Consider the following 48,709-nt stretch of genomic DNA (forward strand, 5'->3'; position numbering starts at 1 on the left):
AAGCTCAGAACAATCTTGTGCTATAAGGCTAAAAGAGAATAATATTAAAATAAAAGATAAAATTGATTTCATAAATGTGGGAGTTTTTGTGGTTCTCCAAATCTAATAATTTAGTTTGAATAGAGTAGTACAAGTAGAGTACTTATGAAACTTGTAGGGGGGGGCATAAAAAGTTTAATGATTATATAAAATACATCACACGGGGGAGTATCGATATTTTATGCACAAAATTAAGACCTTTTCTTAGTTTGTTGGGAATATAAATAGAAAACCCCTTATTCTACTAGAGAATAAAGGGATTTTCTAAGTACCCAGGGCGGGACTTGAACCCGCACGGACATTACTGTCCATTGGATTTTAAGTCCAACGTGTCTACCAATTCCACCACCTGGGCTTGGACTTAATACAATAAAAATCCTCTTTAAAAAAGAGGATGTTGAGCGAGTGATGGGATTTGAACCCACGACCCTCACCTTGGCAAGGTGATGCTCTACCCCTGAGCTACACTCGCAATTGGGAGGGCAAATGTAATACATTTTTCAGATTACACAAACCCTGTTTTGTTTTTTTATTTTCCTGTCATCTTTTTTATCTCATTCAATTTCATCAAAGCTTCAACTGGCGTCAATGAATTGATATCCAAATCTTGAATTTCATCTCTGATACTCTCCAATATTGGATCATCTAGTTGGAAAAAACTGAGCTGCATATCATCATCTTGCGATAGCTTTTCTTGATTAGAAACTTCTTCTTTCGAAGAATGAGCTTTTTCTAAACGCTTCATTATCACTTTAGCCCTTTCCACAACAGATTTTGGCATACCTGCCATTTTAGCTACATGAATACCAAAACTATGAGCACTACCACCTTCTACAAGCTTTCTTAAAAATAAAATCTGCTGACCAATCTCTTTTACCGAAACATTAAAGTTTCTTATCCTTTCAAATGAATTAGTCATTTCATTAAGCTCATGATAATGTGTAGCAAACAATGTCTTGGCCTGCGAAGGGTGTTGATGCAAAAATTCGGCTATTGCCCATGCTATAGAAATACCATCGTAAGTACTCGTTCCTCGTCCTATTTCATCCAGCAGAATTAAACTTCTCTCTGACACATTATTTAGGATACTCGCCGTTTCATTCATTTCTACCATGAAAGTAGATTCCCCTTGAGAAATGTTATCAGACGCCCCTACTCTTGTAAAAATTTTATCTACCAAGCCTATTTCAGCCGCTTCGGCAGGAACAAAACAACCTATTTGAGCTAATAAAACAATTAGTGCAGTTTGTCTTAAAATGGCTGACTTACCAGACATATTAGGACCCGTAATCATTATAATTTGCTGCTTTTCTCTATCCAAATAAATGTCGTTGGCGATATATTCTTCTCCAACAGCTAATTGTTGTTCGATAACAGGGTGTCTTCCTTTGCTTATTTTCAAAGTATAATCATCCGAAATAGCGGGCCTAGTATATTGGTGTCTTTGAGAAAGAGAGGCAAATGACATCAAAACATCCAACTGAGCAATACGCTGAGCGTTAATTTGCACCTCAGGAATAAAATCTATTAGACTTAAGACTAAATCATTAAATAATTGACTTTCTAAAGCCAAAATCTTTTCTTCAGCTCCTAATATTTTAGTTTCTAATTCTTTAAGTTCTTCCGTTATATAACGTTCAGCGTTAACCAAAGTTTGTTTTCTTATCCAATCTTCTGGCACCTTGTCTTTGTGTGTGTTACGCACCTCAAGATAATAACCAAAAACATTGTTAAAAGCAATCTTTAAAGAAGGAATTCCAGTACGTTCAGTTTCTCTTTCCAAAATTTGCTGAAGAAGAATGTGACTATCTTTGGCAATAGCCCTTAACTCATCAAGACTAACATTGACACCACTGGCAATCACTTGCCCTTTATTGATAGCAACAGGTGCGTTATCATCTATTTCTTTGTCAATTCTATTTCTGATGAACTCACAAAGATTAATGTGTTCTGACAATTGTATCAAAGCCTTATTATTAGACTGTTGGCAAAATTGTTTCACAGGCTCGACAGCAATTAAAGCACGTTTTAGCTGAACGACTTCTCGTGGATTAATTCGAGCAGTAGCAACTTTAGAAATGAGTCGCTCTAGATCTCCTATTTCTTTAATATGATTTATAGTTTCAGGCTTATCATCACTTTCTTCCATCAGATATTCGACCGCAGATAAGCGATCTTCGATAAGTTGTTTTTCTTTCAATGGAAAGGCCACCCAACGCTTTAATAAACGTGAACCCATAGGCGTAATGCTATGGTCAAGGATATCTACTAAAGTCGTAGCACCATCGTTATGTGAATGAAACAATTCCAAGTTACGAATCGTGAAACGGTCCATCCAAACATGCTTTGCCTCTTCTATACGCTGAAGATTAGCAATATGCTTAATGTGATGATGCTGTGTTTCTGTTAAGTAATGAAGCGCAGCACCGGCAGCTACCGTTCCATCGTTGAGTTCTTCTACACCAAAACCTTTCAAAGAAATCGTACCAAAGTGCGATAACAATTTCTCTTGCGAAAATTCTTTTGTAAACACCCAATCCTCTAATGAGCTGATATAATATTTATCGCCAAATAAATCAATAAACTTTTTGTGGTGTTGTTTTTGAAAAACAACTTCAGATGGATTGAAACTCTGGAGTAACTTAGCTATATACTCGTCCTTACCTTGAGCAAGTAAAAACTCCCCCGTTGAAATATCCAAAAAAGAAAGTCCTATTTCTTTTGAACCAAAATGAATAGATGCTAAAAAATTATTGACCTTATGATCAAGGACTTTATCATTATAAGAAACGCCTGGCGTTACTAATTCCGTAACTCCTCTTTTAACAATTTTCTTAGTAGCTTTTGGGTCTTCTAATTGATCACAAATCGCTACACGCTGACCTGACCGAACTAATTTAGGCAAATACGTATCTAAGGCATGATGTGGAAACCCTGCTAAAGCATCGTTAGAAGAGCCATTAGAGCGTTTGGTTAATGTAATGCCGAGTATTTTAGAGGAAAGAATGGCATCTTCACCAAAAGTTTCATAAAAATCCCCTACTCTAAATAACAACATTGCATTAGGATATTTCGCCTTAATACTATTGTATTGTTTCATTAAAGGAGTCACTTTAGCTTCCGTTGTATTTTTTTTAGCCGCCAAGAGTCTATTTTATATAATTTTGTGCTTTCATTATTAAAAGATGCGTAAGTTAAAAAATAAGGAGCTAAAAAGACTCAATTTAGAAGAATTTAAAAGCAAAAAAAAAGTACCTATCGTTATTGTTCTCGATAATGTTAGAAGTGCACATAATGTAGGCTCTGTTTTTAGAACTTCCGACGCCTTCCTTATTGAAAAGATTATACTCTGTGGAATTTGCCCAATTCCACCAAAAAATGAAATCCGCAAAACAGCATTAGGGGCTACCGAATCTGTTGAATGGATATATACAGAAAACAGTATAGACTCCATTAAAACTTTAAAAGATGCAGGGTATAAAATTGCTAGTGTAGAACAAGCTGACAACTCTACTCACTTAAATGATTTTTCATTAGATAAAAACCAAAAAATAGCTCTAGTTTTTGGGAATGAAGTTAATGGTGTAAATGACGAGATCGTTCAGATGAGCGATTCTGTTATTGAAATTCCACAACACGGCACGAAACACTCTTTTAATGTATCCGTTAGTGTTGGTATTGTTCTATGGGATTTTAGCCGCAAAATATAAGCTTTTATAAGCCCAGCTCTCTTTTAAGTTTATTCAGTTTTTAATTTGCTCGAGTCGCCTCGTAAATTCGCATCTTTGAAAACCTTTAATTAAAAATACCCATATAGCAAGGCTTCTTAGACTTCCTATCTAGTAAATACTTACTTTATCGATCTTTTTTTCACTAGAAAAACAACAGAGATAGCACTAAAAGCTCTTCTTTTTTTCCTGATAAATAAAAATTAAGGCATTGTTAACAATTTGATATTCAAAATAAAAAATTACAGATTTATATATTGACCTAATAAATATATATTTGCACATACTATTTAATCTTTAATCACATTCAAAATGAAAAATAGACACTTTTTCAGTTTACCTATAATTTTTTCACTTATCCTATTAATTAGTTCATGCGGACTAGATTCAATGGTTTCAAAATTTAATACACTCAATTTCACTGTTACTCCTACCCAAGTGGAGGTTCATGGTGGAAATATAGATATTGAACTTGAGGTGAAAATTCCTGAAAAATACTTCCTAAAAAGTGCAGAAGCTGATTTCAGAGCTATGCTAGCTCCATCTGCCGATAGCGAAAATAAAGTATTTTTTGATCCTGTAAAACTACAAGGCGAAAAAATCTCTAGTAATGGTAAAACTATCGGCTTTATAACAGGCGGACAGTTCACCTATAAAGGGACAATAAAGTACTCTGAAGAAATGGCTGACTACGATCTATTCGCTACAGCTATTGCTACAATGAACGATAATAGTAAAAGCCTCGGCGCAGTAAAAGTTGCTGAAGGAGTTATGGCTACTTCTACACGAGTAATGAATAGCGAAGTGCCTGCTGTTTCGGATCACACCTATGAAAAAGTTACTGTTTTAGAAGAAACAGCTGTTATATACTTTACAGTAAATCAATCTAATGTTAGATACTCTCAGAAAAGTTCAGACGAAATCAAAAAATTGAAAGAGTTTGCTAAGCTAGGCTATGAAACAAAAAACATAGAGATATCTTCTTTCGCTTCACCTGAAGGAACTTTAGATGTAAACGACAAAGTATCAGACAACAGGGCTAACTCTACATTCTCCTATGCTAAGAAGTTAATGAAACAATTAAAAGTCGATGGAGCTAAAAATGACGATTTGTATATTCAGAGCTCTAAAGGTGAAGATTGGAGAGGTTTTAATAAGCTCGTAAACTCTTCTGATATGAAAGACAAAAGTAAAGTCTTAAATATTGTAAGAAATCAAAAAGACCCTCAAAAAAGAGAAGAGTCTATTAGAGATATGGCCGAAATATATGACGCTATTGAAAATGATGTATTACCAAAACTGAGAAAGGCAACGATAACATTAAGAGTATTTGAACCGAAAAAAACGGATGAAGAAATTGCTTCTCTAGCTATTGCTGACCCTGCTCAACTTGATATCAAAGAAATGCTTTATGCCGCTTCTTTGATTGAGGACAACTCTATAAAAAAGACCATTTATAATGCAACGAGCAAATCATTTGCTAACGATTATAGAGCATACAACAACTTGGCTGGAATTTATATCCAAGAAAAAAATATGAATAAAGCAATTGATATGTTGGGCAAGGCATCTAAATACAATGCCAACGCTGCTGAAGTAAAAGAGAATCAAGGTATTATTGCAGCCATTGAAGGTGATTATAACAAGGCAGCGTCCTTATACAACTCTTCTAACGCATCTGATGTAAACAAAGGTATCTTAGCTATTAAAACAGGCGATTATAGCTCTGCTACAAGTAAGCTAAAAGGTAACGATTACAATGCAACCCTTGCTAAAATAATGAATGGCAATCCTGTTGTTACAACAGATAATTCAGCCGCAGGAAATTACCTCAATGCAATAGTAAACGCAAGAACAGGTAACACAGATAAATGCATTGAATTCTTATCTAAAGCAATTGAAATAGACGCTAATTACAAGAATGAAGCTAAAAAGGATTTTGAGTTCAAAAAACTGAAAGATAATGTCGGATTTCAAGCGTTGATAAACTAAGAAAACTGAAATTAGAAATAAAAAACCTGACATTTAAAATGTCGGTTTTTTTTATGTCAAGGAAATTCGATGAAACCCTTTTGAATAGGTGTCAGAAGTTAAATTCAATAACTGCTGAAATACATGGGACTGATTAACAAAATCGACCTCACTAACGTCAACAACAAGAATAGGAAAGTCTGAATGTTTTTTAAAGAAGTCAAAATACTTATTTTGAATATCTAAAAGATATTCATCAGAAATATTTTGCTCATAACTTCTGCCTCTTTTCTGAATATTTTGTTGAAGTCGGCTTACATCAGAATGTAAATAGATGATTAAATCTGGCTTAGGTAAGTTTTTAAGAGCAATATCGGATAATCGATTAAACAACAAAAGTTCATCATCACTGAGGTTGTTTTCAGCAAACAACTTAGATTTTACGAAAAAGTAGTCTGAAACAACACCATGTGAAAATAAGTCTTGATCACGTAAATCTCCTAACTGACGGTAACGCTCGGCCATAAAAAACAGCTCCAAAGAAAAGGCATACCTTTCAGGCTGCTCATAAAACTTAGGCAAAAATGGATTGTCAGCAAACTCTTCCAGCACAATACGGTAGTTAAGTTCATTAGCTAACATCTTAGAAAATGTTGTCTTGCCTACTCCTATATTTCCTTCTATAGTGATAAACTGATAGCTCATAATTTACTAACTTTTGAATTGTCACTACAAGAATACAACAATTGCTCAATCGTGTTACCGAATTTAGGATGAATTTGTTCTGAAGCAATTTCATTCAAAGGCGTTAATGCAAAACGTCGGTTGTGCAAATGCTCATGAGGGATAATAAGATTTTCTTCTTCAATTGATTCAGAATTAAAAAGTAAAATATCTATGTCAATTACTCTTGCTTGATACGTTTTGGAATTTGTTCTCGTTCTTCCCAGTTTACGTTCAATAGAAAGACAACGATCCAAAACTTCAAGAGGTGACAATTCAGTAGAAATGCCTAATGCTTGATTGATGAAGTTGTTTTCATGCTCAAAGCCCCAAGGCAGGGATTCATATATAGATGAACGCTTTGAAAGATGTCCAACACTTTCCCTTAACATATGAATCGCTTCTTCAAACATCTCTCTAGAGTTTCCTAAATTACTTCCTAAAAGCAAATACACTGTATTCATAAAACGAAAATATATAAAGAGATTAAACTAATCTGCATAAAAAATGTAATTTTGTTTTCTACATAAATTAAAAAAGAAAAGCTATGCTACGATTCTTCAAAAGTGTTTTTAAATCTGTTCTAGTAACACTTATATCATTTACAATTATCATACTAGTATTTGTTGTAATTGGTGTTTCGACAGGAATGGAGGAAGGTGAAAAAACCAAGGCAAATAGCCTCTTAGAAATTAATTTATCTGAAAAAATTGTAGATAGATCGTCTGAATTTTCTTTCGATTTTGGCAATTTTAGTGATGAGCCTACCCCTCTAGGATTAGACGATATCTTGAAATCTATCGAAAAAGCCAAGCACGACAATAACATAAAAGGGATATACTTAAATATCGACATGGTTAACTCTAACATGGCGTCTTTAGAAGAAATTCGAGATAAGCTACAAGAGTTTAAAGACTCAACAGATAAGTTCATCCTATCTTACAGTGAAGTATATTCTCAAAAGGCATTTTATATTTCTTCAGTGGCAGACAAAATTTATTTACATCCAGAAGGTTATCTAGAGTTTAAAGGGTTGAATTATGAGGGGATGTTTTTTAAACAAGCCCTTGCAAAGTTAGAGATAGAACCTCAAATTATACGTCACGGTAAATTCAAAAGTGCTGTTGAGCCATTTATCCTTGATAAAATGAGCGATTCGAACAGAGAACAAGTAAAGCGTTTCATCAATTCAATTTGGGAAGATGTAAAATCAGACATTGCCGAGGGTAGAAACCTATCTGATGATGAACTGAATAATATCGCTGAAAATTTATTGATACAATCTGCAAAAGATGCTGTTGACTACAAACTTGCTGATGCCTTACAATACCAAGACCAGGTTGATGATACTCTTAGAAAAAGACTTGATATTGAGGACAACAAAAAAATTGAGAAAATCTCTTTACGAAAATATATAGACGTTGGTGTTAGCACCAAAAAGAAATTCTCAAAAGATAAAATAGCTGTTATTTATGCTCAAGGCTCTATTAATAGTGGTGATGGCAATAACGAAACTATTGGTTCAGAAACGACTTCGAAAGCCATTCGAAAAGCTAGAAAAAATGATAAGATAAAAGCCATTGTATTGAGAGTAAACTCACCTGGAGGAAGTGCTCTAGCGTCAGAAACCATACTCCGAGAAATGGATCTCGCTAAAAAGGTTAAACCTGTCGTTGTATCAATGGGTGATGTTGCTGCTTCTGGCGGCTACTATATTGCTTGTAAAGCCGATACTATTGTGGCTAACCCCACAACCATAACAGGCTCAATAGGTGTGTTTGGAGTATTGATGAACCTTGAAAAGATGATGACTAACAAATTGGGAATCACTACCGATAGAGTAAAGACTAATCAATTTGCCGACTTAGCTTCGCCTACTCGAGCACTGAGTGAGTCTGAACGAGCAATCATACAAAACCAAGTAGAGTTGATTTACGATAAGTTCATCAGCAATGTTTCAGAGGGCAGAAATATGAGTAAAGAAGAAGTAGATGCTATTGGTCAAGGTAGGGTATGGACAGGAAAAGATGCTATTGAATTAGGATTAGTAGACGTTTTAGGCGGAATGGAAGACGCCATAGCTATAGCCGCAGATATGGCAAACTTAGACTCATATAGAATCACTAAGCTACCTATTGAAAAAAATCCTATTGAAAAAATCCTTGAAGATTTGGGCGGTCAAGTGAAGACTAGAATAATCAAAAACGAATTGGGTAGTGCTTTCCCTTATTACAAACAAATGAATGAGATTGTGAACATGGAGAAAATTCAAATGCGAATGCCTAACCAATTTGAGATTTATTAACGAATTATTTTTCAATTGAAATCTCAGGCACAAACACTTTACCTTATACTCAGCGGTCTTTTTATTGCCTCATTGGTATGCTGTAATTTAATTTTTCAAAAATTCTTTACATGGACACCCTTTGGCATTTATACCTTTGAAATTTCGGCAGGAATAATACCCTACCCTATTACCTTTTTAGTGACAGATATCATTTCAGAAATTTACGGAAGAAAAAAAGCTAATTCGGTAGTACTATCTGGTTTGTTTGCAAGTATTTTTGTGTTGGGTATCGTTATGGTGGCAAATAACGTAACTGCTACTGAATGGTCTCCAGTTAACGACACTACATTCTCCAATGTTTTTGGATTGACAGGCATAGCTGTTGGTGCATCAATGCTTGCTTATCTACTTGCACAATTTGTGGATATTAGAATATTTCATTTTTGGAAAAATTTAACCAAAGGCAAACACCTATGGCTAAGAAATAACGCCTCTACTTTCAGCTCTCAACTCGTTGATACTGCTACTGTATTGTTGTTATTGTGTGTTGCTGGGGCTATTGCATGGGATAAGTTCTGGATATTGTTGCTGAATGGCTTTCTATTTAAAGTAATAATGGCTTTGATAGACACCCCTATACTCTATATTGTGATTGGACTAATAAGGAAAAAATTGAACCTTAAAGTTGGTGAAGAAGTAGAAATTTAATACTCAATACTGACCACATAACCTTGATGCTTTCTAACATTCAACACATTCAAATAGTCAAACATTAAATATTGGCCCTTGATTCCTGTTAAAGTTCCTTCAATGACCTCAAGCTTATCGAAGCTCATACTCTTGACTTTCTTAGGGTATTCAAGCACAGGGTAATTCAATTCCAACAACTCAGAGTCATCAACAACATATTGTTTTAGTTCAGCTGGCAAAAACCCTTTCATTTCTTCTTTTAAAGAATGTAAATCTATACTCGTATTGATATCGTTTTTCAACATTTTTTGCCAATGAGTTTTATCTGCGATAAAATCTTTCAAAGTAACTTCTATAACGCCTGCTAAGTAGCGGTTAGGTGTTTCTGCTAAAATAATGGTCTGCACTGCCCCTTGATCAATCCAACGGGCAGGTATTTGAGGTTTTCTAGTTATACCTACTTTGGCATTAGCTGTCAGAGCTAGATAAACAATTTGAGGCGTTAAATGGTATTTTTTCTCCCACTCCATATCTCTACCGATACCAAGATGTGCCTGACACCTTTCTGGGTGAATGATACACTCTGAAGCTATTGGAGAAGACTGAAAACAAGGGTAACAAAGACCTTGATTGAAAGATTTGTACGTTTTAGCACCACAATCGGTACAGAAAATTTGATTTTCAAAAGTGAACCTTACAGGCTTATTAATTAGAGAGTTCATATCTACACTCTCGCTACCTATAGGAAGATGATACTGTATAGGCTGTGACAATTGAGATGTCATTTTCAACAAAGAACCTGTTATTTTCATTACAAAATAGTATTTTTAAATTCAAATTTATCCTGAGTACAAGATATGATATTTTCTATAAAAAATAGTCTTATGTCGTGGGTAATGCGAAAGCGTATTCACCAAATAGAACTCTTTATAAAATACCCCAATGACGTACAACACGATTGGTTTGAAAACCTCTTAAATACAGCTCAACATACGGAATGGGGAAAGAAATATCGTTATAACGAAATAAATACTTACAATACATATAGAGAAAGAGTACCTATTTCAACATATGAAGATTTATCACCCTTCATAGAAAGGTTAAGAAAAGGGCAAGAGAATATTTTGTGGCCTACCGAGAGCAAGTGGTTTGCCAAATCTTCGGGTACTAGTGGACATAGAAGTAAGTTCATTCCTGTCACAAAGGAATCTCTTAAAGATTGCCATTTTAAAGGTGGTAAAGACATGCTATCCCTTTATTGCTTCAATTATCCTGAAACGCAGGTTTTTAATGGTAAAAGCGTAATTATGGGTGGTAGCCACGAGCCCTCCTTGAGTACTCACAAAAAAGACGGAGATTTATCGGCTATCATAGTCGATAATCTACCCTTTTGGGTAAATATCCATCAGACCCCCAATAAGGACATCCGTTTAATGAACGATTTTGAAAAGAAAATTGAACAAATGGCACTGATTACATCAAACGAAGATGTGAGAACAATTTCTGGTGTCCCATCTTGGATGCTTGTACTATTTAATAAAATACTAGATGTCAAAGGTGTGAATAACATCAGTGAGGTATGGCCAAATCTAGAGCTATACATGCATGGAGGCGTTAGCTTTACACCTTACAAGAATCAGTTTGAAAAACTTATACCTAAGAGGGTTAATTTTTTGGAAACTTACAATGCTTCTGAGGGTTTTTTTGGCATTCAAGATCAGAAAAACAGCAATGAAATGTTACTCATGCTCGATTACGGTATTTTTTACGAATTCATTCCCGTTGAGGATATAGATAGCCAGAAAGCAATTCCTTTATGGGAAGTAGAAAAAGGGAAGCCGTATGCAATGGTCATTTCAACAAATGCTGGTTTATGGCGATACCTTATTGGAGATACGGTTATTTTCACATCTACCAAACCTTACAGAATTCAAATAATTGGACGAATAGGACAGTTCATTAATGCATTTGGAGAAGAACTAATAATGTCTAATGCAGAAAAAGCTTTAAAGATAGCTTGTGAAAAAACAGGTGCCAACATAAACGAATATACAGCCGGACCAAAATACATGTCTGAAACAGGTCAAGGGGCTCACGAATGGGTTTTTGAATTTAACAACAAACCTAACAGTATTGATAAATTCGTTCATGAGTTAGATCAAAATTTAAAAAAAATGAACTCTGATTATGCTGCTAAAAGAAATAAAAATTTAGCATTACAACAGCCGATTGTTCATACTGTCGAAAATGGTTTTTTCTACAAATGGATGAAAACTCAAGGGAAATTAGGTCGTCAATTTAAAGTTCCAAGATTATCAAATAACAGGAATAATTTAGATTCTATTTTTAAATTGATGAAAACACTATGAATTCATAGAAAATCCTTTAAATTAGTAGCAAAATAATTAAAATATGCACATAGCCATAGCAGGAAATATAGGCTCCGGCAAGACCACATTAACAACCCTATTGTCAAAACATTATGGGTGGGAGCCACAATTTGAAGATGTTGATGACAACCCCTATTTAAATGATTTTTATAAGGATATGCAACGGTGGTCTTTCAATCTACAGATTTACTTTTTAAATAGTAGATTTGGGCAAGTACAAGAAATCCATAAAGGTGAAAAAGATGTTATTCAAGACAGAACGATGTATGAAGATGCTCATATTTTCGCCCCCAATTTACACGCAATGGGCTTAATGAGTACAAGAGATTTTGAAAACTACCAAAGTCTTTTTGAATTGATGAACACTTTCATTCCGGCCCCTAATCTTTTGATATACCTTCGTTCGTCGGTTTCTAATTTAGTAGAACAAATACAAAAAAGAGGTCGTAATTATGAAAATTCTATTCGTATAGACTATTTGTCTAGACTCAACGAACGCTATGAAGCATGGATATCTTCATACGACAGAGGTCATTTACTAGTTATTGATGTCGATGGTTTAGATTTCCAACAAAACAAGGAAGACCTCAGTGTTATCATTGATAAAATAGATGCCGAAATCAACGGATTGTTCTAAAGCAAAACAAACTAGCACAAAAAAAAGCCCAGCAGATGCTGGGCTTTTTTAGTATAAATTAGTTTATAATTACTCTTTAAAACTAACCAATCCTTTTATAAAATCTCTAACTTGAAATTCAAATGAAGCAGGATATGTCATATCGTTAGCCATTAGTTCACCATAAGCAATAAAAGTGTTTTCCTCGATAGGCTTTACCTCGTTTGAAGTAAATGAAATGAACTCTGAACTAAACACAGGGCTTTTGAATGTCATGTTTTCTGAATTAGCAGTTTTACCTTTAAATGAAACCATTACTAAATCCTCTCCTTCTATTTTAAGGCTGGTTCTTACTTTTAAACCATTTTTTTCATTGGAGTTGTAAATGATAACTTCTCCATCAACTACTCTGCTTTCTCCCATTACAATCTCATTGGTAACAGAAGGCATTGAGCTAGTATCAGAAGTACCATTCATAGCAATTGATGGAGCAATTACTAAAGCCACTACTGACATTAATTTCAACAAGATATTTAGAGATGGACCAGAAGTATCTTTAAATGGATCACCTACGGTATCACCTACTACAGCCGCTTTGTGAGCTTCTGTACCTTTCTTGCCTTGCTCTTCAATCATCTTCTTAGCGTTATCCCAAGCACCACCAGCATTAGACTGGAAGATTGCCATTAGTACACCACAAGTAGTAACACCTGCTAAAAGACCACCCAACATTTCTGCACCACCTACAAAACCGATAAGTACAGGAACGATAATAGCTAAAAGACCTGGCAATACCATTTCTCTAATAGATGCTTGAGTAGAAATTTCCACACATTTATCGTATTCAGCAACGCCATCAGCAGCATCAAAGATTTTTCTGTCAGCTGCAGATGCTTTAGACATATCCGAATCGTTTTTACGCATGACTTCCAAAGCTGCTTTCAAAGCAGGGATATCTCTAAATTGTCTTCTTACTTCTTCAATCATTGCCATAGCCGCACGACCAACCGCATTCATTGACAATGCAGAGAATACAAATGGCAACATACCACCGATTAATAGACCAGCCATAATATCAGGCCTAGAAACATCAATAGCCGTTACGTTAGCTGTTTTCATAAAGGCAGCAAATAAAGCCAAAGCTGTAAGTGCAGCAGAAGCAATAGCAAATCCTTTACCAATTGCAGCAGTCGTATTTCCTACTGCATCTAATTTGTCTGTTCTTTCTCTTACTTCAGGATCTAACTCAGCCATTTCTGCAATACCACCCGCATTATCAGAAATAGGACCGTAAGCATCAACAGCTAATTGAATACCTGTGTTTGCTAACATACCTACAGCAGCAATTGCAATACCGTAAAGACCAGCAAATTTGTGCGATACAATAATGGCAGCAGCAATAAGGATGATAGGAATAGCAGTAGACATCATACCTACACCTAAACCAGCAATAATATTGGTAGCAGAACCTGTTTCAGATTGCTTAACGATAGAGTTTACAGGCTTTGTACCAGTGCCAGTATAATATTCTGTAACCTTACCAACTAATAAACCAGCAACAAGACCAGCGATAGTAGCCCAAAATACACCCATAGAAGTGTACTGAATACCCGCTTCTACCCATGTTTCAGGTAGCATTGAGTTAATAATGAAATATGAAGCTACAAGCATTAAACCTGCAGAACCAAACTCACCTAAGTTAAGTGCAGCATGTGGAGAACCACCATCTTTTACTTTCACAAAGAAAGTACCGATGATAGACATTACGATACCAACAGCAGCTAATGCTAAAGGTAAGTAAACAGCACCTAAACCATCAAATTGAGATTGGAATTCTGGTAAAGTAGCATATACTGCACCCAATACCATTGTACCAATAATAGAACCTACGTAAGATTCAAAAAGGTCAGCACCCATACCAGCAACATCACCTACATTATCACCTACGTTATCTGCAATAGTTGCAGGGTTTAATGGGTGGTCTTCAGGAATACCTGCTTCTACCTTACCTACAAGGTCAGCACCTACATCGGCAGCTTTAGTATAAATACCACCGCCTACACGAGCGAATAGTGCAATTGAAGAAGCACCAAGAGAGAATCCAGAAAGTACATTTAATACTTCACCGATTGCCCATCCCTGACCACTATATAATATGAAAAGAGAGCTAAGACCTAAAACACCAAGACCAACAACACCTAAGCCCATAACCGCACCACCAGCAAAAGCAACCTCAAGGGCAGCACCAAGTGATTTTCTAGCGGCATTGGTTGTTCTCACGTTAGCTTTTGTAGCTACACGCATTCCAATAAAGCCTGCTAAGGCTGAACAAATAGCACCTACAATAAAGGAAACTGCAACCATTCCGTTTGAGCCATCTTCACTACTTCCTTTGAAGTAAAGTAAAATAGCTACTGCTAAAACAAAAATCGATAAGATTTTATATTCAGCTTTCAAGAATGACATTGCACCATCAGCGATGTTTTTTGCAATTCTTGACATCTTTTCTGTACCTTCTTCTTGCTTAGAAACCCAAGCATTCTTCCAGAATACATAGCCTAAAGCTAGAACACCGAAAAGAGGTAAAAAGTCTACAATCATTTTCATAGTTTGAAATTTTAGTTAATTTGATTAATTGTTAATTGGTTAATTATTTTGAATAGCTTACCTCTTTGACCGCTTCAATAAGCATATCTTTATTAGGTAAAAATGCCTCCACTAAGGTAGGTGCATAAGCCATTGGTGTATCTAAACAAGTTACTCTCTTGACAGGTGCATCTAAGAAGTCAAAAGCATCTTTTTGAACCTTAAAAGCAATCTCTGTTGCTATTGAACCTAGAGGCCATGATTCTTCTAAAATCACTAATCTGTTTGTCTTTTTTACCGATTCTAAAATAGTATCGTAGTCAATTGGACGAACAGTTCTTAAATCGATAATTTCCGCCTCAATACCTTGTTCTGCTAATTCATCAGCAGCTTTGTAGGCTTCTTTTATTATTTTACCGAAAGAGACAATAGTTACGTCTGTTCCTTTTCTTTTAATGTCAGCAACTCCCATTGGGATAAGGTATTCTCCTTCTGGCACTTCGCCTTTATCACCATACATCTGCTCTGATTCCATAAAAATTACAGGATCGTTATCTCTAATCGCAGATTTCAATAGACCTTTAGCATCATAGGGGTTAGAAGGTACAACAACCTTTAAGCCTGGGCAGTTAGCATACCAACTTTCAAGGGCTTGAGAATGTGTAGCACCTAGCTGACCAGCAGAAGCTGTTGGTCCTCTAAAGACGATAGGCACAGGAAATTGACCACCTGACATTTGTCTCATCTTGGCAGCGTTACTGATGATTTGATCAATGGCAACAAGCGAGAAGTTAAATGTCATAAATTCTATAATTGGACGTAATCCATTCATAGCAGAACCTACTCCTATACCAGAGAATCCTAATTCAGAAATAGGAGTGTCAATTACTCTCTTATCTCCAAATTCATCAAGCATACCTTTTGAAGCTTTGTAAGCGCCATTGTATTCAGCGACCTCTTCTCCCATCAAGTAAATACTAGAATCTCTACGCATCTCTTCACTCATAGCCTCACAAACCGCTTCTCTAAATTGTATTTCTCTCATAAAATTCTAAAAAACATAAAGTTTGCAAAAATAACATTTTTTACAAATTGGCAAAGAACATAGATAGAAGATATTGACTATTAAAATCTTGTTAATAGTAATGTGAATTTCGTGTAGAATTAATGAGTCAAAAACCTTAATTTTGCGAAAAACATAACTAACATTAAGATTAATATGAACACACTAGTATGCATTAGTAATGTTCCAGACACCACATCAAAGATTGAGTTTTCGAGCGATTCCACAGCTTTTAAGACGGATGGAGTTCAGTTTATTATCAATCCTTATGATGAATTTGGACTTACAAAAGCTATAAAATTGAGAGAAGAACACGGTGGAAGAGTTACGGTCGTTCATTTAGGTCCTGTAAGTAGTGAGCCTACTCTAAGAAAAGCTTTAGCAATAGGTGCCGATGAAGCTATTCGAATAGATTCAGATGCAAAGGACAGCTTTGCTGTTGCTAAAGAATTATCAAAGGTCATCTCAGAGCAAGATTATGATCTAATTATTACAGGTAGAGAATCTATCGACTACAATAATGGCGCAGTACCAGGAATGATTGCTGCTATTTTAGATTTGCCATTTGTAAACGCATGCACAGGACTCAAGCTAGAAGGCTCAACAGCTAATATGGAAAGAGAAATCGAAGGCGGTAAAGAATTTGTTAATGCTACATTGCCATTGATTATTGCAGGGCAAAAAGGATTAGTAGAAGAGTCTGAGTTATTGATACCCAACATGAGAGGCATCATGACTGCAAGAACAAAACCGCTAACCGTAGTAAGTTCTAATGGTGATAGCAACAAAAGTGCATCTGTTTCATTTGAGAAACCAGCGCCTAAGCAAGCTTGCACAATGATAGAAGCAGGTCAAGAAAAAGAATTAGTATCATTACTTCATCAAGAAGCTAAAGTAATTTAATTATGTCAGTATTAGTATATGCAGAAAGTTGGAATGGCTCTTTCAAAAAGGGTACATTGGAGGCAATAACATTTGCTCACGATACCGCAAAAAAATTAAACACAGCATGTGTTGCGGTTACATTAGGAAATATTTCAGATGATAAAAACATATTATCTAACTATGGCGCAGACAAAGTACTGAGTATAGATTCAGAATTTGATAGCTGTGACAACAAAGGTATGGCATCAGCATTGTCACAAGTTGCTATTCAAGAAAATGCGCATATTATTGTTATCTCTAACAGTAATACAGGCAAATGCATTGGTCCAAGACTTTCCATCAATTTGGATGCCTCCTTTATCAGTAATGTGGTGGACATTCCTTCGGAAACATCACCACTAACAATTAAGAAAAAAGCATTCTCTGGAAAAGCATTTGAAATAGCGCAAAGTAATGCTGACCATTGTGTTTTGGCGCTTTCGCCAAACGCCTACAAAATCACAGAAAACCCAAATTCATCTTGCCAATTTGACACCTTCGACTGTACAGTAGAAGATGCCAATGTAAGTTCTGAAAAAATAGAAAAAGCAAGTGGTAAGATTAGTCTTGCTGAAGCGGAAGTCGTGATATCGGCAGGAAGAGGGCTAAAAGGCCCTGAAAATTGGGGAATGGTTGAAGAATTAGCTGACTTATTAGATGCTGGTACAGCCTGTTCAAAACCCGTTTCTGATATTGGCTGGAGACCGCACAGCGAACACGTTGGGCAAACAGGAAAAGCTATTGCTCCCAACCTATACATTGCGATTGGTATTTCTGGAGCTATTCAACATTTAGCAGGTGTAAATTCATCTAAAGTTATGGTTGCCATAAATACTGATCCTGAAGCTCCCTTTTTTAAAGCGGCTGATTATGGAATAATCGGTGACGCTTTTGAGGTTGTGCCTCGCTTAATTGAAGAAATTAAAAACTTCAAATCCAACAACTAATGAAACTCATTCAACTGGAAATAGTTGGACTCTCAAACAGTCAAACCCAATCTGGAGCTTTTGCTCTAGTATTGGGTGAGGTTGGAGGTAAAAGAAGACTACCTATCGTTATCGGTAATTTTGAAGCTAAAGCAATAGCCATCGCTTTAGACAATGAATACAAAAGCCAAAGGCCTATTACGCATGATTTATTCAAAACATTAGCTGTTGGATTTAAAATTAAAGTTCAGAAGGTGGTCATTAGTTCAATTAACTCTGGAGGTATATTTTCATCTATCATATATTGCATTGATGATAAAGGAAAGGAAATTGAGCTCGATTCAAGGACTTCCGATGCCGTAGCTATTGCTATTCGATTTAAAGCTCCAATATTTACATACGAAGCCATCATCAGCGAAGCTGGTATTATTCTAGATCAAGATATTATTACATCTGAGAAAGAAGAAGAAAAGGACACCCAACAAGATTCAAATGATTTCAAGAATCTATCCAAATCGGAATTAGAAAAAAAATTAAATGAAGCTATTAAAAATGAAGATTATGAAGTCGCTTCAAAAATTAGAGATGAAATTAACCGAAGAAGTTAATAAATAACCACTATGATAAAACGTTTAACCTTTACATTTTTCATCTTATTAGGCTTGATAGGACACAGTCATGAACTGACTAAAAATTGGAAGTTTGACCACATTAGAAAAGTCGATGACACTACCAATCTCAAAGCAATAAGTCAAGGTGATTATTTACTCATTAATGAAGATAGCACTTTCGAATATGAGATAGCATCTATCCCTCTCAAGGCTAGTGGACAATGGGAAATAGAAGAAGGGGTTTTAAGCTTTCACTACAACATACCTACTGATACCAGCCGATTTTATGCGATTGAACTATCAGAAAACAAATTGATTCTCAATGAGAACGGAATAAATTATTCCTTTAAATCTTCTACTGATCCTCTACCAATTTCTAGGGGCTTTGACATTATGACTATTCTAAGAGGTTTGCTTGGTATGGCGGTACTTATAGGTATTGCTTTTATTTTCAGCAGAAATAGAAAAGGCATCGATTGGGCATTGGTTTTTAAAGGTCTATTGATACAAATTGTTTTTGCCGTAGCTATATTAAAAGTTCCATTTATACAATCTGCTTTTGAATGGTTAAGCTCTATTTTTGTTATTATTTTGGGTTTCACCAGAAGCGGCTCATTATTCTTATTTGGCGGACTTATAGATAACATGGACTCCTTTGGCTATATTTTTGCTTTTCAAGTATTACCAACGATTGTCTTTTTCTCGGCACTGACTAGTGTTTTATTTTATTATGGTATTCTTCAAAAGGTCGTTTACTTTTTTGCTGTCCTCATGAAAAAAATAATGAATCTTTCGGGTTCAGAAAGTTTAGCAGCCATTGGTAACATCTTTTTGGGACAAACCGAGTCACCACTTCTAGTGAAGCCCTATATTAAGAAGATGACTCTCTCCGAATTGCTATGTTTAATGAGTGGAGGTATGGCAACTATTGCAGGTGGTGTGTTAGCAGCCTATATTGGTTTTTTAGGAGGCAGTGATCCTGTACAACAATTGTTTTTTGCCAAGCACCTTCTTGCTGCTTCGGTAATGTCAGCACCAGCAGCTATAGTAGCCTCTAAGATTCTATTACCAGAAACAGAAAGTGTAAATCAAGATATGACAATCTCTGACGAGCAACTAGGAAGTAATGTACTTGAAGCTATAAGCATTGGTACAACTCAAGGGATAAAATTAGCCGTTAATGTAGGAGCTATGCTTTTGGTTTTTATTGCTTTCATAGCTATGCTAAACTATGTGCTCGGCAACTTTATAGGGAATATTACAGGAATAAATTCTTGGGTAGCCAACTTTACAGCTGGTCAATACGAATCTTTAAGTTTAGAGTTTATACTGGGTTATACCTTAGCCCCTATCACTTGGCTCTTGGGTGTTTGCAAAGAAGACATTGTTTTGGTAGGACAGCTTTTGGGTGAGAAAACTATACTTAACGAATTTGTAGCTTACGTATCTTTGGGCGAAATGAAAGCTGGCGGTAAATTCTTTGAAGAAAAATCCATTATTATAGCCACTTATATTTTGTGCGGATTTGCTAATTTCGCATCTATAGGCATCCAAATTGGAGGAATAGGAGCAATAGCCCCATCACGAATGAAAGACTTATCAAAACTGGGCGTTTTAGCCCTAATAGCAGGAACTTTGGCTTGTTTGTTTACAGCCGTAATCGTAGGAATGATAATATAATATATGCAACAATATTTAGACTTAATGACTAGAGTGATGAATGAAGGCACTCTAAAAGCCGATAGAACAGGTACAGGCACAAAAAGTGTATTTGGACACCAGATGCGCTTTGATTTATCTCAAGGATTCCCTTGTATTACTACAAAAAAATTACACCTTCGTTCTATCATTCACGAATTGCTTTGGTTCTTGAAAGGCGATACCAATATCAAATACCTTAAAGAAAATGGGGTTAGAATATGGGACGAATGGGCTGACGAGAACGGCGATTTAGGTCACGTATATGGGTATCAATGGAGAAGTTGGCCTACACCAGACGGCAGACACATCGACCAAATCACAAAGGTTGTTGAGCAGATAAAAAACACCCCTGACAGCAGAAGAATGATAGTGAGCGCATGGAATGTAGGAGAGATTGAAGAAATGGCTCTTCCTCCCTGCCACGCTTTCTTCCAATTTTATGTTGCTGACGGCAAATTATCTTGTCAGCTCTACCAAAGGAGTGCCGATATCTTTTTGGGTGTTCCTTTTAATATTGCATCCTATGCATTACTTACAATGATGATGGCTCAAGTCTGCGATTTAGAGCTTGGCGAGTTTGTACACACTTTAGGTGACGCCCATATTTACAGCAACCACTTTGAACAAACCGAATTGCAATTGAGCAGAGATACAAGACCTTTGCCAACAATGAAAATAAACCCTGAAGTGAAAAGTATTTTCGATTTTAAATACGAAGATTTTGAATTAGAAAATTACGACCCACATCCACATATTAAAGGAAAAGTAGCAGTATAATGGCAAAAATAATTGTTTTAGGTGCAGGCTTAGTGGGTAATGTGATGGCTAAAGATTTAGCTAAAAATCACGAAGTAGCATCCGTAGATTTCAATGAGAGTGCCTTAGCCCCATTGTCTGAGCTAGGAATTCATACCATTCATGCCGATTTGTCGAATTCTTCGACCATAGAACGCTTGATAAACGACTACGATTTGGTCATTGGTGCAGTGCCGGGTTTTATGGGTTACAAAACTTTGGAAACCGTTATTAAAGCTGGTAAAAACTGTGTTGATATTTCTTTCTTTCCAGAAGATCCTTTTGGACTAGACCAACTTGCCAAAGATATGGGCGTGGTGGCTGTTATGGATTGTGGTGTAGCACCTGGAATGGGCAATATTATTTTGGGACACCACAACAATCAGATGGAAATATCTGACTACGAATGTTTAGTCGGTGGATTACCAGAAATTAGAGAATGGCCCTATGAATACAAAGCCGTTTTTTCTCCTATTGATGTGATTGAAGAATACATAAGACCAGCTCGTTATGTACAAAGCAGTCAATTGGTTACCAAAGAAGCTTTGTCCGACACAGAACTTATAGAGTTTGAAGGCGTTGGCACTTTAGAAAGTTGGAATTCCGATGGTTTAAGGTCATTAATAGACACCATGCCACACATTCCTAATATGATAGAAAAAACATTACGTTATCCCGGTTGTGTGGAATACCTCAAGGTACTTAGAGCAAGTGGTTTTTTCTCTTATGAAGAAATAGAAGTCAATGGTCAAATGATTAGACCTATAGATTTAACATCTAAACTTCTGTTCCCAAAATGGCAATTGAAAGAGGGGGAAAAAGATTTTACTGTAATGCACATTCGCATAAGCGGAAAAGAAGAGGGTAAAGAAGTTCATTATCAGTATTATCTCTTAGATAGATATCAAGACGATACTATATCTATGGCACGAACAACAGGCTTTACATGTACTGCCGTAGCCAACCTAGTTGTTAATGGACAATACGATAGAAAAGGGATATCGCCCCCAGAATATCTAGGCCAACATTTCGAATTTGTAAAGTCATACCTTGAAGATAGAGGAGTAATTTATAGTGTAAGTAAAAGCTAATGATAGTATCTTTAATAGTAGCCGTTTCTGAAAATAAAGTCATAGGAAAAGACAATGACTTGGTTTGGCATTTGCCAATAGATATGAAATTCTTTAAGGATACCACTAAAGATCATTTCGTTATTATGGGAAGGAGGAATTACGAATCTATACCTCACAAATACCGCCCATTACCCAACAGAACCAACGTTATTGTCACTCGACAAGAAAATTATCAAGCCGATGGTTGTATTGTGGTCAATTCTATAGAAGACGCCATACAAAAAGCCAAAGAAGCAGGAGACAATGAGCCTTTTGTGATTGGTGGCGGACAGATTTACAAATATGCTTTAGACAATGATTTAGTGCATAGAGTTTATCTTACTCGAGTACATACAGAGATTGAGGGCGATACTTTCTTTGAAGATTTGGACGATAGCTGGAATGAGGTATATTCTAATATGCACCCTTCTGACGAAAAGCATCCTTTTGCTTTTACCTTTCAAACCTTTGAACGCTAGTTGACTAAGCTACTTTTAGCTTTTGGAGGGTAGAATTCTCTATCTTATTTTGAGCATATTCAAGGGTAAGCTTGAACTCTTTCTTTTCTGAATCTGAAGGACCATCAAACATAGCGTCTATCATGATAGTTTCACAGATAGAACGTAAGCCACGAGCACCCAATTTAAAGTCTATGGCTTTATCAACGATATAGTCTAGCACATCATCATCAATAGTCAAAGCAATACCATCCATTTCAAATAACTTGACGTATTGCTTAGTGAGAGAATTTTTGGGTTCGGTAAGTATTTGACGCAAAGCGTTTTTGTCTAAGGGTTTGAGGTGTGTCAAAACGGGAAGCCTTCCAATAAGCTCAGGGATAAGACCAAAGCCTTTCAAGTCTTGTGGGCTTATGTATTGCAATAGGTTGTCTTTATCTACTTTCTCTTTTTTGTCGGTAGCATAACCTATCGCTTGAGTACTCAAACGCTTGCCGATAACTCTGTCAATTCCATCAAAAGCACCACCACATACAAATAGAATATTTCTTGTATCGATGGAAACCATTTTTTGTTCGGGGTGTTTTCTACCGCCTTGAGGTGGAACTTGAACTACTGCCCCTTCCAACAATTTGAGCATCGCTTGTTGAACACCTTCTCCAGAAACATCTCTAGTAATAGAAGGGTTATCGCTTTTACGTGCTATTTTATCTACCTCATCGATAAATACGATACCTCTTTGGGCAGCTTTGACATCGTAGTCGGCAGCTTGTAACAATCGAGAAAGTATAGCTTCTACATCTTCACCAACGTAACCCGCTTCAGTAAGAACGGTAGCATCGGCAATACAGAAAGGTACGTTCAACACTTTAGCAATAGTTCGTGCCAATAGTGTTTTACCAGTACCTGTTTGTCCAACCATAATGATGTTGGATTTTTCAATTTCTATTTCTTCTTCGTCAGTAGATGGTGGCTGAACGAGTCTTTTGTAGTGGTTATACACTGCTACGGAAAGAATCTTTTTGGCGTTATCCTGACCGATAACGTATTTGTCTAGATGAGATTTTATATCAACAGGCTTGAGTAAATTCATCTGATCAGCAAGAATTTGCTGGTCTTTACCTTCCTTTTCGGAATGTACAATTCCTACTGCTTGTTCAATACAACTATCACAGATGTGTGAGTTTATACCAGCAATTAATACGTTAGTATCTTGCTTGTCTCTACCACAAAATGAGCAGTTAATATTTTTCTCTTCTGACATAGGTACAAAAATAATGAAAAACCACATACGTTAAGGCATGTGGTTTTAAAAGGTTTAAGTCTTTATTTTTTTAACTTTTTTTGACGAGAACTTCATCAATCATACCATAGGCTTTAGCCTCTTCGGCAGTCATCCAATAATCTCTATCACTATCTTTCCATACTTCATCGAATGATTTGCCAGTATGACTAGCAATGATTTCGTACAATTCGTTTTTCAGCTTCTGTATTTCTCTTGCTGTAATTTCGATATCCGAGGCTTGACCACTAGCACCGCCCAAAGGTTGGTGAATCATCACTCTAGAGTGTTTTAGAGCCGTTCTCTTGCCTGTAGCACCAGCACATAATAGCACCGCTCCCATAGAAGCCGCCATACCTGTACAAATCGTTGCCACATCAGGGCTTATGTACTGCATAGTATCGTAGATACCTAATCCGGCATAAACTCCACCGCCCGGTGAATTCAAATAAATCTGAATACCACGTTCAGCATCTACCGATTCTAAAAACAACAGTTGAGCTTGGATAATGTTAGCCACATAATCGTTGATAGGAACACCCAAAAAGATAATCCTGTCCATCATCAAACGAGAGAAAACATCCATAGAAGCCACATTCATTGAACGTTCTTCAATAATGGTTGGCGAAATGTAGTTGGCATAAGCCGACTGAAAACGGTCTAATGTTGTACTACTGATACCACGGTCTTTGGTGGCAAACTTTCTAAACTCTTCTGAGGGGTCAAACATAATCGTATGGTTTTATTTTTCAGTTGCTAATTTAACAAATTCATCGTAAGTCACCTCTTTATCTTTGAGTGTAAACTTTTCTTTGTACAAAGCCATTGTTTTTACATCGTACAACTGATTATAAATTTTCTTACGTTCTTCCTCGTTACCCAATACTTGCAAGGCTATCTCTTCTAATTTTTTATCTTCAGGCGCTGGTTGTCCGTACTGAGCAAAATTAGATACGATTAATTCTTTAGCATGAGCTAGAACATCTTCATTTTTAACCTCCAAATCGTGTTCTTTAATGATTTTGTTCTCAATCAATTGCCACTGCAAACTCTTAGAGTATTGCTCGTATTCTGTCTCTACTTGCTCTTCTGTCAAACCTTGTTCGTTGGTGGCAACTAACCACTTTTTCAAAAAGGTGTCTGGCAAACTGAGTTTAGATTTTTTGATAAGGTGAAGGATAACGTCATTTTTTAATTTGTTATCGCTTTCACTGACAAAGGATTTTTCTACTTCTTCTTTTATTTTAGCTCTGAATTCCTTTTCACTTTTCACCGTATCTTTTCCGAAAGTCTTATCAAATAATTCTTGGTTCAATTCGGCTGGCTCCATGCGGCTAATCTTATTGACCTTAAAATTAAAATCGGCATCTAAAGTTTCTAATTCTTCTTTTTTGATGTTGAGCATATGGTGCGCATCGTTGGAAAAGTCTTTGTTGATATGTACTTTCACCTCATCGTCTTGTGCTAATCCGACTAAGGCTTTTTGGGCTTTTTTATCTTGAATGATATCCAAAGCTACCGAAGCCGTATGATTAATACCACCCTCAAGGACATGACCTTCAGCATCTAATTGAGTGAACTCACCCATCATTAAATCTGTTTTTTCAGCTTTTTCGGGCTGTGTCATTTTACCATAACGCTTGGCCATATCCGTTACATAATGGTCAACCATTTTCTTATCGGCAACAATTTTCAAAAAGTCAAATTTGCCTTTTTTATCAAGAGTAACTTTAAATTCTGGAGCTAAACCCATCTCGTATTCAAACGTAAAATCGGTAGCGTTGTCCCAATCCACTTCGCTGGTTAGTGGCAAAGGGTTGCCCAAAACCTCCACTTTGTTTTCGGTAATATGCTTGTATATAGCCTCTTGAAGTAACTTGTTTACCTCATCTACCAAAACGGATTTACCAATCATTTTTTTAACCTGTCCCATAGGCACTTTACCTTTACGGAAACCCGGAATACTGGCGGTCTTTCTGTAGTTTACTATAACCTCTTCTACCTTGCTTTGGTAGTCTTCGGCAGATACTTCTACTTTGAGCTTGGCATTTAAATCGTCAATTTTCTCTTGCGTAATATTCATCTTCGTCTATTTTTGAAAGTCTGCAAAAGTAGTCATTTTCTACACAATAGCACACAACTGTTTTAATCAATTGAATATGCTAAAATTTCTTACTTTTGTGATAGAACCTAAAGCTAAAATCATGAAAGAATTACTTCTGTTGATAGGTATTACATTTTCACTAAATACCTTTTCACAAAACAACACCGTCACTAAAGATTGGGACAACGGCATTTTTAACAAGCGTATTTTAAAATCACATTACTCCGAAAATCATGTAGACTCACTAGGTAAATTACTTAATTCATATATCGATGGATTCTATTGTTATGGGGGTAGCTGTAAATTCACCAAAGTAGAAGAAGACTATTATGTGAGTATTAAAATGAGTAATGGCTACATCAAAATTAAATATTACTTCACCGACTTTGACGTGCTAAAAATGGACGAGCTTTTACCAAAAATTGAGCACTTTTTAAATTCAAAATAAGTTTTAAATGGTATCTTTGTGTCAAACTTAAAAACCATTAAAAATGATAAAAACCATCAAATCTCTTTTCGGACTAGAACCATCTCCAGACTTTTACTCCTTTTTCAAAAATGGCGCAGTAATACTTGATGTACGTAGTCTAGCTGAATTTGAAAACAATCACATTAAAGGTGCTGTCAATATGCCCCTAAGTACAGTTAGTAAAAAGATGAGTCAACTAAAAAAAGATAAGGTTATTATCACTTGCTGTGCTTCAGGAGCAAGGAGCGCATCGGCAAAAAACATTCTCAAAATGAACGGTTTTACCGAAGTCTATAATGGCGGTAGTTGGAGAAGTTTACAGAAAAAAATAAATACTAAATAATAGGATTAAGCATCCATTTTTGCCAACTCACCCTTTATAAAGTCGGCTAATTCCTTAACGTATTCTTGCGAAAAGTTAAATTCTATACCTGCTGTCTGATAGAGTTCGCCAATTGATTTGGTATAGCCTAACTTCAATGCCGCATCGTAATTATCTAATGCTACTTGTCCTAACTGCTTGTAACTTCTCCACATAGCAATAGCACCTAACTGAGCCATTCCATATTCAATGTAGTAAAATGGCACTTCGTACAAGTGCAATTGACGTTGCCAAATATTAAGGTGTGCCACCTCGTGCCCTTCCCAATTGACTACCGAACTGCTTAAGGCTGACATGATATTAGCCCATTCTGCGCGTCTTTGGTCGGCCGTATGCGGAGTGGTGTATATCCATTGTTGGAATCTGTCAATAGCAGCTATCCAAGGCAAACCGTCTAAGACTTTTTGCATTTGTTCTTTCTTAGCTCTGTTGAGTTCTTCTTCATCGTCATAGAACTCGTCCCAAGTATCCATACTGATTAACTCCATGGACATGGATGCTAACTCAGCAACTTCTGATGGCACACTTTTGAAATCGGCTAAATCCAAATCTCTACTCAAAAAAGAATGAATAGCATGACCGCCCTCATGTACCATAGTCACCAAATCCCTTTGCGAGCCTACGGCATTCATATAAATAAAAGGAACTCCTATTTCATATAGAGGGTAATTGAATCCGCCTGGCGCTTTACCTGCTTTAGACTCTAAGTCTAAATGCTTCATGGCTTTCATAGTACTCAAACACTCACCATAATATGGACGTAAACGCTCAAAACAGCGTATAGATTTATCTATCAAATCTTGACCGTCCTCAAAGGGTTTAAGGGGTGATTTGCCACTAGCATCTACCGAACTGTCCCAAGGCTTATAGTCGCTTAAGTCCATCTTCTGCATTCTGTCTTTGTCAAAACCCTCTATTATAGGTACAATCTCTTTAGCTATAGAATCGTGAAAAGCATAACAATCTTGTGGGGTGTAATCGAAACGACCCATAGCCGCAAATTTGTAATCTCTGTAATTATCGAAACCTGCATTTTTAGCAATCTGCTGACGCAAGGCTATCAAATCATCGTATAATTTATCTAAAGCATCTACATCTTGCAGTCTTCTGTCATTGATAATATTAAAGACCTCTTCCCTCTTCTCTCTATTGGTGTCTTTCAAAAACTGAGCTGCCTTCTGCATAGTCATTTTTTCGCCGTCTATTTCAACGGACATTTTTGCCGCTATAGCCCCATATTCTTGTTGCTTAGTTTCCATTTCTACCATCAACGGAATATTTTCATCCCTAAATATTTCTATGGCTTTTTGCAAACCTCGAAGATAGATGCGGTATTTTTCTTGGTCTAGATCGTTTAGAAATGGACTGGAATTAAGTTTAACATTTAACTGATGAGAAAATGGCGCAACCTTAGGCGAAATCTCTTGAATCCAAAAAGCAAAATCTTTGGCCAATTTTTCATCGGTGGTGTCAATATTCATCTTAATATATCGCCAAGCTTGTTCTTCTTCCAAAACGGACTCCAACTCACTTCTGTTCAGCATCCATTGTTCTAATTCCTCAACAGAGTTAATTTCTCTATCTAACAAGGACTTAAAATAAACCTCTATCTTTTCCCAACTATCAACCAATAGGTTCTCATCTATAAATTGTCTTTTTGGACGGCTAGGGATGTTTGGAGCGATACTTTTCATGTGGTATTATTTTTCTTCTTTAACTTCTTTTTTAGGCGCTTTTTTCTTGGGTACTTCTATCAATCCTTGTTCTTGCAAAACATTGTACCACTGGGCTAATTTTTTAATATCAGAATGATACACTTGATCTTCATCAAACTCCGGCAAAACAGCTCTCATCCAAGCAAACATTTCGTCTTTTGGTGATTTGTGATTTAGACAAGGTCCTCCATTTTCTTTGGCTGCAATAGCGTCAAAAATTTCACTGAGTGGCACCGTATCCGAATACGTATAAATGCCTATATCTTCCAAAGCACTCACCTGATGAGATGCATAAAGTGGCATTCTCTTTTTATCTGTCAAAGACTCTACAACAATGGTATTTTGTGCTTGACTAACCATTTTAAAAAGACCGGGCTTTCCAGATATAGATAAAATTCCTTCTAAGTTCATAGTATTAAAATTAGGGACGCAAATCTACAATTTTTTAGTGTTAGCACTGTAAGCGTTAATCCTTTTGTTGAAATTCAGGGATTTCTTTCAAAAAGTCGAAAGCGTGTTTTTCATAATTCATGCGGCAACAATAATGCTCCAAGCCATTGGAAACCATTAATAGAGGTACTTTCAAATCAAAATTATAACGCGCTATCTGCTCAAAAACCTTTTGACTAATCTTAACAGAAGAGGCTTTGCATTCAACAATAAGTAAGGGTTTGCCTTCTTTATCAAAACAAAGAATATCGGCTCGTTTGTTCATCCCATTGTATTTCAAAGCATATTCAACAACCATTAGCGATAAGGGGTAATTTTTCTGATGACACAAATACTGAATTAGGTTTTGACGTACCCATTCCTCAGGCGTTAGCTTGATGTATTTTTTTCTAACTTCATCAAAAATATATTTGGAACCTTCAATCAATTTAAGTTTGAAGTCGTATTTTGGCAGGTTTAAATCAAATAGCATAGAATAGCACAAAGAAATGAATTTTGAAGCAATCCTCTCGGACTTAAAAGCAAAAAAATATCAGCCCATCTATTTTTTAATGGGTGAAGAGAGCTATTATATCGATTTAATCTGCGATTATATAAGCCAAAACGTACTCAGCGAAACAGAGAAAGAATTCAACCAAAACGTACTGTACGGAAAAGATGTTGACGTTCAGACCGTAGTATCTACAGCCAAACAATTTCCATTCATGGGCGAACGCATGGTGGTCATTGTCAAAGAAGCTCAACAGCTCAAAAAAATCGAGCAATTAGAAAGTTATCTAAACAACCCCCAAGAATCGACAATCCTCTTGATATGCCACAAGTATAAATCTTTAGACAAACGCAAAAGCATCTATAAATCTTTGTCAAAAAAAGCGGTTCTTTTTGAAAGCAAGAAACTTTACGACAACCAAGTACCCGCATGGATTGAGAACTATGTGACCAACAAAAAATATACCTTAAACCCTAAGGCGTCACACTTACTCGCAGAATATTTAGGGAATGATTTGAGTAAAGTGAGCAACGAGCTAGACAAACTCATGATAATATCTCCACCTAACAGCGAAATCACTGTTGAAAGCATAGAAAGAAATATTGGTATTAGTAAAGATTACAACAACTTTGAATTGACCAATGCTTTAGGCAAAAAAGATATTTTAAAATGCAATCGAATTGCTTCCTATTTTGCACAAAACAATAAAGACAATCCCTTAGTTGTCACTGTTGGCGTAATATTCAATTTCTTTCAAAAAATATTATTGTACCACACCCTACAAGATAAGTCCAGTAAAAATGCAGCTAGAGTTTTAAAGGTCAATCCTTTTTTTATTAAAGACTATCAAACAGCAGCTAAATACTACTCCAAAAGAAAATGTATGGATATCATTTCCTTGTGCAGAACCTACGACATGAAGTCAAAAGGTGTTGATAATCATTCCATTAGTGATGGTGAATTACTAAAAGAATTTTTGTTTAAAATTCTGCATTAAAAACAATACCTTTGCCCCTCAATTTATCCGATGAAAACAAAATTAACTTTTATCTTTATTTTTCTCTCTCAACTCACTCTTTTTGCCCAAAAAGGAAGTGTCAGAGGCTTTGTTTACGACAAAGAAAACGGAGAGGCTATTATGTTTTGTAACGTTATTATTGAAGGCAAATCTATTGGTGCTTCAACAGACGTTAACGGTTTTTTTAACATTACCAATGTGCCAGTAGGAAAGCATACTTTGTTTGTTACCTATGTTGGCTACGATACCCTAAGACAAGAAATTGTCTTGAAAGACAAACAAATACTCAATCAAAAGCTTGAAATATCACCCTCATCTGTTCAGATAGAAACAGTGACCGTATCTGCCGATAGGCAAGAGATGAAAACAGAAGTGAAAGTTTCCGTAACTAAAATCACCCCAAAGGATATAAAAATAATTCCAGCAATTGGTGGAGAGCCTGACTTGGCTCAATATCTGCAAGTGCTACCCGGTGTCGTATTTACTGGAGATCAAGGTGGTCAACTCTATATTCGAGGGGGCTCGCCCATCCAAAACAAAGTACTTCTCGATGGTATGATTGTCTACAACCCCTTTCACTCTATTGGTCTATTTTCTGTATTTGACACCGATTTAATGAGGAATGCCGATATCTATACAGGGGGGTTTGGCGCACAATATGGTGGACGTATATCCTCAATAATGGATATTACTACAAAAGACGGAAACAAAAATAGGTTAGCTGGAAAGGTTTCTACAAATACCTTTGGTAGTAAACTAATGCTAGAAGGTCCATTCTTCAAAAAAGGGGGGAACTCGTCATTTATAATGTCAGCCAAAACGTCCTACTTGGACAAAAGCTCTAAGCTACTTTACACCTATATTGATACAGCTGGGCTTCCTTACAGCTACACCGACCTTTATGGTAAAATATCTGTCAATAGTAGCAATGGTAGCAAGTGGAGCTTATTTGGTTACAACTACCGAGATAAGGTCAGCTACAAAGACGTTTCTAATTTGGGTTGGAAATCTGGAGGTATAGGAAGTAATTTCATTCTAGTGCCGTCTGGAAATTCGACTATTATAGAAGGTGCTTTTGCCTACTCTTCCTATCTTATAAGGTTAGAAGAAGCCATCGTAAATCCAAGACAAAGCGGTATCAACGGCTTTAACTTAGGACTTAACTTCACCACTTTCAACGCTGATAATGAATTGCAGTACGGACTTGAAGTGTTAGGCTATCAAACCGACTTTGACTTCACCAATGCAACAGGCTTACTTACAGAACAAAAAGAAAATTCAACCGAATTATCTGGTTTTATCAGATATAAGATTAAAACCAATAAATTAATTCTCGATCCCGGAATAAGAATTTACAAATACAACTCCATAGCAGCTACCTTTGAGCCCAGACTAGGAGCTAAATTTTTAGCAACAGATAATTTACGTTTCAAGCTTGCCGCAGGAAAATATTCTCAAAACTTAGTCAGCACAAACTCCGACCAAGATGTGGTCAACTTATTTTATGGATTTTTATCCGCTCCCGACAACTTACCTGATGAATTTAAAGGCGAAGAAGTCGTTAATGGATTGCAAATGGCAAATCACTTGATTTTAGGTTTGGAGTATGATATTTCTTCAAAAATTGATTTCAATCTTGAAGGCTATGTGAAAGACTTTACCCAACTAACCAATATCAATAAAGATAAACTAACACTTTCCGATCCTGATTTTATCGTTGAAGAAGGTCTAGCAAAAGGTGTTGATTTGGTTTTGAAATATAACGATCCTAAATTTTACTTTTGGCTAGTTTATTCCCTTGGACACATTACAAGATCTGGTGAAGACATCGAATACAATCCACACTTCGACAGGAGGCATAACGTGAACTTAGTAAGCACCTACAAATTCGGGGTTCAAAAAAATTGGAGCTTTGATGCTAGATGGAATATTGGCTCAGGCTTTCCTTTCACACAAACACAAGGCTTCTACCCATCTATGGACTTTTCTGACGGTATCAACACCAATTACACCTCAGAAAGTGGTGAGCTAGGAATAATATATGCTGGTCTGAACGAAGGGCGACTGCCTTGGTATCATCGATTGGATATTGCTCTCAAAAAAGAACAAAAATTAAGTAAACATTCCACTTTTGAATGGAATGTTGGTGTGACTAATGTTTACAATAGAGAAAATATATTTTACTTTAATAGAATAGAATACAAAAGAGTTAATCAATTGCCGTTTATGCCTAGTGCAGGAATGAGTTTAAGTTTTTAAAAAAAATCTATTTTCATCTTAGATTTTCTTTTAATTTCGCAAGCAAACCAATTTAGACCAAATACACCATTTTAAGATGAGCAAATCCTCCCCAACTAAGTATATTTTTGTTACAGGGGGAGTTACCTCTTCACTCGGAAAAGGAATTGTGTCCGCTTCTCTAGGAAAACTGCTAGAGGCTAGGGGCTATTCGGTTACCATTCAAAAGTTAGACCCCTACATTAATGTTGATCCAGGGACGATGAATCCTTACGAGCATGGTGAGTGTTTTGTAACCGATGATGGTGCAGAAACAGATTTGGACTTAGGGCATTATTAGCGTTTTTTATCGTCCACAACATCTCAAGCTAATAATGTAACAACTGGAAGGATTTACCAGTCTGTCATTGACAAAGAAAGACGTGGCGATTATCTCGGCAAGACCGTACAAGTCATACCTCACATCACTAATGAAATAAAAGAACACATTCAGATTTTAGGCGAAACAGGACAATTCGATATTGTCATCACCGAAATTGGTGGTACTGTAGGTGATATCGAATCCTTACCATTTATAGAAGCTGTTCGTCAACTGAGATGGGAAATGGAATCCAACGCCATAAACATTCATTTGACCTTGGTACCTTACCTATCAGCAGCAGGTGAATTAAAGACTAAACCCACTCAAAACTCGGTAAAAAAGTTGAGAGAATTAGGTCTTCAACCTGACATTTTAGTATGCCGTACCGAGCACAACCTAAACTCTGAAATAAGAAGGAAAATAGCTCAATTCTGTAACGTAGAAAGAGATGCCGTTATAGAGTCTATGGATGCTGAAAGTATATACCACGTTCCATTATTAATGCAATCCGAAAAACTCGACAAGGTAGTGTTGAGAAAACTCGGCCTAAAAGACGAAACCAATATCTCTTTACCTATATGGAATGAGTTTTTAGAACGACTTAAAAACCCCAAGACAGAAGTGCAAATTGCAGTAGTTGGGAAATATGTAGAACTTCAAGATGCCTACAAATCTATCGCTGAATCATTTATTCATAGTGGTGCAGCCAATCAGTCTAAGGTTAAAGTTTCATGGCTACAATCTGAAGATATTACTGCCTCAAATGCCCACAAAAAATTAAGTCCTTATCACGGCATATTAGTTGCCCCAGGATTTGGTGATAGAGGAATTGAAGGTAAAATAGAAGCCGTTAAATACGCTAGAACTGAAAACGTGCCCTTTTTTGGCATATGTCTAGGGATGCAATGCGCAGTTGTTGAATATGCTAGGAATGTTCTGAACTTGGCAGATGCTCACACCACAGAAATAAATCCCATATCATCGAACCCTGTTATTGATTTGATGGAACATCAAAAAAAGGTCACCGACAAAGGGGGCACCATGCGATTGGGTTCATATCCTTGTAAGCTAGACGAACATTCAAAAGCCTTTGAATGCTACAACAAAGCAGATATAAAAGAAAGACACAGACACCGTTATGAATTCAATAACGATTATAAAACAAAACTGGAAGCGGCAGGAATGAAAACAACAGGAATCAATCCCGAATCTAATCTAGTTGAAATTATAGAAATTGCTAAACACCCTTGGTTTGTTGGTGTTCAATTTCATCCAGAGTATAAAAGTACAGTTGCTAACCCTCAACCTTTATTTGTAGGCTTTATCAATGCAGCAATAACCTATTCAAAACAAAACTAACCCCATGGACAAAAATTCCATAACAGGCGTCATTTTAATTGTATTAATAGTAGTTGGCTACAACGCCCTATTTCCACCAGTAGTAGAAGTAGAAACTCCAGAAAAAGAAACTACAACCGTTGTTGTAGAAGAAGAAATAGTACAAGAAGAAACAGAAAACATAGTATTTTCTGACACTACAGCACAAAACGAATCGTACCAAAGAGCATTTGGCGTTTTCGCACCATCGGCGACAGGTAGCGATGAAGACGTTGTTATTGAAAACGATTTAATCAAACTTTCTATTTCACCAAAAGGGGGTAGAATAGTATCTGCTATTTTGAAAGACTACCAAACTACAGATTCGCTACCGCTAAACCTTGTAGACAGGGATTCTTCAGCATTTAATATTACCTTCTTTTCAGAAGGCAATAGAATTATTAATACTCAAGATTTATATTTTCAATCGATTGACAAGACTGAAAATTCTGTAGCCATGAGGATGATGGCTTCTAATGGCGGCTATCTGGAGTATGTATATCAGCTTAATGCTGGCGATTACATGATGGACTTTAAAGTCAACACCGTTGATTTGGACGATATCATCCCGTCTAATCGTAATGATTTAGAATTGAAATGGTCTGTTAATTTACCTAGTACTGAAAAGAGTATTGAAAATGAAAGAATGTATTCTACTGTTTACTTTAAGTACCTCAACGATGAAGTAGACTACCTTTCTGAAACAAAAGACGATGAAGAAAGTCTAAGTGGCAAAGCTCAATGGATAGGATTAAAGCACCAGTTTTTTAGCTCTGTGCTTATCAGCAATGACGGCTTTGAGAAACCAATATCAGTAAAAACAACTACTAAAGAAGGTTCAACGCAATTTGTCAAAAACTTAGAAGTTGAAGCCTCACTCGCTTACAACCACAATTCAAAAGAAAGTATTCCTTTACAATTCTATTTTGGACCTAACCATTATGAAACTCTTTCTTCATACAATATGGATTTGGAAAGAATGATACCTCTAGGGTGGGGGATTTTCAGATGGGTAAATAAGTACGCTGTAATTCCTATTTTCAATTGGTTAGACAACAGTATTACCAACTACGGAATTATCATTTTAATAATGACATTCATAATTAAGATGGCCTTAGCACCCTTTACTTTAAAGGCATACAAGTCGCAAGCGAAAATGAAGGTCTTGAAGCCTGAAATTGATAAAATCAATGAAAAACACAAGGACAAAGACCCTATGAAAGCACAACAAGCGACTATGGCTCTTTATAAAAAAGCTGGAGTAAATCCTCTGGGTGGTTGTGTACCTATGCTTTTGCAGATGCCTATACTTTTCGCCCTATTCCGTTTCTTTCCAGCAAGTATTGAACTTCGTCAAAAGTCTTTTCTATGGGCTACGGACTTATCCACTTATGATTCCGTATTAGATTTGCCATTCGAGATTCCATTCTATGGCGATCACGTCAGTTTGTTTACACTACTGATGACTATATCTACACTGCTATACACTAGAATGAATAGCCAAATGAGTGGGCCACAAATGGCACAAATGAAATGGATGATGTACCTCATGCCAATTATGTTCTTAGGCTTCTTTAACAACTATGCCTCTGGATTGAGCTATTACTACTTCTTGGCTAATATGGTTACTTTCGGACAGCAATTCGTAATGAGAAAATACTTCATTGACGAAACAGCTATTTTAGCTCAGATTGAAAGCAATAAGAAAAAACCTGTTAAGAAATCTAAATTCCAAAAACGATTGGAAGACATGGCTAAAAAACAACAGGAAGCAGCCAATAAAAGAAAATAAACTAGGAGATAAAATCTAAAAACATCTTCATCGATTTTCTTTTCTCTTCAGTCAAATCGTAACTGATAACTTCGGTGAGATAATTCATTTTATCAATTTGAGTGTCAAAAGAATCCGACTTTTCGGATAAGGCTAACTCCATATTAGAAATGCCAAATTTAAGCGCTTCTGAAAATAGTTTTTCGAACGAACTAGCCATAGGCTTATTGCTTACCCAACACGCAAAAACAAAAGGCAAGCCTGTAAATGTTTTCCATTCTTCGGACAAATCGTAAATGTGAGAGAATCTATTTCTATAATCGTAAGCTCTATCACCGATAATAACTCCTGCCGTAGTTCCTTTAATATCCTTTTCAAAATCTGAAGTAGAATCTATGAAATGGGCTTGTATCTTCCAGAAATGTTTGCATAGCAATTGAACTAATGCATTAGAGGTTCTAGAATGATAATCCAATAAAATAGTATCTATTTGGTCTAGGGGCACCTCACTGAATAGACAGACGGTCTGAACGGCCCCGTCAGAAGAAATACAGAAGGGACTAACAACGCTAGGGTTTTCTAAAGTAGGAATAATAGCAACTGGCACTAAAGCTAAATCTACCTCGTCTTGCTGTAGTTTTTCAGCACATCTAGAAGGAATATCCAAAGATAAATCAACCCCTATCTCACTGTTTTCTAATCCAAAAACAAAGGGTATGCTATTTAAATACGAAACTGAACAGACTTTCAAAATGAGGTTGTATAGTTAAATAAAATTCTCGAATAAGGTAAATGCAGACCACTAACTTCAGTACCAATCCGCCAATAAAACCGATTAGTGCCCCAGATGCAATTTTAATGACCTTTATAAAATCGTCCTTTTCATCAATATAAGCGCCTACTAAAGCCCCCACAAAAGGACCAACAACAAAGCCAAATGGTATTGGAGTAATGATACCTAGCAACAAGCCTATCATAGTGCCATTAACGGCTTTCTTTGTGCCACCAAATTTTTTAACACCATAAATCTGCAACCAGAAATCAGCAATAGTAACAACAACGACAATACCAGCCCATTGCCATAAAAATTCATCAGAACATTGGTAGTCGGTAAAAGCTGACAGTATAAGTAAAGCTATGTATGAAAGTGGTGGGCCGGGAATTATAGGGATAAAACAGCCTAACAAGCCCACAACTAAAAGAATTGCACATATGATGATTAGTAAACTAGTCATGGTACAAAAATACGAATTTACTATTGGAAAAATTAATGAAAAGAAGGGTTATCTAGTATAAATTTGCTAAAATTGTAGAGATTTAAAATTCACAAAAAATATATTTTATGAAAAAAGTTCTATTTATTTTTAGTTTACTTTCATTTTTCACAGCAAATGCACAATTCAACTTTACCGATGATTTTGAAAGCTACAATGTAGGCGACTTCATTGGAGAAACTGACACCGTTTGGGTGGTTTGGCCTGCAGCAGGCACAGAAGATGTACAAGTAACAGATGCCAACGCTTTCAGTGGCTCAAACTCTTTATATCTATCTTCTTCAGCCGCAACAGGCGGAGGACCTGAAGATATCGTTCTTGAATTTGGAGAATTATTCGATGAAGGTGACTTCAACTTTACATCTAACTTTTATGTCAATAATAATATGGGTGGCTACTTCAATTTTCAAGCAGATACCGAAATTGGGGAAACATGGGCAATGGACTGTTTTTTGAATAATGATGGTACTATACAATTTTCAACTGGTGGTGGCGAAACCGTATTTTTAGAAAGCACCTATCCTTTTGACACTTGGTTCAATATTGAAATGAATATTAACCTAACCCTAAATCAATGGGAAGTGATGATAGACAATCAGTTTATAGGAACTTTTGAAAACACTATAAATCAAGTGGCTTCTCTCAATCTATACCCACTTAGTGGTAACCAATACTATTTAGATGATGTGTCTGTATCTCATGAACCATTTAACCCTGTAGGAATCAACGCTATTCTTTCAAGCTTAGATCTACCGACATATGTGCAGTTTCCTGCAGATGTTGATATTATGGGGACAGTATTAAACTATGGAGCTGAAACAATTAACTCTATGGATATCGTTTGGACAGACGGCACCAACACCTATACCGATAATGTCTCTGGCCTATCATTGGAAACATTAGACACTTACAATTTCACTCATCCTGATCAATTATCATTTACTGATGCTGATACAGCAAACCTAACCGTTAGCATTGAAAACGTTAATGCTAGTGCTGATGTTGATGACACTAACAATAGTATGAACGCTACAGTTTTTGCCGTAGAATTTGTAACTCAGAAAACACCTCTTTTTGAGCATTTCACAAGTAACACCTGTGGGCCGTGCGCTTCTTTTAATCCTGGCTTTCAAAACCTACTAGATGCTAATGATGTTAATGTTATTGACCAAGCCAAAGTTACGTGTATCAAATACCAAGTGAATTGGCCTGGATCAGGTGATCAAGCTTTTAATTCAGATGTTGGTACACGAGTACAGTATTATGAAGTATCAGGTGTACCGTCAGCACATATTGATGGGAAATCTACATCTTCCTCACAAGCAGAAATAGACCAACATAGAAACATGCCATGCTTCCTTGAGATTACAGGAACAGCTGTTGCTACAGATGGTACAGATTTAGCAGTTGATGTAACTGTTAAATCTCATTTCGATTATCCAAACTCAACTATTCATGTCGCTATTGTTGAAGATGAATACAACAATACTGCAGGAACTAATGGCGAAACTGAATTTTTTCAGGTCATGCGAAAAATGTTACCATCGGCAGACGGTACAAGTGCTGACCTAAGCAGTGGTAATACTTCTACCCTTTCAGAAAATGTTACAGTAGCGGTGGGTAATGTCACTCAAAACTCATTCAGAATATGGGAAGATTTGGGTAATTGCGTAGTCGTGGTATTCGTTGTTGATCAAGATACTAAGCAAGTATTACATTCTAAAGTTATTGAGATAACAGGGAATACTACTGTTACCCCAACTTGGTCCTGTGAACCTACAGGCTGTATTGATCCTGGAACTGGAGAGGGTGAATTCAGCTCTCTAGCGGACTGCGAGGCAGACTGTGTTTCAGACATCGAATTTTGGAATGCAATAGATGTACAGCTAATGCCAAACCCAGCAAGAGATAATTTCTCTATCGAACTGAATGCTTCTTCTCAGAATGTAAGCGTTAGCGTATATTCTATAACTGGACAAATAGTTAGTGAATTTAATTACGGTACTCTTAAGGGCAAACAAATTATCCCTATGAATATTAGCTCATTACAAGCGGGTATCTATACTGTTAAAATTCAAATGAATAACGAAGTATCAACACATCAGTTGATAAAACAATAACTGTCTAAACAACAGGTATTTTTAGCAGCTCACAAATGTGAGCTGCTTTTTTTTACAATAACATCTAAAAGATGTAAATTCGCAAAATAGAAATTAAGCTTTTCAAAATGTCGTTATCCGCTCTAAATGCAATCTCACCAATAGATGGTCGTTACCATTCAAAAACTAAAGAACTTAGTGCATACTACTCTGAGTCTGCACTCATTAAATACAGACTACAAGTAGAAGTAGAATATTTTATTGCTCTTTGTGAATTACCATTGCCTCAATTAGAAAAATTTAATACTGATTTATTTGGCTCATTGAGGAAGGTTTACCTCAATTTCAACGATGAAGATGCCCAAAAAATAAAAGATATTGAAGCTATTACTAACCACGATGTTAAAGCGGTAGAATATTTTCTGAAAGAGCAATTTGATAAACTAAATATCAGTGAGTACAAAGAATTTATACACTTTGCGCTAACCTCACAAGACATTAACAATACAGCGACACCACTGCTTATAAAGGAATCAGTAGAGGATATATTTCTTCCCAGTTATCTGGAGTTAGTCGAAAAGCTAATCGAGTTAAAAGATGAATGGGCTAACATACCCCTGCTGGCAAGGACACATGGTCAGGCGGCATCTCCTACTCTTTTAGGTAAGGAAGTGATGGTATTTATTGAACGACTAGAACGTCAGATGGGTTTATTAAATATGGTTCCATTCTCCGCTAAGTTTGGTGGAGCAACAGGTAATTTCAACGCTCACCACATTGCCTATCCAGAAGTAGATTGGGTAGCTTTTTCTAACGACTTTGTTGAGGATACGCTAGGCTTAGACCGATCACAAGTCACTACTCAAATTGAACACTATGATAACTTAGCAGCTCTTTTTGATAATTTCAAACGAATAAATACTATCCTCATTGATTTAAGTCGTGATATATGGACTTATATATCGATGAATTACTTCAAGCAAAAAATTAAAGAAGGCGAAGTAGGTTCATCTGCTATGCCCCACAAAGTAAACCCCATAGATTTTGAAAATGCCGAAGGTAATCTAGGTATAGCAAATGCTATTTTCGAACACCTATCTGCTAAACTGCCTATCTCTAGACTTCAAAGGGATTTAACAGACTCCACTGTTTTGAGAAATGTAGGCGTACCTATGGCTCACTCTATTTTAGGCTTTAAATCCATATTAAAAGGGTTGAATAAATTGATTCTTAATGAAGAGGCTATTCGTGCAGACTTAGACGACAATTGGGCAGTAGTAGCAGAAGCTATTCAAACCATTCTGAGAAAAGAAGGTTATCCCAAACCATATGAGGCTCTAAAGGCATTGACCAGAACTAACGGATTGATAGAACAACCTACACTGATTAACTTTATTGATACTTTAAAAGTAAGTGATGAATTGAAAGAGTACTTGAAAAGCATTACCCCTTTCAACTATACGGGTATAGAAAAACTTTAATCCTCAATCAGTTTATATTTCCCGAGATAATCTGACCAATTCCAAATGAAATTGCTCATTAAATCGGTCAATTCTTGAAGAAAAACAGGATTCGGCTCGTTTTGATTTTTCAATAAGTCGCCTTGATATTCGTTCAAATTATATTTTACAAAAATACTTTTCGCCATGGCTTTTTCAATGGTAATATCTTCGCTGTATTGTTCCTTAAAAAAGTTTTCGTAGTCGATAAACATATCTCTAACAAGGTCTTCCTCTAAATCCATAAACTTGATAAGCTCATTCAAACTAGCATGGTGCAAACGGTTTACTATATGATCATCAAAAAAGTTTGGCAGACAATGGTTATTAGCTGCAAAGACAATCATCAAAAACCAATTGGCATCGTCCATCTTTAAATTTGGAGATTCCTCAAATTTTCTGTTGTCATTGACAAATTCAATGATTTCCGAAAAACCTAAATCAATAACCTCAAAAAGAGTCCTAGAATACACTGAGGCCAAATCCTTTACGTTAACTTTCTCTTTTTTGCTAAAGCCAAATAATTTCAACATAATATGCTAAGGTAAACTAAAATTTTTCTTTACTACTGTTAACACTTCATCGCCTATTGCCAAGCAAGCTGTTGCTGCTGGAGATGGCGCATTCAAAACGTGGATACTGTCGTCTTTGCATTCTATTTTAAAGTCGTCGAACACCTCGCCATCTCTGCCGAGTGCCATTGCTCTGACTCCACTTCGTCCAACCACGATATCCTCCATTTTCAACGAAGGTATCAATCTATTTAATTCTTTCAAAAATAATCGCTTAGAAAATGCTCTTTTGTACTCATTTAATCCAAAACGCCAGTGTTTGAAGAATAATTTCCATGTCCCTTGGTACATTAAAGCCTCAAGTGTATCCTTGAGGTTAAAGTCCGTTTTGCCGTAGCCTTCACGCTTAAATGTAAATACGGCATTTGGACCACACTCTATACTACCATCAACCATACGAGTAAAGTGAACCCCTAAGAAGGGGAATTCAGGATTAGGGACGGGGTATATTAAATTATTGACTTTTGATTTGCCTTTCTCACTCAAGTCATAATAATCGCCTCTGAAGCCTACTATTCGAACGTCTGACTCAATCTTATCTTTTTTAGCTAATCTATCAGAATGTAACCCCCCACAAAGTATTTTTTTACTCGCTTTAAACTGACCCTTTGACGTATTGATGATTCCACCCTTGCTAAAAGATTTCACCTCACAAGAATATAATATTCTACTGTTGGGATTAATTTCTTTTATCAGTTCAGCCAATTTATTAGTAACTCCAACAAAGTCGATAATACCAGACTCTGGAACCCATAAAGCCGCCAAGCCTTCCACATGAGGTTCAATTTCTTTTAAGCGATTGGCATCTATTTTTTCTATACCCTCGAGGCCATTGGCTTTGCCTGTTTCACAAATTTTATCTAAACGCTCTAGCTCGTCTTGTGAAACAGCAACAACGACTTTACCACAAACATCGTGCTTGATATGGTGATTTTTAGCAAAGTCAACTAATTGCTTTCTTCCATTTACACAGTTTTTGGCTCTAAAAGACCCCGGACGGTAATACAAACCCGAATGGATAACACCTGAATTTCTACCTGTTTGATGGGCAGCTAAAGTATCTTCTTTTTCAAAGACCACTATATTGAGATGAGGGTATTCTTGTTGCAGTTTATAAGCACATGAAAGGCCTACTATTCCACCTCCTACTATTGCGATGTCAAACGTTTGTGATTGCTCTGCCATTAAAATACTCTTGATATATTAAAGCCAAAATAGATATCTCCTTCTAGCCATTCTCCTTGGGTTTCTATTAAAAAGGCATGTTCGTTCATTCCTCTAGAATTACTAAGGTGTAAAGAAAAAACGTGCCCACCAGTTTCTATATCCACTCCTAAAGACAACATATTTACATGATTTTCTTTCATCTCGCTAAGAGCATTAAAATACTCACCATTAACAGAAATCTTTTTGCTGACTTTATAACGCCCTCCCAGTCCTATGAACAAAGGATCAGCAGATGTACCAGCCTCGTAAGAATTGAGGTGCATATGTGTCGGTAAGATTACAGCAGAAAAATTAGAGGAGAACTTCCTAGCAATAATAAACTGATTACTGAAGGTTATCTGATTGAGCAAATCGAAATTGGCTTCTTCCCTTTTACTCTCCGATGGATGAATCAAAAACACAGATGAATAGGCTGACAAGACAAAAGGGAAAGAATTACTTTGTCGCAATATATTCCACTTTACGGAAGCATCAAATTGTTTGTTGGTAGAACTACGACCACCACTTAGGCTAATGCGTTCTGTTAAACCATAATCCAATGCCATACGCACTTGAGAATTATCTAAGCCCCATAAGTTATAAAAACCTGAATTAAGTGTACCAAAACGGTGTTGTATTAAGAACTTGAATTCCCCTTTGGCGGTTTGTTTGGAAGACTGAGCATTGACAATTCTATTATCTTTAAAAATTGAGGTCGTTATTTTTCTTTCATTATCATCTGCTTCTAGCATACTCAGCAGATCTTGAGAAAAACTGAATTGAAAAGAAAAGAGCAGAGCTAGCAAAAATAGTTTATTCATCATTTTTGTTTTGAAGTTTCATATCAACCACCACTTGGATGACTTCTGCAATTTTATACATCATAATTTTGGGAATATCTACATCGTAATTATCTAAAACAACATCGAAAGTAGATGAAATGTGTAAGTTCCCGTTTTTGAGTTGTGCGTTAGCAATCATCTCTGTGTTTTTGCTTATGCCGTGTATAGTAAGCTCTCCTTTAACCTTAAGGTTGTGTTGTTTACTCAAATCCAATTCTGAAAAACCAGCTATTGAACCAGTGAAAGTTGATAAGGGGTATTTTTCACTCTCCAGATAACTTTCATTAATATGCTCTTGCATTAGGGAGATAGGGAAGGTAAAATCTTCAATTTTCAGACGAAAAGCAAAGCCTCCTGTCTGACTATCAACAATCGCCGATACCTCATTATTGACAGCCTCAATATTTTCTATGGGTGCTTCAGAAAAGAAACTAACCGATCCGTTATTGCAGTAGTATTGTTGAGCAATAAGCGGAGTACTAAAAAGTAAACAAATCAAGATTAGTCGCATAGAGCAAAGATAGTAATTTAGTCCTTTTTATAGTCTTTTTGTCAATTTGTATCCTACAAAAAATAAGACAAAAATAACTATGAGTCCAGCTTGTTGTGTTTCAAAATAGGCTGTTGCTAATCCGAATAAAAATGGCCCTAAAAAAGCAGTCATTTTTCCTGAAAAGGCATAAAAGCCAAAAAATTCATTTCTTTTTTCTTCAGGTGTTATCCGTGCCATATAGCTTCTACTTGCCGATTGGTTTGGTCCCGAGAACAAGCCTATAAGGATAGCAGCTATCCAAAACAAATTTTTGGAATTGAACCAATCTGGTATGGCATTGCCTCCAAAAATAAACTGAAACAGACCGGGTAATTCAGGAGCTGAAAAGGCTATTAGACAAGCTATCATAAGAAAAACTATACTCCACAATATTACTTTTTGGCTTCCCTTGCCATCGTCCAGATAGCCAAAAGCATAAGCCCCAATTCCTGCCATTACGTTAAGCACAATACCTAAAATTATTATCTCCTCAAAAGAGAACCCAATAGTCGTTGCTGCATATATACCACCAAAAGCAAATATGGTTATTAGTGCATCGTTATAAACTAAACGAGCCAAAAGAAAATGAAATATGTTGCGATATGAAGAAATAGAATTTAGGGTATTTTTCAACCCATCAAAAGAATTTTTAATTGCTAGTGATAAAGGTTTATTGTTCTTGTGTTTATGGTCTTTGACCCAAAGGAAAAGAGGTAGGCTAAAAATCAAAAACCATAAGGCTACCAACAAATTGGTGGCTCTAATATTTTCTCCATTTTCTGTACTAAAACCTAAAATAGGCTGTTCGGTTTGCACAAAAAACAACAAGGCTACCACTAAAGCCAATAGCCCTCCTACATAACCCAAACCCCATGCCATACCAGACACTTTACCAATACGGTGTTCTGAACTCAATTCGGGCAGATAGGCATTACAAAATACGGTGCCAAACTCAAAAGCGATATTAGCAATAATAAAAAGTCCCAGAGCAAAAACAACCTGACCGTCTTGCGGAAAAAATAAAAGTGCTGTCGCCACCACACATACCAAAGTACTTAGAAGCATAATACCTTTTCTTGAACCAACATTATCGGCAATAGCTCCTAAAATAGGCGATAATAAAGCGACCACTATAGCTGTTATTGAAATTGCCCAAGACCAATATTGAGTCCCTAATATTTCATTATCAGCTATGGATTGGGTAAAGTAAGTACCATATATAAAAGTAACTACCAAAGTAGTAAAGGCAGAGTTAGCAAAGTCATACATGGCCCACGACCAAATTTGTCTTTTATCGTCTTTTTGAATCATAAGTCCGAAAGTACAATTATTTATTATGATAATTTAATTCAATAAATCGCTACTATTTCTTTGAATAACTTACTTTTGCCGACTTAATTTAAACAGATGATTTCATTAAAAAATTTCAAATTCATTGACCGAACTAACGGAAGCGTTAAAGATGATATTCTTTCGGGAATAACTGTAGCACTTGCTTTAGTTCCTGAAGCCGTTGCCTTTGCCTTTGTGGCTGGTATTTCACCTATTGTTGGATTATACGGGGCATTCATGATGGGTTTAGTAACTTCTATTTTTGGTGGTAGACCCGGTATGATTTCTGGTGCTACTGGTGCACTTGCCGTAGTAATGGTTCACTTAGTAAGTGAGGGCAATACCTTAGGTGGCGATAGTTCAATGGGCTTACAATATTTGTTTGCTACTCTTATTTTGGCTGGTCTAATACAAACTGCTGCTGGCTTATTTAGACTCGGTAAATTTGTACGTATGATACCCCACTCCGTAATGCTGGGCTTTGTGAATGGATTAGCAATTGTAATTTTCTTATCCCAGTTGGGTATGTTCAAGACCAATGGTCAATGGTTAGAAGGTCAGGATATGGCTTATATGATAGGCTTAGTGGGTTTAACAATGGCTATCATGGTATTTCTTCCTATGCTCACCAAGAAAGTTCCTGCCGCTTTAACAGCCATTGTAGTAGTTTCTCTGATTGTAATTTTTGGTGGTATAGAAACTGAAACCGTAAAATCGTTCATCGTTGCTAGTGGTGGCGAAGGAATAAAAGCGGGTTTACCTACCTTTAACGTACCTTTAATTTCATTGAATTGGGAAACGCTAAAATTCATTAGTCCTTATGCTCTCATCTTAGCGGCTATCGGACTTATAGAATCTTTAATGACGCTTAATCTTATTGACGAATTGACAGAAACAAGAGGTCATGGCAATAGAGAGTGTGTAGCACAAGGTGGTGCAAATATCATCAACGGCTTTTTTGGTGGTATGGGTGGTTGCGCTATGATTGGACAAAGCATTATTAATATCAAATCTGGCGGAAGAGGAAGACTATCTGGTATAGTGGCTGCCTTAGCTTTATTATGCTTTATTCTTTTTGCATCGGCCTATATTGAAATGGTGCCTATTGCTGCCCTAGTAGGCGTTATGTTTATGGTAGTTATTGGCACATTCGCCTGGAGTAGTTTGAAAGTATGGAACAAAGTACCCTTAGCCGATGTTGTAGTCATTGTATTAGTAACAGGGCTTACCGTTATGTTTGACTTAGCTATAGCTGTATTGGCAGGTGTTATTGTTTCCTCATTGGTATTTTCTTGGGAAAATGCAAAGCGTATTAGAGCTCGTAAATTTGTGGACGAACACGGGGTGAAACACTACGAGATATATGGACCTTTATTTTTTGGCTGTATTGAGTTATTCAATAGCAAGTTTGATGTGGCGGAAGATCCTAAAGAGATTATCATTGACTTCAAAGAATCTCGAATTATGGATCAATCGGCTATCGAGTGCATCAATAAGCTCAGTGAAAAATACATTAAAAATGGAAAAAGTGTTCACCTTAGACACCTTTCTAAAGACTGCATAAGACTGATAAAAAGAGCCGATAAAATATGCGATGTTAATGTTTTGGAAGACCCCGATTACTTTGTAGCTATTGACAACTACCGAACATTGAAAGCTAAATAGAAAAAGGTAGGGACTTTCGCCCCTACCCTTAAATTTCCATTAGAGAAAAGAAAATGTTAATCGATGACAATACGTGTTTTCAACGATTGTGTTGGACTCGTTAAACTCATAATGTATATACCTTTATCTACTCCATCCAAGCTAATAGCGTTATTGCTTGAATTAAGCTCTTTGCTATAAATCAATTGACCTAGAGTATTACTGATAGATAAATGCAGTTTGTCTTGTGGCTTTTCGCTCAACTCCAAAGTAAACTGACCGTTATTAGGGTTTGGATAAACCTTAATGTCCGATTTAGTATACTGACCTATTGAAGTAGAAGAATCCAATGAGGTTACACTTATACATTCCGATATTTGAACAGAACTTCCTATGGGAATTTGACAAGCATAATCACCCAATGCTGATGCGGTAAAATCTATAGATGTTTCTCCACTAATTGGTGATGAATCCGAGCAATTAACCCATTGATAACTAGCCGCAGGATCCGATTCGTTAGAACTCAAATAAACATTCTGACTTTGGTCCACTGATAAATCCACATACAATATAGATAGGTTCGTTTGGACAACACTATCGCAAGAATACATATTCGGAATGGTATCGTAATAAACTCCTGTTTGAGTATAAGCATTTCCAGTAACTGAAACAAAGGTGTCGCATTCGATAACATTAATTGATGCTGATGTATGCGAATTGATAGTAATATCGAGTGTATAAATACTATCGCAACTAGCATGAGCAACAGTATCCGAATATATGCCTGTTTGCGAATACACATTGCCAGTGTAGGGCGAAGTATAAGAAATACAAGCGGTATCGCTAACACTAATATACTGTGTACAGGTATTCACTTTAAAATTATCAATATAGGCATTAAAGTCAGCAGAACCAATATTCACATCCGATTTGACATAAAAAGCAAATTTAACCACGCCCGAATAAGAAGATAAATCATATACCTTGCGTTCAGAATCGTTAGGGAATCCTGTGGAATTATCCCAGGTGTCCAAAACGTTTTGAGCACTCCACGTAACTCCATTATCGGCGGATATCAATACACTAAGGGTATCGTCATCTGCTCCTGAAGCAGGTCCAGAACCAAAATAGGCCGTAAATACCACATCAAATTCTAACTGATAATTTTGCCCACTACCCAAATCAATAGATTGTGATATCAGCCATTCTTTTCTATTTGAATAGACATTAATGTATGCCGAAGAACTAGACCCTGAAACATTACCATAAGACCCATCATTCCAAGCTGCGTCTTGAATAGTAAGAGTCGTACTATCTGTCAATTGACCTACAGCTTCCTTCCAACACATTGGAGCTATAGCATCGAAAGTTTGCAATGCCGTTGGTGCGCTCAAGGTAACGCATGGGGTGCTGAAACCATAAGGACCTGTCC

41 protein-coding genes, 2 tRNA genes and 1 pseudogene are annotated in these 48,709 nt (G+C 36.4%); 22 read left to right on the top strand and 22 right to left on the bottom strand.

What is annotated here, in order from left to right:
* Nucleotides 1-308: 308 nt before the first annotated feature.
* The 3 genes from P8I29_00920 to mutS all read right to left on the bottom strand — a co-directional run bounded on the left by P8I29_00920 (nt 309) and on the right by mutS (nt 3,139).
* A tRNA-Leu gene (locus P8I29_00920) sits at nt 309-394 on the bottom strand.
* A 45-nt stretch (nt 395-439) separates the two neighbouring features.
* A tRNA-Gly gene (locus tag P8I29_00925) sits at nt 440-511 on the bottom strand.
* Between the two features lie 57 nt (nt 512-568).
* The gene (gene mutS / locus P8I29_00930; protein ID MDG1916358.1) at nt 569-3,139 is read right to left on the bottom strand and encodes a DNA mismatch repair protein MutS; all 2,571 of its coding nucleotides are present in this window, start codon (nt 3,137-3,139) and stop codon (nt 569-571) included.
* Between the two features lie 85 nt (nt 3,140-3,224).
* Between mutS and P8I29_00935 the strand changes: the two genes are divergently transcribed.
* Both P8I29_00935 and P8I29_00940 read left to right on the top strand, forming a co-directional pair.
* Complete coding sequence (locus P8I29_00935; GenBank protein ID MDG1916359.1) at nt 3,225-3,749, top strand: RNA methyltransferase; 525 nt, start codon at nt 3,225-3,227, stop codon at nt 3,747-3,749.
* A 330-nt stretch (nt 3,750-4,079) separates the two neighbouring features.
* Complete coding sequence (locus P8I29_00940) at nt 4,080-5,759, top strand: tetratricopeptide repeat protein (protein ID MDG1916360.1); 1,680 nt, start codon at nt 4,080-4,082, stop codon at nt 5,757-5,759.
* 51 nt (nt 5,760-5,810) lie between these two features.
* Here the strand turns inward: P8I29_00940 and P8I29_00945 are convergent, their stop codons facing one another.
* Together P8I29_00945 and folK are read right to left on the bottom strand one after the other, a co-directional pair.
* Nucleotides 5,811-6,443: a deoxynucleoside kinase gene (locus P8I29_00945; GenBank protein MDG1916361.1), complete on the bottom strand. Its 633-nt coding sequence runs from the start codon at nt 6,441-6,443 to the stop codon at nt 5,811-5,813.
* Nucleotides 6,440-6,925: a 2-amino-4-hydroxy-6-hydroxymethyldihydropteridine diphosphokinase gene (gene folK, locus P8I29_00950; protein MDG1916362.1), complete on the bottom strand. Its 486-nt coding sequence runs from the start codon at nt 6,923-6,925 to the stop codon at nt 6,440-6,442. The genes P8I29_00945 and folK overlap by 4 nt, the downstream gene beginning before the upstream one ends.
* A gap of 83 nt (nt 6,926-7,008) precedes the next feature.
* Here folK and sppA point away from each other — a divergent pair, with 83 nt between their 5' ends.
* Nucleotides 7,009-8,766 carry a signal peptide peptidase SppA gene (gene sppA, locus P8I29_00955; protein MDG1916363.1) on the top strand — a complete coding sequence of 586 codons (1,758 nt, stop codon included), beginning with the start codon at nt 7,009-7,011 and terminating at the stop codon, nt 8,764-8,766.
* 15 nt (nt 8,767-8,781) lie between these two features.
* Complete coding sequence (locus P8I29_00960; GenBank protein ID MDG1916364.1) at nt 8,782-9,456, top strand: queuosine precursor transporter; 675 nt, start codon at nt 8,782-8,784, stop codon at nt 9,454-9,456.
* On the opposite strand, the gene P8I29_00965 is transcribed toward P8I29_00960, so the two are convergent.
* Complete coding sequence (locus P8I29_00965) at nt 9,453-10,250, bottom strand: DUF2797 domain-containing protein (protein MDG1916365.1); 798 nt, start codon at nt 10,248-10,250, stop codon at nt 9,453-9,455. The genes P8I29_00960 and P8I29_00965 overlap by 4 nt on opposite strands.
* Before the next feature lie 45 nt (nt 10,251-10,295).
* On the opposite strand from P8I29_00965, the gene P8I29_00970 reads away from it, so the two are divergent.
* Together P8I29_00970 and P8I29_00975 are read left to right on the top strand one after the other, a co-directional pair.
* Nucleotides 10,296-11,807, top strand: coding sequence for a GH3 auxin-responsive promoter family protein (locus P8I29_00970; GenBank protein MDG1916366.1), 1,512 nt, complete (start codon nt 10,296-10,298; stop codon nt 11,805-11,807).
* Between the two features lie 43 nt (nt 11,808-11,850).
* Nucleotides 11,851-12,465, top strand: coding sequence for a deoxynucleoside kinase (locus tag P8I29_00975; GenBank protein MDG1916367.1), 615 nt, complete (start codon nt 11,851-11,853; stop codon nt 12,463-12,465).
* 69 nt (nt 12,466-12,534) lie between these two features.
* Here P8I29_00975 and P8I29_00980 read toward each other — a convergent pair whose 3' ends face one another.
* Nucleotides 12,535-15,051, bottom strand: coding sequence for a sodium-translocating pyrophosphatase (locus P8I29_00980; protein MDG1916368.1), 2,517 nt, complete (start codon nt 15,049-15,051; stop codon nt 12,535-12,537).
* Between the two features lie 43 nt (nt 15,052-15,094).
* Nucleotides 15,095-16,075: a pyruvate dehydrogenase complex E1 component subunit beta gene (locus P8I29_00985; protein MDG1916369.1), complete on the bottom strand. Its 981-nt coding sequence runs from the start codon at nt 16,073-16,075 to the stop codon at nt 15,095-15,097.
* A gap of 174 nt (nt 16,076-16,249) precedes the next feature.
* Between P8I29_00985 and P8I29_00990 the strand changes: the two genes are divergently transcribed.
* From P8I29_00990 to P8I29_01020, 7 genes are read left to right on the top strand one after another with little or no spacing between them, the layout of a single operon-like run.
* Entirely contained in the window at nt 16,250-16,996 is a 747-nt protein-coding gene (locus P8I29_00990) for an electron transfer flavoprotein subunit beta/FixA family protein (GenBank protein MDG1916370.1), read from the top strand.
* A gap of 2 nt (nt 16,997-16,998) precedes the next feature.
* Nucleotides 16,999-17,964 carry an electron transfer flavoprotein subunit alpha/FixB family protein gene (locus tag P8I29_00995; protein ID MDG1916371.1) on the top strand — a complete coding sequence of 322 codons (966 nt, stop codon included), beginning with the start codon at nt 16,999-17,001 and terminating at the stop codon, nt 17,962-17,964.
* Nucleotides 17,964-18,551, top strand: a complete 588-nt coding sequence (locus P8I29_01000) for a bifunctional nuclease family protein (protein MDG1916372.1) — start codon at nt 17,964-17,966, stop codon at nt 18,549-18,551. Before P8I29_00995 ends, P8I29_01000 begins: the two co-directional genes overlap by 1 nt.
* Before the next feature lie 12 nt (nt 18,552-18,563).
* On the top strand, nt 18,564-20,234 hold the full coding sequence (locus tag P8I29_01005; protein ID MDG1916373.1) for a nucleoside transporter C-terminal domain-containing protein: 1,671 nt from the start codon (nt 18,564-18,566) through the stop codon (nt 20,232-20,234).
* A 3-nt stretch (nt 20,235-20,237) separates the two neighbouring features.
* Nucleotides 20,238-21,032: a thymidylate synthase gene (locus P8I29_01010; GenBank protein MDG1916374.1), complete on the top strand. Its 795-nt coding sequence runs from the start codon at nt 20,238-20,240 to the stop codon at nt 21,030-21,032.
* Entirely contained in the window at nt 21,032-22,141 is a 1,110-nt protein-coding gene (locus P8I29_01015) for a saccharopine dehydrogenase C-terminal domain-containing protein (protein ID MDG1916375.1), read from the top strand. Before P8I29_01010 ends, P8I29_01015 begins: the two co-directional genes overlap by 1 nt.
* The gene (locus tag P8I29_01020; GenBank protein ID MDG1916376.1) at nt 22,141-22,641 is read left to right on the top strand and encodes a dihydrofolate reductase; all 501 of its coding nucleotides are present in this window, start codon (nt 22,141-22,143) and stop codon (nt 22,639-22,641) included. Before P8I29_01015 ends, P8I29_01020 begins: the two co-directional genes overlap by 1 nt.
* Before the next feature lie 4 nt (nt 22,642-22,645).
* Here P8I29_01020 and clpX read toward each other — a convergent pair whose 3' ends face one another.
* From clpX to tig, 3 genes are all read right to left on the bottom strand, one after another.
* Nucleotides 22,646-23,884, bottom strand: a complete 1,239-nt coding sequence (gene clpX, locus P8I29_01025) for an ATP-dependent Clp protease ATP-binding subunit ClpX (GenBank protein MDG1916377.1) — start codon at nt 23,882-23,884, stop codon at nt 22,646-22,648.
* Between the two features lie 70 nt (nt 23,885-23,954).
* Nucleotides 23,955-24,632 (bottom strand): ATP-dependent Clp endopeptidase proteolytic subunit ClpP, encoded by a 678-nt coding sequence (clpP, locus tag P8I29_01030; protein ID MDG1916378.1) that lies wholly within the window; start codon nt 24,630-24,632, stop codon nt 23,955-23,957.
* A 12-nt stretch (nt 24,633-24,644) separates the two neighbouring features.
* Nucleotides 24,645-25,985, bottom strand: a complete 1,341-nt coding sequence (gene tig / locus P8I29_01035; protein MDG1916379.1) for a trigger factor — start codon at nt 25,983-25,985, stop codon at nt 24,645-24,647.
* A gap of 76 nt (nt 25,986-26,061) precedes the next feature.
* On the opposite strand from tig, the gene P8I29_01040 reads away from it, so the two are divergent.
* Together P8I29_01040 and P8I29_01045 are read left to right on the top strand one after the other, a co-directional pair.
* Nucleotides 26,062-26,454 (top strand): hypothetical protein, encoded by a 393-nt coding sequence (locus P8I29_01040; GenBank protein MDG1916380.1) that lies wholly within the window; start codon nt 26,062-26,064, stop codon nt 26,452-26,454.
* A 43-nt stretch (nt 26,455-26,497) separates the two neighbouring features.
* Nucleotides 26,498-26,818: a rhodanese-like domain-containing protein gene (locus P8I29_01045; GenBank protein MDG1916381.1), complete on the top strand. Its 321-nt coding sequence runs from the start codon at nt 26,498-26,500 to the stop codon at nt 26,816-26,818.
* Between the two features lie 5 nt (nt 26,819-26,823).
* Here the strand turns inward: P8I29_01045 and P8I29_01050 are convergent, their stop codons facing one another.
* The 3 genes from P8I29_01050 to P8I29_01060 are packed head-to-tail and all read right to left on the bottom strand — an operon-like array spanning nt 26,824 to nt 29,494.
* Nucleotides 26,824-28,551, bottom strand: a complete 1,728-nt coding sequence (locus P8I29_01050; protein MDG1916382.1) for a M3 family oligoendopeptidase — start codon at nt 28,549-28,551, stop codon at nt 26,824-26,826.
* Nucleotides 28,552-28,557: 6 nt separating this feature from the next.
* The gene (locus P8I29_01055; protein ID MDG1916383.1) at nt 28,558-28,983 is read right to left on the bottom strand and encodes a DUF5606 domain-containing protein; all 426 of its coding nucleotides are present in this window, start codon (nt 28,981-28,983) and stop codon (nt 28,558-28,560) included.
* A gap of 55 nt (nt 28,984-29,038) precedes the next feature.
* Complete coding sequence (locus tag P8I29_01060; GenBank protein MDG1916384.1) at nt 29,039-29,494, bottom strand: type I restriction enzyme HsdR N-terminal domain-containing protein; 456 nt, start codon at nt 29,492-29,494, stop codon at nt 29,039-29,041.
* Between the two features lie 16 nt (nt 29,495-29,510).
* Here P8I29_01060 and holA point away from each other — a divergent pair, with 16 nt between their 5' ends.
* The 4 genes and pseudogenes from holA to yidC all read left to right on the top strand — a co-directional run bounded on the left by holA (nt 29,511) and on the right by yidC (nt 36,298).
* Nucleotides 29,511-30,509 carry a DNA polymerase III subunit delta gene (holA, locus tag P8I29_01065; GenBank protein ID MDG1916385.1) on the top strand — a complete coding sequence of 333 codons (999 nt, stop codon included), beginning with the start codon at nt 29,511-29,513 and terminating at the stop codon, nt 30,507-30,509.
* 30 nt (nt 30,510-30,539) lie between these two features.
* Nucleotides 30,540-32,789 carry a TonB-dependent receptor gene (locus P8I29_01070; GenBank protein ID MDG1916386.1) on the top strand — a complete coding sequence of 750 codons (2,250 nt, stop codon included), beginning with the start codon at nt 30,540-30,542 and terminating at the stop codon, nt 32,787-32,789.
* Nucleotides 32,790-32,865: 76 nt separating this feature from the next.
* Nucleotides 32,866-34,488, top strand: a pseudogene (locus tag P8I29_01075) (CTP synthase).
* Nucleotides 34,489-34,492: 4 nt separating this feature from the next.
* Nucleotides 34,493-36,298 carry a membrane protein insertase YidC gene (gene yidC, locus P8I29_01080; GenBank protein MDG1916387.1) on the top strand — a complete coding sequence of 602 codons (1,806 nt, stop codon included), beginning with the start codon at nt 34,493-34,495 and terminating at the stop codon, nt 36,296-36,298.
* Nucleotide 36,299: 1 nt separating this feature from the next.
* On the opposite strand, the gene P8I29_01085 is transcribed toward yidC, so the two are convergent.
* Both P8I29_01085 and P8I29_01090 read right to left on the bottom strand, forming a co-directional pair.
* A complete protein-coding gene (locus P8I29_01085; GenBank protein MDG1916388.1) occupies nt 36,300-37,028 on the bottom strand; it encodes a menaquinone biosynthesis protein in 729 nt (242 codons plus the stop codon).
* Nucleotides 36,997-37,512 carry a DUF456 domain-containing protein gene (locus tag P8I29_01090; protein MDG1916389.1) on the bottom strand — a complete coding sequence of 172 codons (516 nt, stop codon included), beginning with the start codon at nt 37,510-37,512 and terminating at the stop codon, nt 36,997-36,999. Before P8I29_01090 ends, P8I29_01085 begins: the two co-directional genes overlap by 32 nt.
* A gap of 107 nt (nt 37,513-37,619) precedes the next feature.
* On the opposite strand from P8I29_01090, the gene P8I29_01095 reads away from it, so the two are divergent.
* Together P8I29_01095 and purB are read left to right on the top strand one after the other, a co-directional pair.
* Nucleotides 37,620-39,671, top strand: coding sequence for a T9SS type A sorting domain-containing protein (locus P8I29_01095; GenBank protein ID MDG1916390.1), 2,052 nt, complete (start codon nt 37,620-37,622; stop codon nt 39,669-39,671).
* A gap of 107 nt (nt 39,672-39,778) precedes the next feature.
* Nucleotides 39,779-41,131 carry an adenylosuccinate lyase gene (purB, locus tag P8I29_01100; protein ID MDG1916391.1) on the top strand — a complete coding sequence of 451 codons (1,353 nt, stop codon included), beginning with the start codon at nt 39,779-39,781 and terminating at the stop codon, nt 41,129-41,131.
* Here the strand turns inward: purB and P8I29_01105 are convergent.
* From P8I29_01105 to P8I29_01125, 5 genes are read right to left on the bottom strand one after another with little or no spacing between them, the layout of a single operon-like run.
* The gene (locus P8I29_01105) at nt 41,128-41,682 is read right to left on the bottom strand and encodes a hypothetical protein (GenBank protein MDG1916392.1); all 555 of its coding nucleotides are present in this window, start codon (nt 41,680-41,682) and stop codon (nt 41,128-41,130) included. The genes purB and P8I29_01105 overlap by 4 nt on opposite strands.
* 6 nt (nt 41,683-41,688) lie before the next feature.
* Nucleotides 41,689-42,906, bottom strand: coding sequence for an L-2-hydroxyglutarate oxidase (gene lhgO, locus P8I29_01110; GenBank protein ID MDG1916393.1), 1,218 nt, complete (start codon nt 42,904-42,906; stop codon nt 41,689-41,691).
* Nucleotides 42,906-43,751: a DUF5777 family beta-barrel protein gene (locus P8I29_01115; protein ID MDG1916394.1), complete on the bottom strand. Its 846-nt coding sequence runs from the start codon at nt 43,749-43,751 to the stop codon at nt 42,906-42,908. Before P8I29_01115 ends, lhgO begins: the two co-directional genes overlap by 1 nt.
* On the bottom strand, nt 43,741-44,280 hold the full coding sequence (locus P8I29_01120) for a YceI family protein (GenBank protein MDG1916395.1): 540 nt from the start codon (nt 44,278-44,280) through the stop codon (nt 43,741-43,743). Before P8I29_01120 ends, P8I29_01115 begins: the two co-directional genes overlap by 11 nt.
* A 27-nt stretch (nt 44,281-44,307) precedes the next feature.
* On the bottom strand, nt 44,308-45,612 hold the full coding sequence (locus P8I29_01125; protein ID MDG1916396.1) for an MFS transporter: 1,305 nt from the start codon (nt 45,610-45,612) through the stop codon (nt 44,308-44,310).
* A gap of 96 nt (nt 45,613-45,708) precedes the next feature.
* Here P8I29_01125 and P8I29_01130 point away from each other — a divergent pair, with 96 nt between their 5' ends.
* On the top strand, nt 45,709-47,298 hold the full coding sequence (locus P8I29_01130) for a SulP family inorganic anion transporter (protein MDG1916397.1): 1,590 nt from the start codon (nt 45,709-45,711) through the stop codon (nt 47,296-47,298).
* Nucleotides 47,299-47,354: 56 nt separating this feature from the next.
* Here P8I29_01130 and P8I29_01135 read toward each other — a convergent pair.
* Nucleotides 47,355-48,709: T9SS type A sorting domain-containing protein (locus P8I29_01135; protein ID MDG1916398.1), on the bottom strand; the 1,355-nt coding region annotated here is incomplete at its 5' end.

It is taken from the genome of Flavobacteriales bacterium (assembly GCA_029248105.1).
Taxonomy (GTDB): Bacteria; Bacteroidota; Bacteroidia; order Flavobacteriales; family UBA7312; genus UBA8444.

Coding starts and splice junctions, on each gene's coding strand:
- mutS (MDG1916358.1), bottom strand. CDS start 3,139: ATGAAACAATACAATAGTATTAAGGCGAAATATCCTAATGCAATGTTG.
- P8I29_00935 (MDG1916359.1), top strand. CDS start 3,225: ATGCGTAAGTTAAAAAATAAGGAGCTAAAAAGACTCAATTTAGAAGAA.
- P8I29_00940 (MDG1916360.1), top strand. CDS start 4,080: ATGAAAAATAGACACTTTTTCAGTTTACCTATAATTTTTTCACTTATC.
- P8I29_00945 (MDG1916361.1), bottom strand. CDS start 6,443: ATGAGCTATCAGTTTATCACTATAGAAGGAAATATAGGAGTAGGCAAG.
- folK (MDG1916362.1), bottom strand. CDS start 6,925: ATGAATACAGTGTATTTGCTTTTAGGAAGTAATTTAGGAAACTCTAGA.
- sppA (MDG1916363.1), top strand. CDS start 7,009: ATGCTACGATTCTTCAAAAGTGTTTTTAAATCTGTTCTAGTAACACTT.
- P8I29_00965 (MDG1916365.1), bottom strand. CDS start 10,250: ATGAAAATAACAGGTTCTTTGTTGAAAATGACATCTCAATTGTCACAG.
- P8I29_00970 (MDG1916366.1), top strand. CDS start 10,296: ATGATATTTTCTATAAAAAATAGTCTTATGTCGTGGGTAATGCGAAAG.
- P8I29_00975 (MDG1916367.1), top strand. CDS start 11,851: ATGCACATAGCCATAGCAGGAAATATAGGCTCCGGCAAGACCACATTA.
- P8I29_00980 (MDG1916368.1), bottom strand. CDS start 15,051: ATGAAAATGATTGTAGACTTTTTACCTCTTTTCGGTGTTCTAGCTTTA.
- P8I29_00985 (MDG1916369.1), bottom strand. CDS start 16,075: ATGAGAGAAATACAATTTAGAGAAGCGGTTTGTGAGGCTATGAGTGAA.
- P8I29_00990 (MDG1916370.1), top strand. CDS start 16,250: ATGAACACACTAGTATGCATTAGTAATGTTCCAGACACCACATCAAAG.
- P8I29_00995 (MDG1916371.1), top strand. CDS start 16,999: ATGTCAGTATTAGTATATGCAGAAAGTTGGAATGGCTCTTTCAAAAAG.
- P8I29_01000 (MDG1916372.1), top strand. CDS start 17,964: ATGAAACTCATTCAACTGGAAATAGTTGGACTCTCAAACAGTCAAACC.
- P8I29_01005 (MDG1916373.1), top strand. CDS start 18,564: ATGATAAAACGTTTAACCTTTACATTTTTCATCTTATTAGGCTTGATA.
- P8I29_01010 (MDG1916374.1), top strand. CDS start 20,238: ATGCAACAATATTTAGACTTAATGACTAGAGTGATGAATGAAGGCACT.
- P8I29_01015 (MDG1916375.1), top strand. CDS start 21,032: ATGGCAAAAATAATTGTTTTAGGTGCAGGCTTAGTGGGTAATGTGATG.
- P8I29_01020 (MDG1916376.1), top strand. CDS start 22,141: ATGATAGTATCTTTAATAGTAGCCGTTTCTGAAAATAAAGTCATAGGA.
- clpX (MDG1916377.1), bottom strand. CDS start 23,884: ATGTCAGAAGAGAAAAATATTAACTGCTCATTTTGTGGTAGAGACAAG.
- clpP (MDG1916378.1), bottom strand. CDS start 24,632: ATGTTTGACCCCTCAGAAGAGTTTAGAAAGTTTGCCACCAAAGACCGT.
- tig (MDG1916379.1), bottom strand. CDS start 25,985: ATGAATATTACGCAAGAGAAAATTGACGATTTAAATGCCAAGCTCAAA.
- P8I29_01040 (MDG1916380.1), top strand. CDS start 26,062: ATGCTAAAATTTCTTACTTTTGTGATAGAACCTAAAGCTAAAATCATG.
- P8I29_01045 (MDG1916381.1), top strand. CDS start 26,498: ATGATAAAAACCATCAAATCTCTTTTCGGACTAGAACCATCTCCAGAC.
- P8I29_01050 (MDG1916382.1), bottom strand. CDS start 28,551: ATGAAAAGTATCGCTCCAAACATCCCTAGCCGTCCAAAAAGACAATTT.
- P8I29_01055 (MDG1916383.1), bottom strand. CDS start 28,983: ATGAACTTAGAAGGAATTTTATCTATATCTGGAAAGCCCGGTCTTTTT.
- P8I29_01060 (MDG1916384.1), bottom strand. CDS start 29,494: ATGCTATTTGATTTAAACCTGCCAAAATACGACTTCAAACTTAAATTG.
- holA (MDG1916385.1), top strand. CDS start 29,511: ATGAATTTTGAAGCAATCCTCTCGGACTTAAAAGCAAAAAAATATCAG.
- P8I29_01070 (MDG1916386.1), top strand. CDS start 30,540: ATGAAAACAAAATTAACTTTTATCTTTATTTTTCTCTCTCAACTCACT.
- yidC (MDG1916387.1), top strand. CDS start 34,493: ATGGACAAAAATTCCATAACAGGCGTCATTTTAATTGTATTAATAGTA.
- P8I29_01090 (MDG1916389.1), bottom strand. CDS start 37,512: ATGACTAGTTTACTAATCATCATATGTGCAATTCTTTTAGTTGTGGGC.
- P8I29_01095 (MDG1916390.1), top strand. CDS start 37,620: ATGAAAAAAGTTCTATTTATTTTTAGTTTACTTTCATTTTTCACAGCA.
- purB (MDG1916391.1), top strand. CDS start 39,779: ATGTCGTTATCCGCTCTAAATGCAATCTCACCAATAGATGGTCGTTAC.
- P8I29_01105 (MDG1916392.1), bottom strand. CDS start 41,682: ATGTTGAAATTATTTGGCTTTAGCAAAAAAGAGAAAGTTAACGTAAAG.
- lhgO (MDG1916393.1), bottom strand. CDS start 42,906: ATGGCAGAGCAATCACAAACGTTTGACATCGCAATAGTAGGAGGTGGA.
- P8I29_01115 (MDG1916394.1), bottom strand. CDS start 43,751: ATGATGAATAAACTATTTTTGCTAGCTCTGCTCTTTTCTTTTCAATTC.
- P8I29_01120 (MDG1916395.1), bottom strand. CDS start 44,280: ATGCGACTAATCTTGATTTGTTTACTTTTTAGTACTCCGCTTATTGCT.
- P8I29_01125 (MDG1916396.1), bottom strand. CDS start 45,612: ATGATTCAAAAAGACGATAAAAGACAAATTTGGTCGTGGGCCATGTAT.
- P8I29_01130 (MDG1916397.1), top strand. CDS start 45,709: ATGATTTCATTAAAAAATTTCAAATTCATTGACCGAACTAACGGAAGC.